General features: G+C 63.2%; 46 protein-coding genes, 1 tRNA gene and 1 pseudogene (1 of these 48 running past the window's edge). 30 read left to right on the top strand and 18 right to left on the bottom strand.

The annotated features are described in order from the left end of the window. A protein-coding gene (locus GHT07_RS00230) for an AAA family ATPase (RefSeq protein WP_153583046.1) crosses the window boundary here: on the top strand, positions 1-960 show its 3' portion. It extends 1185 nt beyond the left edge of the window; the window shows 960 of its 2145 coding nt (coding positions 1186-2145); the start codon falls outside the window, past its left edge; its stop codon occupies positions 958-960. Positions 961-990: 30 nt separating this feature from the next. Here the strand turns inward: GHT07_RS00230 and GHT07_RS00225 are convergent, their stop codons facing one another. Together GHT07_RS00225 and GHT07_RS21240 are read right to left on the bottom strand one after the other, a co-directional pair. Then, a complete protein-coding gene (locus tag GHT07_RS00225) occupies positions 991-1578 on the bottom strand; it encodes a DUF2059 domain-containing protein (RefSeq protein ID WP_153583045.1) in 588 nt (195 codons plus the stop codon). Between the two features lie 90 nt (positions 1579-1668). Beyond that, positions 1669-1839, bottom strand: coding sequence for a hypothetical protein (locus GHT07_RS21240; protein WP_194792771.1), 171 nt, complete (start codon positions 1837-1839; stop codon positions 1669-1671). Between the two features lie 340 nt (positions 1840-2179). Here GHT07_RS21240 and GHT07_RS00220 point away from each other — a divergent pair, with 340 nt between their 5' ends. Then, complete coding sequence (locus GHT07_RS00220) at positions 2180-3175, top strand: response regulator (RefSeq protein ID WP_153583044.1); 996 nt, start codon at positions 2180-2182, stop codon at positions 3173-3175. Between the two features lie 4 nt (positions 3176-3179). On the opposite strand, the gene GHT07_RS00215 is transcribed toward GHT07_RS00220, so the two are convergent. Next, the gene (locus GHT07_RS00215; RefSeq protein ID WP_323740743.1) at positions 3180-4244 is read right to left on the bottom strand and encodes an Ldh family oxidoreductase; all 1065 of its coding nucleotides are present in this window, start codon (positions 4242-4244) and stop codon (positions 3180-3182) included. A gap of 184 nt (positions 4245-4428) precedes the next feature. Here GHT07_RS00215 and GHT07_RS00210 point away from each other — a divergent pair, with 184 nt between their 5' ends. The 4 genes from GHT07_RS00210 to GHT07_RS00195 all read left to right on the top strand — a co-directional run bounded on the left by GHT07_RS00210 (position 4429) and on the right by GHT07_RS00195 (position 8612). Beyond that, entirely contained in the window at positions 4429-4881 is a 453-nt protein-coding gene (locus GHT07_RS00210; RefSeq protein WP_153583042.1) for a CHRD domain-containing protein, read from the top strand. Positions 4882-4992: 111 nt separating this feature from the next. Next, on the top strand, positions 4993-7233 hold the full coding sequence (locus tag GHT07_RS00205) for a YgiQ family radical SAM protein (protein ID WP_153583041.1): 2241 nt from the start codon (positions 4993-4995) through the stop codon (positions 7231-7233). 98 nt (positions 7234-7331) lie between these two features. Continuing rightward, entirely contained in the window at positions 7332-8267 is a 936-nt protein-coding gene (locus GHT07_RS00200) for a GSU2403 family nucleotidyltransferase fold protein (protein WP_153583040.1), read from the top strand. Positions 8268-8402: 135 nt separating this feature from the next. After that, on the top strand, positions 8403-8612 hold the full coding sequence (locus GHT07_RS00195; RefSeq protein WP_153583039.1) for a KGG domain-containing protein: 210 nt from the start codon (positions 8403-8405) through the stop codon (positions 8610-8612). Between the two features lie 93 nt (positions 8613-8705). Here the strand turns inward: GHT07_RS00195 and GHT07_RS00190 are convergent, their stop codons facing one another. Further along, the gene (locus GHT07_RS00190) at positions 8706-9161 is read right to left on the bottom strand and encodes a MerR family transcriptional regulator (RefSeq protein ID WP_153583038.1); all 456 of its coding nucleotides are present in this window, start codon (positions 9159-9161) and stop codon (positions 8706-8708) included. 39 nt (positions 9162-9200) lie between these two features. Between GHT07_RS00190 and GHT07_RS00185 the strand changes: the two genes are divergently transcribed. Further along, positions 9201-11210, top strand: a complete 2010-nt coding sequence (locus GHT07_RS00185; protein WP_153583037.1) for a heavy metal translocating P-type ATPase — start codon at positions 9201-9203, stop codon at positions 11208-11210. Positions 11211-11212: 2 nt separating this feature from the next. On the opposite strand, the gene GHT07_RS00180 is transcribed toward GHT07_RS00185, so the two are convergent. From GHT07_RS00180 to pobA, 5 genes are all read right to left on the bottom strand, one after another. Continuing rightward, positions 11213-12664 carry an RNB domain-containing ribonuclease gene (locus GHT07_RS00180; protein ID WP_153583036.1) on the bottom strand — a complete coding sequence of 484 codons (1452 nt, stop codon included), beginning with the start codon at positions 12662-12664 and terminating at the stop codon, positions 11213-11215. Between the two features lie 29 nt (positions 12665-12693). Then, entirely contained in the window at positions 12694-13416 is a 723-nt protein-coding gene (locus GHT07_RS00175; RefSeq protein WP_323740713.1) for a sulfite exporter TauE/SafE family protein, read from the bottom strand. Positions 13417-13445: 29 nt separating this feature from the next. Further along, positions 13446-13916 (bottom strand): hypothetical protein, encoded by a 471-nt coding sequence (locus GHT07_RS00170; protein ID WP_194792770.1) that lies wholly within the window; start codon positions 13914-13916, stop codon positions 13446-13448. Positions 13917-14031: 115 nt separating this feature from the next. Then, complete coding sequence (locus tag GHT07_RS00165) at positions 14032-14664, bottom strand: response regulator transcription factor (RefSeq protein WP_323740742.1); 633 nt, start codon at positions 14662-14664, stop codon at positions 14032-14034. Positions 14665-14821: 157 nt separating this feature from the next. Next, complete coding sequence (gene pobA / locus GHT07_RS00160) at positions 14822-15994, bottom strand: 4-hydroxybenzoate 3-monooxygenase (RefSeq protein ID WP_153583034.1); 1173 nt, start codon at positions 15992-15994, stop codon at positions 14822-14824. A gap of 105 nt (positions 15995-16099) precedes the next feature. Between pobA and GHT07_RS00155 the strand changes: the two genes are divergently transcribed. The 6 genes from GHT07_RS00155 (at position 16100) to GHT07_RS00130 (ending at position 21276) form a co-directional block, all read left to right on the top strand. Beyond that, positions 16100-16855, top strand: coding sequence for an IclR family transcriptional regulator domain-containing protein (locus tag GHT07_RS00155; protein ID WP_153583033.1), 756 nt, complete (start codon positions 16100-16102; stop codon positions 16853-16855). 75 nt (positions 16856-16930) lie between these two features. Beyond that, positions 16931-17923, top strand: a complete 993-nt coding sequence (locus GHT07_RS00150) for a sulfate ABC transporter substrate-binding protein (protein ID WP_153583032.1) — start codon at positions 16931-16933, stop codon at positions 17921-17923. Continuing rightward, complete coding sequence (gene cysT / locus GHT07_RS00145; RefSeq protein WP_323740712.1) at positions 17920-18753, top strand: sulfate ABC transporter permease subunit CysT; 834 nt, start codon at positions 17920-17922, stop codon at positions 18751-18753. Before GHT07_RS00150 ends, cysT begins: the two co-directional genes overlap by 4 nt. Continuing rightward, positions 18750-19643, top strand: coding sequence for a sulfate ABC transporter permease subunit CysW (gene cysW, locus GHT07_RS00140; protein WP_153583031.1), 894 nt, complete (start codon positions 18750-18752; stop codon positions 19641-19643). Before cysT ends, cysW begins: the two co-directional genes overlap by 4 nt. Next, the gene (locus GHT07_RS00135) at positions 19640-20749 is read left to right on the top strand and encodes a sulfate/molybdate ABC transporter ATP-binding protein (RefSeq protein WP_153583030.1); all 1110 of its coding nucleotides are present in this window, start codon (positions 19640-19642) and stop codon (positions 20747-20749) included. The genes cysW and GHT07_RS00135 overlap by 4 nt, the downstream gene beginning before the upstream one ends. Before the next feature lie 2 nt (positions 20750-20751). Then, a complete protein-coding gene (locus GHT07_RS00130) occupies positions 20752-21276 on the top strand; it encodes a disulfide bond formation protein B (protein ID WP_153583358.1) in 525 nt (174 codons plus the stop codon). Here GHT07_RS00130 and GHT07_RS00125 read toward each other — a convergent pair. From GHT07_RS00125 to argA, 3 genes are all read right to left on the bottom strand, one after another. Continuing rightward, a complete protein-coding gene (locus GHT07_RS00125) occupies positions 21230-22678 on the bottom strand; it encodes a class I adenylate-forming enzyme family protein (RefSeq protein WP_153583029.1) in 1449 nt (482 codons plus the stop codon). The genes GHT07_RS00130 and GHT07_RS00125 overlap by 47 nt on opposite strands. Before the next feature lie 91 nt (positions 22679-22769). After that, complete coding sequence (locus GHT07_RS00120; RefSeq protein WP_153583028.1) at positions 22770-24542, bottom strand: calcium-binding protein; 1773 nt, start codon at positions 24540-24542, stop codon at positions 22770-22772. A gap of 143 nt (positions 24543-24685) precedes the next feature. Continuing rightward, entirely contained in the window at positions 24686-26035 is a 1350-nt protein-coding gene (argA, locus tag GHT07_RS00115) for an amino-acid N-acetyltransferase (protein ID WP_153583027.1), read from the bottom strand. Between the two features lie 62 nt (positions 26036-26097). Here argA and GHT07_RS00110 point away from each other — a divergent pair, with 62 nt between their 5' ends. Both GHT07_RS00110 and hrpA read left to right on the top strand, forming a co-directional pair. After that, entirely contained in the window at positions 26098-27321 is a 1224-nt protein-coding gene (locus GHT07_RS00110) for a diguanylate cyclase domain-containing protein (RefSeq protein WP_153583026.1), read from the top strand. A 24-nt stretch (positions 27322-27345) separates the two neighbouring features. Continuing rightward, entirely contained in the window at positions 27346-31287 is a 3942-nt protein-coding gene (hrpA, locus tag GHT07_RS00105) for an ATP-dependent RNA helicase HrpA (protein WP_228488105.1), read from the top strand. Between the two features lie 20 nt (positions 31288-31307). On the opposite strand, the gene GHT07_RS00100 is transcribed toward hrpA, so the two are convergent. The 3 genes from GHT07_RS00100 to GHT07_RS00090 form a co-directional block, all read right to left on the bottom strand. Beyond that, entirely contained in the window at positions 31308-31466 is a 159-nt protein-coding gene (locus GHT07_RS00100; protein ID WP_153583025.1) for a DUF3309 family protein, read from the bottom strand. 133 nt (positions 31467-31599) lie between these two features. Then, entirely contained in the window at positions 31600-32772 is a 1173-nt protein-coding gene (locus tag GHT07_RS00095; RefSeq protein WP_153583024.1) for a pyridoxal phosphate-dependent aminotransferase, read from the bottom strand. Continuing rightward, entirely contained in the window at positions 32762-33706 is a 945-nt protein-coding gene (locus GHT07_RS00090; protein WP_153583023.1) for a CysB family HTH-type transcriptional regulator, read from the bottom strand. The genes GHT07_RS00095 and GHT07_RS00090 overlap by 11 nt, the downstream gene beginning before the upstream one ends. A 130-nt stretch (positions 33707-33836) precedes the next feature. Between GHT07_RS00090 and GHT07_RS00085 the strand changes: the two genes are divergently transcribed. Together GHT07_RS00085 and GHT07_RS00080 are read left to right on the top strand one after the other, a co-directional pair. Beyond that, positions 33837-35084 (top strand): tetratricopeptide repeat protein, encoded by a 1248-nt coding sequence (locus GHT07_RS00085; protein WP_153583022.1) that lies wholly within the window; start codon positions 33837-33839, stop codon positions 35082-35084. A gap of 54 nt (positions 35085-35138) precedes the next feature. Continuing rightward, positions 35139-36521, top strand: coding sequence for a hypothetical protein (locus GHT07_RS00080; RefSeq protein ID WP_153583021.1), 1383 nt, complete (start codon positions 35139-35141; stop codon positions 36519-36521). Here GHT07_RS00080 and GHT07_RS00075 read toward each other — a convergent pair. The 3 genes from GHT07_RS00075 to lptF are packed head-to-tail and all read right to left on the bottom strand — an operon-like array spanning position 36513 to position 39072. Beyond that, positions 36513-36881 (bottom strand): sirohydrochlorin chelatase, encoded by a 369-nt coding sequence (locus GHT07_RS00075; protein WP_153583020.1) that lies wholly within the window; start codon positions 36879-36881, stop codon positions 36513-36515. The two genes, GHT07_RS00080 and GHT07_RS00075, sit on opposite strands and share 9 nt — an antisense overlap. Further along, on the bottom strand, positions 36878-37978 hold the full coding sequence (gene lptG, locus GHT07_RS00070; protein ID WP_153583019.1) for an LPS export ABC transporter permease LptG: 1101 nt from the start codon (positions 37976-37978) through the stop codon (positions 36878-36880). Before lptG ends, GHT07_RS00075 begins: the two co-directional genes overlap by 4 nt. Continuing rightward, on the bottom strand, positions 37975-39072 hold the full coding sequence (gene lptF, locus GHT07_RS00065; RefSeq protein WP_153583018.1) for an LPS export ABC transporter permease LptF: 1098 nt from the start codon (positions 39070-39072) through the stop codon (positions 37975-37977). Before lptF ends, lptG begins: the two co-directional genes overlap by 4 nt. Positions 39073-39115: 43 nt before the next feature. On the opposite strand from lptF, the gene GHT07_RS00060 reads away from it, so the two are divergent. The 13 genes and pseudogenes from GHT07_RS00060 to GHT07_RS00005 form a co-directional block, all read left to right on the top strand. After that, positions 39116-40633, top strand: a complete 1518-nt coding sequence (locus GHT07_RS00060) for a leucyl aminopeptidase (RefSeq protein WP_153583017.1) — start codon at positions 39116-39118, stop codon at positions 40631-40633. Positions 40634-40660: 27 nt separating this feature from the next. Beyond that, entirely contained in the window at positions 40661-41095 is a 435-nt protein-coding gene (locus GHT07_RS00055) for a DNA polymerase III subunit chi (RefSeq protein ID WP_153583016.1), read from the top strand. A 170-nt stretch (positions 41096-41265) separates the two neighbouring features. Then, a complete protein-coding gene (locus GHT07_RS00050; RefSeq protein ID WP_153583015.1) occupies positions 41266-42408 on the top strand; it encodes a branched-chain amino acid ABC transporter substrate-binding protein in 1143 nt (380 codons plus the stop codon). Between the two features lie 28 nt (positions 42409-42436). Continuing rightward, positions 42437-42952, top strand: a pseudogene (locus GHT07_RS21360) (S1C family serine protease); the annotation flags it as partial. A gap of 192 nt (positions 42953-43144) precedes the next feature. After that, complete coding sequence (locus GHT07_RS21355) at positions 43145-44290, top strand: branched-chain amino acid ABC transporter substrate-binding protein (RefSeq protein ID WP_407646584.1); 1146 nt, start codon at positions 43145-43147, stop codon at positions 44288-44290. Positions 44291-44521: 231 nt separating this feature from the next. Then, positions 44522-51109 carry a HAMP domain-containing protein gene (locus GHT07_RS00040; RefSeq protein WP_228488104.1) on the top strand — a complete coding sequence of 2196 codons (6588 nt, stop codon included), beginning with the start codon at positions 44522-44524 and terminating at the stop codon, positions 51107-51109. Next, on the top strand, positions 51106-53202 hold the full coding sequence (locus GHT07_RS00035; protein WP_323740710.1) for a hybrid sensor histidine kinase/response regulator: 2097 nt from the start codon (positions 51106-51108) through the stop codon (positions 53200-53202). The genes GHT07_RS00040 and GHT07_RS00035 overlap by 4 nt, the downstream gene beginning before the upstream one ends. 48 nt (positions 53203-53250) lie before the next feature. Beyond that, a tRNA-Ser gene (locus GHT07_RS00030) sits at positions 53251-53341 on the top strand. A 187-nt stretch (positions 53342-53528) separates the two neighbouring features. Continuing rightward, a complete protein-coding gene (locus GHT07_RS00025) occupies positions 53529-54743 on the top strand; it encodes a tyrosine-type recombinase/integrase (protein WP_153583355.1) in 1215 nt (404 codons plus the stop codon). A gap of 92 nt (positions 54744-54835) precedes the next feature. Next, the gene (locus tag GHT07_RS00020; protein ID WP_153583012.1) at positions 54836-56311 is read left to right on the top strand and encodes a hypothetical protein; all 1476 of its coding nucleotides are present in this window, start codon (positions 54836-54838) and stop codon (positions 56309-56311) included. A 108-nt stretch (positions 56312-56419) separates the two neighbouring features. Beyond that, positions 56420-56635 (top strand): helix-turn-helix transcriptional regulator, encoded by a 216-nt coding sequence (locus GHT07_RS00015; RefSeq protein WP_194792769.1) that lies wholly within the window; start codon positions 56420-56422, stop codon positions 56633-56635. A 9-nt stretch (positions 56636-56644) separates the two neighbouring features. Beyond that, a complete protein-coding gene (locus GHT07_RS00010; RefSeq protein ID WP_153583011.1) occupies positions 56645-56956 on the top strand; it encodes a helix-turn-helix domain-containing protein in 312 nt (103 codons plus the stop codon). 144 nt (positions 56957-57100) lie between these two features. Continuing rightward, the coding region (locus GHT07_RS00005) for a hypothetical protein (RefSeq protein WP_153583010.1) at positions 57101-57671 on the top strand (571 nt) is incomplete at its 3' end.

Genomic DNA, 57671 nt, shown 5'->3' with positions numbered 1-57671 from the left:
AGCGAGCAGATGCAGATGGACGACGCCATGCTGCGCCGCTTCCAGATGAAGGTGGATTTCCGCATGCCCAACCGGCAGGAGCGCGCCGCCATCATTGACCACTACCTCGCGCAGCGCGCCGACAAGGTGGAGCAGGGCATGGACCGGCGCCACCTGGTGGAAATCACGGAAGGCCGCAGCCCCGCCGATCTTGAAACCATCGTGAACCAGGCCGGTATTTCGGCGGTGCAGGTGGGCGCAATGATCGGCGAGGACACCTTGATGAAGGCCGCCGAGCGCGTGCTGGTGGGCAATGTCAACGCCAACACGACCAAGGAGCGCGACCGTGACCGCCGCATCATCGCGATCCACGAGTGGGGTCACTTCCTGGTCGATTTCGAGCTGGAGCGCAAACGCGCCGGCGGCGACTGGGTCGCGCTGCAGTCAGAGATGAAGACGATCAAGATTTCGCTCAGGGCCAACCCGCGCAACAACGCGCTGGGCTTTGTGTTCCACAAGCAGGGCGCGAATTTGCTCAAGACCAAGTCCGACATCGAGCACGATGTCCGCGTGCTCCTGGGCGGCATGGCGAACGAGGAATTGTTCTTCGGTGAAGACGGCACCACGAACGGCGCCCACAACGACATCACGCGCGTGACGAAGCTGCTGCATCACGCGGTGGGCGAGATGGGCATGTACCGGCGCACGCGGCTGAATTTCGGCGCGCTGTCCAATGAAGGCGGCAGCGCCTCGCGCAACCTCGACGAGGAAACGCGCGGCATCATGGAGGCGCAAAGTGAGCGTCTCTACAGCGAGACCAAGCAGCTCCTGCTGCGTTTGAAACCGCTGACGGAACACCTCACCGGCAAGTTGCTCGACAAGGGTGAGATGAGCCTTCAGGAGACGCTGTTCGAGATCCGCAGCTTCGAGGCGGCGTGCCACGAATTCAGCAACCGCGTCGGGATGGCGCAGCGCACCTGAACCGCTGCGGGCGAGCAGGCCCGCGGCGCTTTACTGCTTGGCGGGCGCCTTGGCAGGAGCCCTGGCAGGCGCATTGCCGGCGGGCGGCGGTGTGATACCCAGACGCTTGCCGACACTCAATTCGAGCGCTCGCATCTTCGGCTCGATCGTGGGGCGGGTGTCGAGCACGACCTTCTCGGCGAGCGCGCGCTGCAACTCGTCGCCCATGCGCTGGTACTTCGCGTAGACCGGCGAATCCATGATGGCGAGCACCTGCCGCAGTTCGTCTTCGGTGAATTTTTCTTCGAGCATGGTGCCGACGGTGCCGGGTGCAAGTGCCACGGCGCGCGCCTGGACGATAGGCGTGGCCTCGGCGATGTATTTCTGGACGTCGGCCTGGATCTCTTTGCCCAGGGCCTGCTGCTTGTCAGCGGGAACGCGCGTCTGGATCACGCTGCCGGCATTGAGCAGCAGCTCGCCCATGGGCTGTTCGACCAGCTGGCGCGCCATGCCTTCGATGCCAGGCTGCTGTTGCTTGAGGATTTTGGTGACAAGGTCCTTCTTGGCGGGCGTGGATTGGGCGTGAACGCCGGCCGCGGCCAGAAGGAAAGGAAGGAGGATGAGGGTTCGCTTGAGCATCCGGGCAGTTTAGCCGCCCGGCATGACTCAGCAGGCAGGCGGTGTGCAACCGCCCGTTTCTGGCAGGCGCTCGTGAGAGCCGCCGCTGCTTCAGCCGCCCTTGTGCGGACGCTTGCCCGGGTTCTTCTTCGAGCGTGTGGACACGCCGCGTTCGAGGCTGACCTTCTGGCCCTGGCCCTTGCGCGGGGCGGTGTACGCCGCGGTGTTCTTGGCAGCGGGCGTGGCTTTGCGGTCCGCTTCGGTAACGATCTTGTTGCCCATGGAAAAACTCCTGTGACTTGGGTTGATAGTGAACTTGGATTCGCCGCCCCGTTCAGGAGCAGACGTTCGATGCCTGCCTGCAGGCTGCAGGCGCCTCGCGGGCCCATTGACAGAGGCCCCATCCGGTTCCGGCGGCGCCCCTGCGTATCCCAGCAGCCAGCGGGGTCGCAGGCGGTGATTGTCGCAGGTCGCGCGACCTTGAGAATTTCACCTAACCCGTCTCCTCGTTTTGCCTAAATGCCGCCGTGGTGCGCGTGGTGTGATCGTTCATCGCAAACCAAAGGACTTCACCGTGACCGCACGCCACTACAACGCAAAGAGGATTCCGCGCGTTCTCGTCGTGGACGACATGCCGGACAACCTGTTCCTGATGAACGGCCTTTTCGAAGACCGCTTCGAGGTGATCCAGGCATCGAGCGGGCGCGAAGCGCTGACGATCGTCATGTCGCGCAATCCGCCCGACATGGTGCTGCTCGACATCATGATGCCGGACATGGATGGCTACGAGGTGCTGCGCCGCATTCGCCAGCACACGCCCACGGCGACGATTCCGGTCATCTTCCTCACCGCGCTTGCCAGCCAGCAGGACGCCACGCTGGGCCTGAACCTCGGCGCGGCCGACTACCTGACCAAACCGATCGATCCCGAACTCGTGGTGCGCCGCGTCGAGGGCCACATGAAGCAGGCTGCGCATGCGCGCAAGATCGAAGCGCTGGCGGAAAAGCTCGCTCGCCGGCTTCCGCCCGATGTGTGGCAACGCCTGTTCCACGGCGCCGAGATCGAGGAGATCCGCTTCGAGGAGAAGCGACAGACCACGCTGTACGCCGAGCCCGTGTCGCCCAGCCTGCTGACACCCATGGACCACGACGCCTTCGTGGCGGAAGTCGAGTGGCTGGCCACGCGTCACTCAGGGGTGGTCGACCGTTTCTTCGATGGTGCCGCCGTCGTGTTTTTCGACGACCCGGCCGACTGCTGCCGCATGGCGCTGGAACTGCACCGCGCTGCCGGCGAATTGCGCCTGCGCATGGGCATGGGAACCGGCATCTGCGATATCGGCATTTACCGCAATGACCACATGGAAGCCTGCACGCTGATCGGGACCGAGACGCGCTACGCGGCCAGGATGGCTGCCAAAGCTGCCAGCGGCAGCGTTGCCATTTCGCCGGAGACCTACGAGGCGGTGGCCGACGAGGTGCATGCCGAGCTTCGCAGTTGCATGGTGATGGAGGAATTCGACGAGGACGACGAGCTCGCGCTGATCTGCGTGACCCCGCCGCCCGTGCGCAGCGAGCAGATGATGAGCCGTTTTGCCGGCCTCGGGATGATGGCCGGCTGAGTGCTCACGCGCTGCGCGCAAGCGGCGCTGGCACGCCCAGCTTGGCAGCCCATGGCTCCAGGGCCGGCATGATGGACGGGTGGAGCGCCACGCCTGACTGGCGTTGTTTCGCAGCCAGCGCCGAGCCGCGCTCGCCAGGGGTGCGTACGGGCCGGCCCGGCTTGCCCGGCCTGGACGCGCGGCATTGATCGACCACGGTCCCGATCTGCTTGTGGAACGCGTCGATGCCAGCGAACGCACGCGGGTCGATGATCTGCAGGAACACCGTCGCGCCCCAACCCTCGGGCGGGTCAGCGCGGCCATGGCCGGCGAGTCCACCCGTCAGGGCTTCCACCATCAGCGCCAGGCCATAGCCCTTGTGACCCGAATCCATGCCACCCAGCGGCAGGATCGTGCCCTTGGGCTCGCGGAACAGCACGCCCGGGTCAGTGCTCGGTGCGCCCAGGCCGTCGAGCAACCAGTGCGCATCGAACTGCCGGCCTTCCTTGTGCATCCGATTCGTCATGCCATTCGTGGTGGCGGATGTCGAGATGTCCACCAGCACGGGCGTGCCGGGCGCCGGAATGCCGAAGGCCATCGGGTTGGGCGTGAACACAGGGTCGAGCCCGCCGAATGGCGCGACGCTGGCCGTGTTGGGGTCAGAGCATGTGAGGATCATCAGCAAGCCGCGGTCAGTAGCGCGCCTGAGAAACGATTCAAGGCTTGCGATGTGGTGGCTGCGCCGGATCACGACGGTGCCGGTGCCAAGCCGAGCCGCGCGCTGCGCAGCCTCTTCCATCGCTTTCAACACGAGCCAGGGCCCGGGCAGACGCTGGCCATCCCATGTGACGGCGGCTGGTGAGTCGGCGATGACGAGGGGCTCGCCCTCGCGCCGCATGGTGCCAGTTTCGATGGCCTCCAGGTAGCCCGCCAGCAGTGCCAGGCCATGCGTGTCGTGGCCCATGAGGTCCCCTTCGACGAGTATGGCGGCGACGGCGTCGGCCTTGTCCGCAGGCAAGCCGCTGGCAGCGAGCAGCCCGCGCGCGAAGTCGACCAGATCGGTGCTGGCAAAGGTGAGGGGGGTCGTTATGGTCACGGGTTCTCCGTCGAAAGCATGCAACCCGTAGCGTAAGCTCATCGGCCGTGACGCGAGCCAGTCGCAGTGTTGCCGTTGCCGGGTGGGAGCGCGCAGCCGTTGGGCTGGCAACAGTAGCGCTGGACTTCTGGTGCACCGGACCCCCACAATCGCGACTCGTCCAGAACGAGGAAACATCATGCTGAATCGGTCCACTTTCCTGCGCACCTGTATGGCGGCCGCCGTCGTCGCTGTTGCGGCAACTGGTTGCGGCCAGATGCGCCCCTCCGAAAAAATCGATATCTATGAGGCGACCCTCTCGGGCGCGCAAGAGGTGCCGGCCAATGCCTCCAAGGGCCGCGGCGCAGCTGAAGTCATGTTCAACCACAACACCAGCAAGCTGACGTGGAAGATTACCTACAGCGACGTCACCTCGCCAACGATGGGCCACATTCATGGCCCGGCGCCCATGGGCAAGAACGCCGGTGTGGTGATCCCGTTTGCAAATGTGATCACGCAGCCGATCCAGGGCGAGGCGGTGCTCACGAGCGCACAAGCCGCCGACCTGATGGCGGGCCTGTGGTACGTCAACATCCACTCGACGCAGTTCCCGGGCGGCGAAGTGCGCGGCCAGCTGCAGCGCCGCCAGTAATCACGCCCGTTGCCTGCGGTCAATAGAGAGCCAGGGCCCCTTTAGCGGGCCTTGTCTCCTAGAATCAGCGGCTTGCCTGCTGGCGCGCTCGCGCCGCATGCCCCGCACCTTATGAACACCCCCATTGACGTGTCATTCTTCGCGCGCGCCGCGAAGCCGATCACCAGTTACCGCAAGTACTGGGCGAGCCGCTTTGGCACGTCGAAATTCCTGCCGATGAGCAGGAAGGAAATGGACGAGCTGGGCTGGGACAGCTGCGACATCATCATCGTCACTGGCGATGCATACGTGGACCATCCGAGTTTCGGCATGGCCGTGATCGGCCGCACGCTCGAGGCACAGGGCTTTCGCGTCGGCATCATCGCGCAGCCCGACTGGCAAAGCGCCGAGCCGTTCAAGGTGCTGGGCAAACCGAACCTGTTCTTCGGCGTGACGGCCGGCAACATGGATTCGATGATCAACCGGTACACCGCTGACCGCAAGATCCGCAGTGACGACGCGTACACCCCCGGCGATGTGGGCGGCAAGCGGCCTGACCGCGCTGCCATCGTTTACAGCCAGCGCTGCCGTGAGGCCTACAAAGACGTGCCGATCATCCTCGGCGGCATCGAAGGCAGCCTGCGCCGCATCGCGCATTACGACTATTGGTCAGACAAAGTGCGCCGCTCGATCGTCACTGATTCGAAGTGCGACCTGCTTCTGTACGGCAACGCCGAGCGGGCCATCGTCGAGATCGCGCATCGCCTTGGCGCCAAGGAGCCGGTGCACAACATCGTCGATGTGCGGGGCACGGCGTTCTTCCAGCGCGGCGGCCGCGAAGGCTGGTTCGAAATCGACTCGACCGAGGTCGACCAGCCCGGCCGCGTCGAAGACCACATCAACCCTTACCAGACCACACAGGAGCAGGCGGCAGCACAGGGCGCGACGTGTACCAAGGAGGAGGGCAGTGGCGCGGTAGAGCCGAACCCCGCCATCCAGCCCCTGACCTTTGTCGCCAACCCCGCCCTCAAGCAAAAGCTCAAGGTGCCCGCGCGCGACCGCACCGTGATCCGCCTGCCGTCTTACGAGCAGGTCAAGAGCGACCCGGTTCTCTACGCCCACGCCAACCGCGTGCTGCACCTGGAAACCAACCCCGGCAATGCGCGAGCGCTCGTGCAGGCGCATGGGGACCGTGATGTGTGGCTCACGCCGCCGCCCATTCCGCTCACCACGGCCGAGATGGACTACGTGTTCGGCCTGCCATATGCGCGCAGCCCGCACCCGGCGTATGCCGATGAGAAGGGCAGCCACGACGGCGCCACCAAGATCCCTGCGTGGGAAATGATCCGCTTCTCGGTGAACATCATGCGCGGCTGCTTTGGCGGCTGCACGTTCTGCTCGATCACCGAGCATGAAGGCCGCATCATCCAGAGCCGCTCGGAAGACTCTGTCATTCGCGAAATCGAGGAGATGCGCGACAAGGTCGCGGGCTTCACGGGCATCGTGTCGGACCTGGGCGGCCCCACGGCCAACATGTACCGCATCGGCTGCAAGTCGCCCGAGATCGAAGCGGCATGCCGCAAGCCGAGTTGCGTGTACCCCGGCATCTGCCAGAACCTCAATACCGATCACGCGCCGCTCGTGAAGATGTACCGGCGCGCGCGCAGCTTGAAGGGCGTGAAGAAGATCTTGATCGGCTCGGGCCTGCGCTACGACCTGGCCGTGCAGTCGCCCGAATACGTGAAAGAGCTCGTGCAGCACCACGTGGGCGGCTACCTCAAGATCGCGCCTGAGCACACCGAGCAGGGCCCGCTCACCAAGATGATGAAGCCGGGCATCGGCAGCTACGACAAGTTCAAGGCGATGTTCGACAAGTACTCGGCAGAGGCGGGCAAGAAGCAGTACCTCATTCCGTACTTCATTGCGGCCCACCCCGGCACGAGCGACGAAGACATGATGAATCTTGCGCTGTGGCTCAAGAAGAACGGCTTCCGCGCGGACCAGGTGCAGACGTTCTACCCCAGCCCCATGGCCACCGCCACGGCGATGTATCACAGCGGGCGCAATACCCTGCGCAAGGTGCATCGCAAGGCCGAAGACGAAGACACGGTAGATATCGTGCGCGGCGAACGCCGCCGCCGCCTGCACAAGGCCTTCCTGCGCTACCACGACGCCAACAACTGGCCGCTGCTGCGCGAGGCGCTCAAGGCGATGGGTCGCGCGGACCTGATCGGCAATGGCAAGCACCACCTGATCCCGTCGTTCCAGCCCGTGACGGACGGCAGCTACGCAAGCGCCCGCCGCAAGAACTCAACGCCGCGCAAGGGTGCCGTGCTCACCCAGCACACCGGGCTGCCGCCGCGCAAGCGTTGAGGCCGGCTGGCTGCGCAGCGCCGCAAATCCGTGGCGGCAAGCTATTGATTTATAAGGGTTTTCAAGGTATTTTCTGATTTTCCTATTTTTTAGTGAAAATGCAGCCGTTCCTTGAACTCACCGATGGCCAGAAGCGTCAGTACATCGACGCCGAAGCTGTCTTCACTGCGCTTGAGCAGGCGCAGGCGGAGGCGTTGGCCGTGCGCGGGTCGATGTTCTGGCGCGAACAGGGCGGGCGGCGCTACCTGATTCGACTGGCGGCGGGTGGCGGCCAGAAGTCACTCGGGCCGGACACCGAGGAAAACCGTCTCATCCACGAACGCTTTGTACAACGCAAATCAGCAGCGGAAAGCCGGGTTCAATCACTGCGCGAGTCGCTTGCCGAGCAAGTCCGACTCAATCGGGCGCTTCGCGTTGGCAGGACACCTGCAATCGTCGTGGACGTCTTGCAGGCACTGTCTCAAGCGGGCCTCGCCGAGCACTTCATTACCGTTGGCACGCATGCGTTGTATGCGTACGAAACTGCTTGCGGTGTGCGCGTCGAATCGGCGGCCACCGCGACACGGGACATCGACTTGCTGTTCGACACGCAAAAGCGCTTGAGCGTCTTCACCCGTTTGCAGCGGGTTGATTCATCACTGGTGGCGGTGCTGCGCAAGGCCGACAAATCCTTCAGTGTTCGCAGCGACCAGTTGCAGACCGTGGTGAATGACAAAGGCTTTGAAGTCGACATCATTCAGCGCACGGCGCGCGACGGCGATCCACACCCCTTGCGAATGAGCGACGATGAAGACGACATGTGGGCCGTGCAGGTGCCCACAGGCGATCAACTCCTGTCGTCGAGCCGCTTCAGCCAGGTGGTCGTCGCAACCTCCGGCGCCATGGCGCGAATGGACACGATCAGTCCGGTGGCATTTGCCCGGATCAAGCGCGAACTTGGCGCGCGTGCTGACCGCGATCCATTGAAGCGTTCCAAAGACCTCCTTCAGGCGCAGATCGTCTCGCAATTGGTTTCGCAGTACCTGCCGCATTGACCGGCACACGCACTCAAGGCGCAAAGCCCCCGTTGCGCTGAGCCAGCCGACGCATTCCTGAGGCGTTGTCCTACAAGGCCAAGGTTGAGCTTGCGAGACGATCAGCTTTCCGAACAGCTCCACAAGGAAGGCACCATGCAGGAACCCACCACGACCACCGTCGCCGCGACGACTTCCGAAAAGCGCCTGCGCGGCTTTGCCGCCATGTCGCCCGAGAAGAAGAAGGAAATCGCCAGCATGGGCGGTCGCGCTGCACACGCTTGCGGTCGCGCCCACCAGTTCACCAGCGAAGAAGGCCGAGCTGCCGGCAAGAAGCGCCACCAGAGCCCCGACAGCCCGGTCTGAGCCCCCTCGCACTGAGCATCTTGCGTTGAGCCCGCGCTGCTGACCCAGCGGCGGCTCAGCAGCGGGCCAGCGCCGCGGTGTGCGGCTTCTAACTCAAACGTGGCGGTGCGCCTTCGCCCGCGCCTTGCCCGAAGGCGGCGCATCCGCTTTTGCGTGAAGTGCCTCGATCACGCGGCACTTCGGGCCGCCATCGCAGCGATCGCGCAGCGCAGTCAGCTCGGTGAGCAGGCCCTTGAGCTCAGCGAGCCGTTGCCGCACGTGGCCAATGTGCTCGCTCAGCGCCTCGGTGGCTGTCTCGCAATCGGATCTTTTTCGCAGGTCCAGCCCCAGCAGGGTGCGCACTTCATCAAGCGACATGTCCATCGCGCGGCACAGGCGGATGAAGCGCAGCTGGTGAACGTCTTCATCCGTGTAGAAGCGGTAGCTGTTCTCGCTGCGCCCGCGCGGGGTGAGCAGCCCTTCCTTTTCGTAGTAACGGATATTTGCCGCGCTCACGCCAGCCTGCGCGGCCGCTTCCCCGATACGATAGTGCGGGATTGGAGTGCCCATGCTTGACCTTGAAGTGACTTGAAGCTTTCCAATCTTGGCATGAAGCAAGAAATCACTCCGCACTGCTGCGAGCCCGACGCACACAAGATCGAGCGGGTCGCCGCGGGTGCCGTCGTGACGGGTGGCCACGACCACGACCACGACGATGCCCACGACCACGACCACGATCACGACCATGGCGTCGCGGATAGTCCGTGGCGCCTGGGTTTCGCGCTGGTATTGGCCATCGCGGCGGAATGCATCGAGTTCGCGGGGCTCGAAGGCACTGTGTGGAAGGTCGCTGTCTTCCTGCTCGCTGTAGCGGCGATCTGGCTGTCGGGCCTGGAGGTGTACAAGAAGGGCCTACAGGCCGTCCTGCACCTGAAGCTGAACATCAACGCATTGATGTCGGTGGCCGTGACGGGCGCACTCGCCATCGGCCAGTGGCCCGAAGCAGCGATGGTGATGGCGCTTTATTCGATCGCCGAGTTGATCGAAGCGTATGCGGTCGATCGCGCGCGCAATGCAATCAAAGGCCTGGTCGATCTCGCGCCCGCTGAGGCAGATCTGCAGCAACCCGATGGCAGCTGGAAGACCGTCAAAGCCACGGACGTCGCGCTGGACGGCGTGCTGCGCATCAAGCCGGGCGCACGCGTGCCGCTCGACGGTGTCGTCACGCATGGCACCAGCACGATCAACCAGGCGCCTGTGACTGGCGAGAGCATTCCCGTCGACAAGGCGCCCGGCGACACGGTGTACGCAGGCACGATCAACGAGACGGGCGAGTTGCAGTTTCGTGTGACGCATATCGCCACCGACACGACGCTCGCGCGAATCATTCACGCCGTGGAAGAAGCGCAGGGCACCCGCGCGCCGACGCAGCGGTTCGTGGACAAATTCGCTGCGATCTACACGCCAGTTGTGTTCGCAATTGCCGTGGCTGTCGCCGTGCTCACGCCGTTCCTGCTGGACCTCACGTGGCTGCAGGCGCTCTACAAGGCGCTGGTGCTGCTCGTGATCGCGTGTCCGTGCGCGCTGGTGATCTCCACGCCCGTCACGGTGGTGAGCGGCCTGGCCGCGGCAGCGCGGCGCGGCATCCTGATCAAGGGCGGCACGTACCTGGAGCAAGCGCGCAACCTGAAGGCCGTCGCGCTCGACAAGACGGGCACCGTGACCGAAGGCAAGCCGACACTGGTCGCATGGCGTGTGTGGGGCGAGGGCGATGAGGCAGCCGTCATGCAGCTTGCGCAGAGCCTGGCCACCCGCTCAGACCATCCGGTGTCGCAAGCCATCGCAGCGGGCATTGCGGCTGGGCCTGCGCAGGTGAGCGACTTCGCAGCGCTGCCGGGCCGCGGCGTGAGTGGCACTGTCGGCGGCCGCAAGCTCACGCTGGCCAACCACCGCGCGATTCATGAGCGGGGCTTGTGCGGCGCCGACCTGGAGGCTGAGCTGGCCACGCATGAGGCGCAAGGCCGCTCGGTCACGCTGCTGGCCGACGAGTCCAGCGTTCTGGCGCTGTTTGCCGTGGGCGACACGATTCGCGAGAGTTCGAAGCAGGCCATTGCCGACTTGAAGTTGCTCGGCGTCACGCCCGTCATGCTCACGGGCGACAACACGGCGACGGCCACGCACATCGCGCGGCAGGCAGGCATTGACGACGCTCGCGGCGAGCTGCTGCCCGAGGCCAAGCTCGAAGCGATCAAGCAGATGCAAAAGCGCTACGGCCCGACGGCCATGGCAGGCGACGGCATCAACGACGCGCCGGCACTGGCGCAGGCCGACATCGGCTTCGCGATGGGCGGCGCCGGCACGGACACCGCCATGGAAGCCGCTGACGTCGTGATCATGAACGACAACCTGCAGCGCGTGGCTGAAACGGTGCGCCTGTCGCGCAAGACGCACGCGGTGCTCTGGCAGAACATTTCCCTGGCGCTCGGCATCAAGGCCGTGTTCTTCGTGCTGGCGGTGTTCGGCAGCGCAACGATGTGGATGGCGGTGTTCGCGGACCTGGGCGCGACGCTGCTGGTGGTGGCCAACGGCTTGCGGCTGATGCGCGGCGTGAAGCCCTAGCGTCAGCCCCGCTCGAAGTCGATGAAGCCCTTGGCCTCGTCAACCGACACGAGCTTCACGCGCAGCGTATCGCCCACATCGAGCCCTTCGAAACCGCGCACGACGCGGCCTTCGAGCAAAGGGCTCGCGATGCGAACGAACGTGCCCTTGGGCGCCGCGCCGGTGACGATCGCGTCAAACGATTCGCCGATCCGGTCCTGCAGCAGGTAGGCGGCGGCAGCCTTCAGCACTTGCCGCTCGACCTTGCTCGCGTTGTCTTCCTGCAGCGTGCAGTGCTGGGCGATTTCAGCCAGTTCGTCGGCGCTGTAGGGTGACTCAGTGCCCGCCAGCGCAGCCTTGACCAGCCGCTGCGTCACGAGGTCAGGGTAACGGCGGTTGGGTGCGGTGGAATGCGCGTAGTCGTTCACGGCAAGGCCGAAATGGCCGATGCTCAGCGCGCCTGCGGGCGCCGCCGCATATTCACCCGAGCCGAGCATCTTCACCACGGCCAGCGAAAGGTCGGCGAAGCCGTCGGGGTCTGCCATGCGCTGCTGCGCGAGGAAGCGGTCCAGGGCCTGGGGGTCGGCTTGCGCCGGCAGGCTGAAGTTGTGGGCGGCGGCCAGGGCCACGATGCGATCCCAGCGGCGCGGTGCCTGCAGCAGCCGGCGCAGCGATGGAAAGCCCTTGTCTGCCAGGAAGCGCGCCGTTGCGGCATTGGCCGCGATCATCAGGTCGGCGATCAGGTCCTTGGCGCGGTTCTTCTCGTCGGGGCTCAGGTTCACCAGTTTCCCGTCCCTGAAGACGGGCCGCGCCGCGATGGTCTTGAGGTTCAGCGCACCTCGTGCCTGCCGGCGTTGCCGCAGGCGAGTTGCCACGTCGTCGTGGATTCGCAGTTGGGCCTCAAGTACAGGCATTGACGCGAACTGGGGCAGGGCGGGCCCTGTGCCACCCAGCCATGCCGACACGTTGTCGTACGTGAGCTTGGCGTGATTGAGCACCACCGCGCGATACAGTGCCGCGGACGTCAGGTTGCCCTGCGCGTCCACAGTCATGTCCACCACGATGACGAGCCGCTCCTGGCCTTCATGCAGTGAGGTGATGTCGGTGGAGAGCACTTCGGGCAGCATCGGAAAAATGCACGCCGCCGTATAGACCGAGGTGGTGTTGTGCCGCGCGTGCAGGTCCACGGCGCTGCCGGCTCGCACCTTGGTGTCGACGTCCGCCACGGCGACCATCAGCCGCGTTGGCCCATCGGGCAACGCGTGCGCCACGCTGAGCTGGTCAAGGTCGCGCGTGTCGTCGTTGTCGATGGAAAACCAGGGCAGGTCGCGCAAGTCGCGGATGTCACCGCCGCGCTCGGCCGGCGACTGGCGCGATGCATCGGCCTCACGAAGCGCTTCGGGCGCGAACGCGGGTTCAAGGCCGCGCGTGCGCATCGCTTCGATGGCGAGTGACTGCAGCTCAGTGTGGTTCATGGCGTCTCATGGCGTGGCATCTCATCGCGTCATCGGGCGGCAGCCCACAGCATCGTGGCACCGGCCACCAGCAGCAAGCCGTCCATCAGCAGCCGGAATTTGTCGGGGTCGATTGTCAGCACGAACCGCTTGGCGATGAACGCGCCGGAGAACAGCGTCACGCCAATGATCAGCCCTTTGACGATGGCCTCCAGCGGCAGGGCGCCCAGCGAGCGAAATGTGATGACCTTGGCGGAATACACCGCGATCGATGCCATGGCTTCCGTCGCGAGATACGAGCCCTTCACCAGGCCGTACGCCAGGAAGAAGGGCGCATTGACCGGGCCGGTGCTGGCAACCAGCCCCGTCAGGAAGCCGATGAACAGGCCCGCTGCCGACAGGTGCCACAGCTTGAGCTTCATGTCGCGCTCGGCCATCCACCGGCGCAGCGGGATCATCGCGATGAAGAACAGGCCCAGGCAGCCTTCGATGAGGCGCGACGGGATGACCAACAGCGTGGCAGCGCCTGCGGCGCCCGCCGGAAAGGCGGTGATGCTGTATGCGCCCACGGCCTTCCAGTCCACCTCGCGCCACCACGCGGCCACTCGGGACACGTTCGACATCACGCTCGCCACGGCCATGATCGGCACGGCTTCGCGCGGGCCGAAGACGAGCACCAGCGCGGGCATGAGCATGATGGAAGTGCCAAAGCCGACGATGCCGCCGAGCGTGCCGGCAACCAGGCCGAGTATGAGGACTAAGGCGAATTCCACTCGCGATTATTGCGGGTGGCTACGGCGCTTCAGAGCGAGCCGTTCTTGCGCAGCAGGCGCTTGCGCTTCTTGTCAAGGAACCACGCCAGGAACGGCAGCAGCACGACCGAGCCGGGCAGCGCCCAGATGAACAGGTAAGGGCTGACCGAGGAGGCCGAGCGCACCATCGTCTTGAGCTCCTGCTTTTCTTCGGGCGTCCATTTGCCGCCGTTGCGCTGCTTCATCAGCAGGGGCCAGGCGCCGCGAATGAGCAGAAGCTCGTCGCGCAGGCGCCGCTTTTCGCGGCTGTTGCTCGCCAGGAACGAGCAGAACCACACGGGTGCGCGTTGCATCTTGGCCTGGAACACGGTGGTGGAATTGCCGTCGAAGCCGCCGGGCTGGGCAGGGAAGCTGCCGTTAGCCGGGCCGGGGAAGCTGCCTGCGGACGCGGGGCCAGTGGGCACAGGTTTGACCTGGGCCACCGAGACATCTCGCTGGGCTGGTGGGAGTACTTCGGGCATGCGCCAATTCTATTGGCAGCAGGGAAAATTTTCCCGGGTTTGTGGCTGTGGGGGAATTCATCACAACACATAGTCCCCCACGAACAGGGGATCTCGCCGCGGGCCTCGCTGCAGGTCAGTCGATCAGCTTGTTCTTCAGCGCGTAGTAGGTCAGGTCGCTGTTGGACGCCAGACCCATTTTTTCCATCAGGCGCGTGCGATACGTGCTGACGGTCTTCACGCTCAGCGACAGCGCGTTCGCGATGTCGCCTGCGGTCTCGCCCTTGGCCAGCTTGAGGAACACCTGGAACTCACGCTCGGAGAGCAGGTCGTGTGCGGCGCTGCCTTCCTTGCGGTTGAGCTGCTGCGCAATGAGCTCTGCGACGGAGGGCGAAATGTACCGACGACCCAGTGCGATGGTGCGGATCGCGTTGACGATCTCCATCGGCTCGCATTCCTTGTTCAGGTAGCCGCTCGCGCCCTGGCGGATCAGGTTCACGGCGTACTGCTCTTCCGGGTAGCCCGAGAGAATCAGGATGCCGACATCCGGTGCCTTGGCGCGGATCATGGCCAGCGCGTCGATACCGCTTTGGCCGGGCATCGACAGGTCCATGATCATCACGTCCATGTCGCACGTGCGGACCAGGTCGATGGCCTCGCGGCCGGAGGCGGCTTCGCCCACAACGCGCAGGTCGACCATCTCGGAGAGGAACTGTTTGAGACCTGCCCGCACGATGGCGTGGTCATCGACGATGCCTACTTTGACGATGGAATCATTCATGGTTCGGATATGTTTCGGTTGGAGCTGAGCTCAGCAGCCCGGAGTGTGCCCCGCAAAAATACGGTGCGGGGCATTTGTACCGGCGCAGTCACCAAATTCCGATACTGTCCTACAGGCAACGTAGGACGTATCCCACGCAAAACGGTCAGAGCGGCAAGCCGACGTAGTTTTCCGCAAGCGCCGTCGAGGCTGCACGCGAATGGACCAGGTAGTCGAGCTCGGCTTCCTGCAGGCGTTGGCCGAACCCTTCCGTGTCGGGAAAGCGATGCATCAGCGTCGTGAGCGACCATGAAAACCGTTCGGCCTTCCAGATCCGCTTGAGGCAACGGGCGGAATAGGTGTCGATCCCGTGGGCATCGCGTTCGTTGAAGTACTCGATGAACGCGCCCGACAGGTACTTCACGTCCGTAGCGGCGAGGTTCAGCCCCTTGGCGCCTGTGGGCGGCACGATGTGCGCCGCGTCGCCAGCCAGGAACAGGCGGCCGAAGCGCATCGGTTCGGCCACGAAGCTGCGCAGCGGCGCGATGCTCTTTTCGATGCTCGGCCCGGTGATGATGCGCTCTGCCAGCTCCGGGTCGAGGCGGCGGCGCAGCTCGTCCCAGAAGCGCTGGTCGCTCCAGTCTTCAACCTTGTCATCGAGCGGGCATTGCACGTAGTAGCGGCTGCGCGCCAGGCTGCGCATCGAGCACAGCGAAAACCCGCGGTCACTGTTGCCGTACACGATGGCATGCGGCGACACAGGCGGCACATCAGCCAGCACACCCAGCCAGCCGAAGGGGTACACGCGCTCGTATTCCGCGATGCGGTCCTTGACCGAAGCGCGACTGACGCCATGGAAGCCGTCGCAGCCCGCAATGAAGTCGCAGTGCAGCTCGTGCGTCTTGCCATCTTTGTCGTAGGTGACGACGGGATGCTCGCCGTCGAAGCCGGCAGGCTGCACGTTGGCGGCCTCGTAGATGGTCGGCAGGCCGGCAGCGGCGCGCGCTTGCATCAGGTCGCGCGTCAGTTCGGTCTGGCCATAGGCGGTGACCACCTTGCCGCCCGTCAGGCCGTGCACGTCAATCGGGTGACGCGTGCCCGCAAACACCAGTTCGATGCTGTGGTGCACGATGCCTTCGCTCGCCAGCCGCCCGCCAACGCCGGCCTCGTTCAGCAGATCGACCGTCACCTGCTCCAGGATGCCCGCACGGATGCGGCCCAGCACGTAGTCGCCGGTCTGGCGTTCGAGAATCACGTTGTCGATGCCGGCCTTGTGCAACAGCTGGCCGAGCAGCAGGCCCGAAGGGCCCGCGCCAATGATGACGACTTGGGTTCGCATGGTTTTGTCTCCAGGGGGCAAGGTTAGGCGCCGGCGGCGCATCACGCCACGCCGCACGGAGGGCCTTGCGCGATCACTGAGCAGCCTGCGCGATAATCGCGCAACATGATTGCTCCGGCCGACTACATTGCAGGCATTGCCAAGGGGCTGGCGGTGCTGGAGAGCTTTGATACCGAGCGCCAGCGGCTCAACGCGACACTGGCCGCACAGCGCGCGGGCCTGACGCGCGCCGCGGCGCGTCGCCACCTGCTGACGCTGGCCGACCTGGGCTACCTGGAGACGGACGGCAGCTATTTCTGGCTCTCGCCGAAGGTGCTGCGTTTTTCCGGCAGCTACCTCGCCTCGGCGCGCTTGCCCCGAGTGCTGCAACCCACGCTGAACCGGCTGGCTGCGCAAACGCCCGAGTCGTTCTCGGCCGTCGTGCTCGATGGCGATGAGGTCGTGATCGTTGCTCGCAGCGGCTCGCACCGCATGCTGGCGTACGGCCTGCACCTGGGCGCGAGGCTGCCTGCACATGCCACGTCCACCGGCCGCGTCTTGCTGGCCGCCAAGAGCAGGGCCGATTTCAACGCGTGGATGAAGGGCAGGGAACTGCCGCGGCTGACGTCGCGCACCGTGATCGACACGCGCAAGTTCAAGGCGTTGATTGACCAGGTCCGCGTGGCCGACTATTGCGTTGCCAGTGAAGAGCACGAACTCGGCGTGCACGCGCTGGCTGTGCCCTTGCGCAACATGCAGGGGCATACCGTGGCGGCCATCAATGTGGTCGCCACGCCGCAGACGTTTGACCCCTCCCAGTGGCAGCGGGACATGCTGCCTTCGCTGCTGGATGCCGCGCGTGAGGTGAGGCCGCTGCTGTAGGCATATGCATATGTGCCATTAGCTAACAACGAGACTGTTGTTGGAAGGCGTGAAAGTCGTCCCAAAATCGGACGGATGAAAAAGAAGTTACAACTCCTCGTGGCCAGTGCATTGCTGGCGGCCTCCAGCCTGTCGAGCGCGCAGACGCTGCTCAACGCCTCGTATGACGTCGCTCGTGAGTTCTACAAGGACGTCAATGCGGCGTTCGTGCCGTACTACAAGAAGCAGACCGGCAAGGACGTGAAGATCGACCAGGCCCACGGCGGCTCGAGCGCGCAGGCCAGGGCAGTGGCTGACGGCCTGGACGCCGACGTCGTCACGATGAACACCACGACGGACATCGAGTTCCTGGCCGAGAAAGGCGTCGTCGCGAAAGACTGGAACAAGCGCTTGCCGGACAACGCCGCGCCGACTACATCGACGATGCTGCTGCTCACCCGTGAAGGCAATCCCAAGGGCATCAAGGACTGGGACGACCTCATCAAGCCGGGCGTGCAGGTGGTTGTGGTCAACCCCAAGACGGGCGGCAATGGCCGCTACGCCTACCTCGCCGCGCTGGGCTACATCAAGAAGCACGGAGCCACCGATGCGCTGGCGCAGGAATTCATGACGAAGCTGTACAAGAACGTCATCGTGCTGGCGCGCGGCGGGCGTGATGCAACGTCGGCCTTCCTGCAGCGCAATACGGGCGATGTGCTCGTCACGTTCGAGTCGGAAGTCGAGTCGGTGAACAAGGAATTTGGCAACGGCAAGGTCGATGTCGTGTACCCGTCCACGAGCATCGTTGCCGAGAACCCCGTGGCAATCGTCGAGAGAACAGTTGCCAAGAAAGGCACGGCCGATCTCGCCAAGGCGTACCTGCAGTTCCTCTACACCGACGAGGCGCAGGAAATCGCCGCGAAGCACTCGCTGCGCCCACGCTCTGCCGCGGTACTCAAGAAGTACGCGTCGTCGTTCAAGCCGATCAAGCTGTTCACGGTTGAGGAAATGTTCGGCTCGCTGTCGCAAGCGCAGAAGGTGCACTTCAACGACGGCGGGCAGTTCGACAAGATCTATACCGTCAAGTGAGCCGCACCGCCCACCGCAAGGTGTTGCCGGGCTTCAACCTGACGCTCGGCTACACGCTGTTTTATCTTGGCCTGATCGTCCTCATTCCGCTGTCGGCGCTGCTGCTCAAGACGTTCACGCTGAGCTGGGACCAGTTCTGGGCGGCCGTCTCGTCCCCCCGCGTGCTGGCTGCGTATCGGTTGACGTTCGGCGCATCGCTCCTCGCGGCGCTCGTGAATGTGTTCGCCGGGCTGCTCGTGGCGTGGGTGCTGGTGCGCTACGAGTTTCCGGGCCGCAAGATCGTCGACGCGCTCGTCGATCTGCCATTTGCACTGCCCACTGCCGTTGCAGGCATCTCGCTCACGGCACTGCTGGCCAGCAATGGCTGGCTGGGCCAATACCTGGAGCCGCTGGGCATCAAGCTGGCATTCAATCCGGCGGGCGTGGTGATCGCGCTGATCTTCATCGGGCTGCCGTTCGTCGTTCGCACAGTGCAGCCTGTGCTCGAAGAGCACGAAGCTGAACTGGAAGAAGCCGCGATGTGCCTGGGTGCCACCCGCTGGCAAACTTTTACACGCGTGATCTTCCCGACCATTGCACCGGCGCTCGTCACTGGCTTTGCGATGGCATTTGCGCGGGCCATCGGCGAATACGGCTCGGTGATCTTCATCGCGGGCAACGTGCCGATGGTCTCTGAAATCACACCGCTCATCATCATCGGCAAGCTCGAGCAATACGACTACGCGGGCGCCACGGCAGTCGCTGTCGTGATGCTGTTGATGTCGTTCATCCTCCTGCTGGTCATCAATGCCTTGCAAGGCTGGCAGCGCCGCCGATCGGGGGGCGCATGAGCACACCAGCCATCAGGCGCATCTCCACGACGGAGAGCCGCGCCGTTCGTTACACGCTCACGGCGCTCGCGCTGCTGTTCATCCTGCTGTTCCTCGTGCTGCCGCTCGCCGCGGTGTTCGTCGAGGCGTTCCGCAAAGGCGTCGATGCGTACATCGCTGCCCTGCAGGAGCCCGATGCATGGTCGGCTATCCGGCTCACGGCCTTCACCGCTGCCATTGCGGTGCCGCTGAACCTCGTCTTCGGCGTCGCGGCGGCATGGTGCATCGCGAAGTTCGAGTTTCGCGGCAAGGCGTTTCTCACAACGCTGGTCGACTTGCCGTTCTCGGTGTCGCCGGTGGTTGCAGGCCTGATCTACGTGCTGGTGTTCGGCGCACAAGGCTGGTTCGGGCCCTGGCTGGCGGAGCACAACATCAAGATCATCTTTGCGGTGCCTGGCATCGTGTTGGCCACGGTGTTCGTCACGTTCCCGTTCATTGCGCGCGAGCTGATTCCGCTGATGCAGGCGCAGGGCACCGACGAAGAGCAAGCTGCCATCGTGCTGGGCGCAAGTGGCTGGCAGACGTTCTGGCACGTGACGCTGCCCAACATCAAGTGGGGCCTGATCTACGGCGTGATCCTGTGCAATGCGCGGGCGATGGGTGAATTCGGCGCGGTGTCGGTGGTGTCAGGCCACATCCGCGGCCAGACCAACACGATGCCGCTGCACGTTGAAATTTTGTACAACGAATACCAGTCGGTCGCGGCTTTCGCAGTTGCTTCGCTGCTCGCGTTGCTGGCGCTGGTGACACTGGTGATCAAGTCGGTCGTCGAATGGCGCCACGAGCGCGAGATGGCGCTGGCCAATGACGCGCCGCCCGAGCGGCCGCTGCAAACGGAGAAAACAACATGAGCATCGAGATCCGCAACGTCAGCAAGCGCTTCGGCGATTTCCACGCGCTGCGCGATGTGTCGCTCGACATCGAATCGGGCGAACTGATTGCATTGCTCGGGCCCTCGGGCTGCGGCAAGACCACGCTGCTGCGCATCATCGCGGGGCTGGAGTCGGCGGATGCGGGCAGCATCCTGTTCTCAGGCGAGGACACGACCGACGTTCACGTGCGCGAGCGGCAAGTCGGCTTTGTCTTCCAGCACTACGCACTGTTTCGCCACATGACAGTCTTCGAGAACGTGGCGTTCGGCCTGCGTGTGAAGCCGCGCGGTGTGCGCCCGAGCGAGGCTCAGATCAAGAAGAAGGTGATGGACCTGCTGGGGCTCGTGCAGCTCGACTGGCTGGCCGACCGCTTTCCTTCGCAACTCTCCGGCGGGCAGCGCCAGCGCATCGCACTGGCACGCGCGCTGGCTGTCGAGCCCAAGGTGCTGCTGCTCGACGAGCCCTTCGGCGCGCTCGACGCCAAGGTGCGCAAGGAACTGCGCCGCTGGCTGCGCAGGCTGCACGACGAACTGCATGTGACCAGCATTTTCGTGACGCACGACCAGGAAGAGGCGCTCGAAGTGGCTGACCGCGTGGTGCTCATGAACGCGGGCAAGGTCGAACAGATCGGCTCGCCGCAGCAGGTCTGGGACCATCCGGCCAGCCCGTTCGTCTACGGCTTCCTCGGCGACGTGAACATGTTCCATGGCCGCGCCCACCAGGGCGAGGTGCTGCTCGACGGCCTGCAGATCGAGTCGCCCGAGCATGCGGGTGCCGACAATGCCAAGGCCTTTGCCTACGTCAGGCCTCATGATCTGGACGTGGAACGCTATTCGGCGGGCCAGCATCTGGACGCGCAGGGCCGCCCCCGCGGAATCGTGGTGCAATTGAGCCGTGCCATCGTCGTCGGCCCTATTGCCCGGCTGGAACTAATTCCGGCAGGCGCAACCCAACCGGCAGGTGGCAGCGAGGACCACATCATCGAAGCGCAGATTCCGGCGCAGCAGTTTCGCGAGATGGGGTTCCGTGAGGGCGAGACGCTGGTCGTCACGCCGCGCCGTGCCCGTGTTTTCGTGGAGGAATGAACTTGGTTTTCGACTGGTTTGACAACGCGCCGCGCCGCGTTCTGGCGCTGGTAGCGGCAGCATGTGTCGCCATGCTGGGGTTTGGCCTGTATCTGCAGCACGTCGTGGGGCTGGAGCCGTGCCCCATGTGCATCGTGCAGCGCTACGCACTGATTTTTGTGGCCGTGATTGCCGTGGTGACGGCGTTGTTCAAGGGCCGGCGCAGCGTTGTCACTGGCAGCGGCTTGATGCTCGTCGTTGCCGGGTTCGGCGCCTTTGTTGCCGCTCGCCAGAGCTGGCTGCAGTGGAACCCGCCCGAAATCGCCTCGTGCGGGCGTGACTTCTACGGAATGATTGAGCACTTCCCGCTGCAGCGGGTGGTGCCGATGATCTTTCGCGGCAGCGGCGATTGCACCAAGATTGACTGGACCTTCCTGGGCGGCTCGATCGCCAACTGGTCGTTCCTGGCGTTTTGCTTCTTCGCGCTTGTGGCCGCCTTCATCATCGCGCGGCAGGCACGGCGGTCTTCGCCAACTCTTGCCGCATGACCTTGCCCATGGCATTGCGCGGGATCTCTTCGAGCTGAATCAGCCGCAGCGGCGCGCGTGAGTTGAGTTTGAGCCGCGCGTGCTCCAGCGCCGCCCGCTCGTCGAATTCTTCGCTCACCACCACAGCGGCCCACACTTCATCGGCCTTGCCGGGCCGCCGGTGCGCAAAGGCAGCAGCGTCGCGCACGCCCGCGATCGTCAGCAGGAATTCATCCACGACGGACGGGCTGAGCTTGACGCCACCGGCGTTGATCATTTCGTCGGCGCGCCCGGTGATGCGCAACAGGCCGTCGGCGCGCAGGACGCCCAGGTCACCCGGCACGAACCAGCCATCCTTGAAAGCGCGCGCCGTGCCTTGTGGGTCACCGATGTATTCGCAGGCCATATAAGGCGAGCGGGTCTGCACGTGGCCTTCCACATCGAATCCAAGCGGCTGGCCCTCGTCGTCCACGATACGTGCCTGCGCGCCCGGCACCACAAAGCCCGCTGCGTCGGGCACCGAATGCAGCACGGCGCCCGGCGCTTGCGCGACCAGTGCCGTCTCGGTCGATCCATAGACGCCCACCACGTTCGGGCACAGCGTGGCGCGCGCGCTGATCATCACCGCTGTCGGAATCGAAGAGCCACCCACTTCGATGCGCTCCAGGTTAGGGAAGCGCACGATACGCCCCGCCACCAGCGAAACGAGCCCCTGCAACTGCTGTGGTGACGCGCGCAAGTTGGCCACCCTGTAGAGGCCGGTGTAGCGCAGCGTCTGTTGCACCCCTGTCGCCATGACCAGCGCCGTGCCGTGCCAGAGCGTGGTCTGCACCGTGCCAAAACCACCGATGGTCGACATCCACATCATCGAGAGGTTCGGGCCGCGGCTCGCCGGTTCCATGGACAGCTGGCGCAGCACTGATGTTTCGAGTGTCCTGGTGCTGTGGCCGATGACTTTCGGCACGCCCGTCGTGCCCGAAGAGGTGAACAGGCGGCAGATGACGTCGGCATCGGCAAAGCCGGTGCCCTCGAGCGGGGCTCGCGCGTCATTGCCCGCCTCGGCGGTCCAGTTCGGGCCGATCTGTGTCACCACCCCGCCTTGCGGCGTAAAGGGAAGAGGGCGGTCCACCAGCCAGTGGTCGACCTGCAAGGTGTCGGGCAAAGGGTCAAAGTTGGGGTGCGACGAGATCGAGCGCGTCCCATTGAGCATTGCGGCGAGGATGAGGGTGAGGTGCGTGAACGGATCGCTCACGTAGATCGCCATGGTGGTATCCGGCGCCACGCCCTTTTGGCGCAGCCGGGCCGCGACCTTTGCCACGACCGACGCGAGCTGCTGGTAGTTCACTGCGCCGTTCGGGTGAATCACGGCCATGTCGAAGGGGCGGACCTTGGTGTGGTGGCGAATGGCGTCGATCAGGTTCATGCGCGTGATGGGCTCGTAACTTGGTAGTGACCCAAAAGAAAGGCAAAAAAAAGCGCCGGGCGAGCCGGCGCTTCGGACTCAGTTTTGATTGTCAACCAAAAGCGAACGACGCCTTGACGAGTTCGTCGAGATCGACACCCACAATCAGCACCGTGTTGTGGTCCGATGCCTTGTCGGCCAGGTCCAGGTGAAGCACCACGCCGTCGCTGACCTGTTCGAGCCGGCCGGACGCCTTCAGTGATGCAAAGTTCTTGAAGTCCGGACTCAGGCCGCTGAATGCCGAGAGGTCGATCTTGTCCTTGTCGCCCACGCGGAAGTCATGGATCGTGTCGTCGCCATTCTTGACGCCGAAGTAGAAGCGGTCGGCCCCGCCATCGGCACTCTCCCCCATCTTCTGGGCATCGCCCCACATGTCGTCGTTGCCCTTGCCGCTGTAGAGCTTGTCATTGCCGCCTTTGCCAGCCAGGCCCAGCGAGTCGCCGTACATGGTGGACGAGTAGCCGTCGCCGGCAAAGAGCGTGTCGTCACCGCCCGTCGAGTCGCTGCTGATGAATTCAGCGTCGCCCACGAGGTAGTTCATCGCATTGCCGTTGCCGCCTGTCAGCTTGTCTGCGGCGAAATGGAAGTCAGGGTTGTAAGAGCCCCGTGAGGTCGAGCCGTCAAGCCCGGCAAGGCTTATAGCCCCGTTTTGCCCAAAGAACGGGAACGGGAATGGCAGGCCACCCGCGTCCGACGCGCCGATGTCGCCAAACATCACGTTGATTGCGTAGCCGTCTCCGGTTCCGCTGCCGCCCACCATGGTGTCCCGGCCAAAGTCAACGTCGCTGCCTCGCACCGAGAACGTGTCGCCGGCCATCAAGTTGATCGCCGCGGCAATTTCCTTGCCATCGGTCACGACGCTTCGCGCGCTGCCACCTACCATGAAGTCGGCACCGCCACGCGCGCCGTCGTCCATCGTGATGTTGTCGCCGCTCATCAGGTTGATGGCGTAGCCGTCGCCGCTGTCGCTGGTGACCACGACATTGCCGCCATACAGCGCATCGCGCCCGCCCCTCGAGCCGTCTGTCATGAAGAACGCGTCGCCCACGATGATGTTGTAGGCGCTAGCCGTTGCGTCCGACGCCGTGGCAGTGCCACCGCGCACCGTGTCGTCGCCAGCCTTGGCCAGTGCGCCAAGTGCGTAGGCGTCGCCGATCAGGACATTCGAGACGCCGGCGTCACTGTTGTATGCCCACGCGTCACCGCCGACGATGCTGTCCTGTCCGCCCTTGGGTGACGGCAGTTCAAAAATGACTTCACGGGTGGTGGGGCCGCGACCGCCTGCCTCGGCGAAGTCTCCGATGAGGACATTGAAAGCGGTTGAGTCGCTCTGGCGTGTGGCTGCCGTCAGGCCTCTGCCGCGGGGTTCAGACCAGCCTGCGTCCCCGCCCATCAGTGTGTCGTTGCCGCCACGCGCCAGGCCATCTGCATCGCTGGCGTCACCAATGAACAAATTGTTGCTGTTGACACCGCCTTGCGCGTAGTCGCGACCGCCGGTCGAGCCGTCGGTCATGAAAATGGCATCGCCAATGAATGTCACTGCACCGCGCACGTTGAAGATCGGGACGAGCGCTGTGACGTTTGGAGCCGGCCCATCGCTGAAGCTGCCGGCAAAGTCGCCGCCATAGAACGTGTCGTTGCCGCCGCGGTCCGTCCTGTCGAGGGCGTATGCATCGCCCACTGCGCCATATTGATAAGGGCCGTCTTCGCCGTAGAAGACATCGTCGCCGCCGGAAAAAACGAATTCGGGTGTGCCGTCCGAGTCGCCGAAGACGAAATCGCCGTCGCTGACGTTGAATTCGTCACTTGAGAAAATTACGCGCATTTACTTTTTCTCCTGGGTGTCGATTTGTAACGCCAGCAATTTAGCACCGAAAGTTTTCAGTGCATATCAGTTGTTACAGCGATCTGCACATTTTTTAAGGAGACGCTGTCAGCGATCAACTATTTCAACCCCATTCCGCGCGCCTATTTCAGGCGCTTGACGAACACCATGCTGCGCCGGTCCCAGTTGTACTTGCGCTTGCGCGCTTCAGGCAGCCACTCGGGGTCCACCTGCACGAACCCGCGCTTGAGGAACCAGTGCATCGTGCGGGTCGTGAGCACGAAGATGCTTTCCAGCCCCATGGCGCGAGCGCGCTGCTCAATGCGCTTGAGCACCTTCTCGCCGTCGCCCTGGCCCTGGCTCAGGGGCGACACCGTCAGCGCTGCCATCTCGCCGGTCTTGGCTTCGGGGTAAGGGTAGAGCGCCGCGCAAGCGAAGATCACGCCGTCGTGTTCGATGATGGTGTAGTTGGCAACGTCGCGCTCGATCTCCGTGCGGTCGCGCTTGACGAGCGTGCCATCGCGCTCGAACGGCTCGATCAGCTGAAGGATGCCGCCGACGTCATCGGGCATGGCTTCGCGCAGTTCTTCGAGCTTCTCGTCGATCACCATGGTGCCGATGCCGTCGTGCACGTACACCTCGAGCAGCAGCGAGCCGTCGGTGGCAAACGGGATGATGTGGCTGCGCTCGACACCCGCCTTGCAAGCCTTTACGCAATGCTGGAGGTAGAACGCCGTATCCGTCGGGGACTGCGCAGGCGGCAGGTTGGCGAGCAACTGTTCGGCGGCTGCGAGCGGCAGTTCGGTGTCGATAGGGTTGTCTTCCGCCTCGGGCTCGAGCGGCTTGATACGAACGCCCGGAATTTCCGTGAGGAAGACCAGCTTGTCGGCCTGCATGGCGATCGCGACGCTGGTCGCGACTTCTTCCATCGTGAGATTGAACGCCTCACCCGTCGGCGAAAACCCGAAGGGCGACAGCAGCACCATCGCGCCGAAATCCAGCGTGTGCTTGATGCCTGCGACGTCCACCTTGCGCACAAGGCCCGAATGCTTGAAGTCCACGCCGTCCATCACACCCACGGGCCGGGCGGTAATGAAGTTGCCAGAGATCACGCGCACAGTGGAGCCGGCCATGGGCGTGTTGGGCAGGCCCTGGCTGAACGCAGCCTCGATCTCGTAGCGCAGCTGGCCCGCAGCCTCCTGCGCGGAATCGAGCGCCACTTCGTCAGTGATACGGATGCCGTGCGAGTACTTCGCGGCGTGGCCCTTGGCCAGGAGCTGCTCGTTGACTTGCGGGCGAAACCCGTGCACCAGAACCACCTTCACGCCCATGCTCTGGATCAGCGCCAGGTCTTGCGCAATATGCGCGAGCTTGCCCGCGGCAATGGCCTCGCCCGCCATGCCCACCACGAACGTCTTGCCGCGGTGCATGTGGATGTAGGGCGCCACCGAGCGGAACCAGGGCACGAACGTGAAGTTGAAGACGGTAGACATCGCAGCGGGCAAGCAAAAGTTGCGCAAAGTGTACGGGACAAGTGTGTGATGATCCGGGCGATATGGACGCGATGGCGGTCGGTTTCTGGGGCGCCTATTTCGGCACGGTCGGCCTGTTGCTGGCAGGCTCGATTGCCGCGTTCGCGCGCTCGCTGCAGCGCGTGGCTGTTTCGGCGGCGCTCTTCGCGCTGATCTCGGCGATCTATTTCGCCGCTTACCTTGATTGGATTCCGTTGGGCGAGCAGCCCACGCGCTTGCGCTGGCTCTCACAGATTTCAGTGGCGAGCGCTGCCGTGCTGGCTTCGATGGTGCTTGCCATGCTGGGCGTGCTGCGCAACCCGCGGCGCGGACGGCTCGTTCGCATGTCCATCGGCGCGGCGACGCTGACCGTCATTGGCATTGAATGGCTCCTCACAACCGACCAGGCGCTCGCACTGGGTTCTGCCATCACGATCTCGATGGCTTTCGCGATGCTGTATGTCTGCATTCGCAGCGCCGAGCGTGGTGACCGGCTTGCCTGGTGGGCCGTCACCGGCGTCTCTTTCATGATCCTGGCCATCGCCGGGCTCAGCGTGATTGCGCGCAACCCGCCTGCCGCGCCCCTGTGGGTCCATGCGGTCAGTGCCGTGTCGGGCATGTTCTACGTGTCGGTCATGGCGACGGCGCTCTGGATCCGCTATTCGTACCTGATCGAGTTGCGCCAGGTCGTCACGCACGGCCCCAGCTACGACCCCATCACCCGCATGCGTTCGCATTCCGAGACGGGCCAGATGGTCGGGCTTGCGTTCTTCGGGCATGCAAAAGGGGACACGCGGCCCGTCGGCGTGATTGCGGTGGCCATCGGCAACTTCTACATGCTCGAGCAGCTGCACGGCCGCGCGGCAGTCAACCACGCGCTGTTCGTCTGCGGCAACCGGCTGCGCCGCTGTGTTCCGGGCCAAGTCGAAACGGGCCGGCTGGGCGACGACGGCTTTCTGCTGCTGGTGCGCGGCTTTCGCAACGAGGATGTGCTGGCCGAGCTGGCGGCAACTGTGGCCGAGCGGCTGGGCCGCCCCGTCACCTTGAGCACGAGCGCTGCGCCAGCGGACCTTGAGGCGGGCCGTGCTTATTGGGAGGCACAAGTGGGTGTCGGCGTGGTCGCGGCCCAGCCCGGCCAGCGGCCGTCGCAGGCCATCACCACGGCTCGCGACATGGCGCGCACCGCGTGGACGTACCCGAGCCGCGTCGCAAAGCAGGAACCGGGAACGGGCGCAGTGGTCGAGGTGCCGGGTTTCACTGCGCCCTGAGCATCGCGCCGATAATCGAGCGCTTTGACTGCGCCGCCCGTCGCCTCTTCCTTGTCTACTGCCAGCATCACCTTTCCCGAGTCATTGCCAGTTTCTGGCAAGCGCGAAGAGATCACTGCCGCGATCGAGGCCAACCAGGTCGTCATCGTCTGCGGCGAAACAGGCTCCGGCAAAACCACGCAGCTGCCCAAGATCGCGCTCGCGATGGGCCGCGGCAAGCTTGGCAAGGCGCCCGGGCAAGGGCGCCTGATTGGCCACACACAGCCCAGGCGAATCGCCGCGTCCAGCGTTGCCAAGCGCATTGCCGAAGAGCTGAAGACGCCGCTGGGTGAAGTGGTGGGCTTCAAGGTGCGCTTCCAGGATCGGCTCTCGCGCGATGCGTCCGTCAAGCTCATGACGGACGGCATCCTGCTGGCTGAAACGCAGACCGATCCGCTGCTCAAGGCCTACGACACGATCATCATCGACGAGGCGCACGAGCGCAGCCTGAACATCGACTTCCTGCTGGGTTACCTGCGCGAGATCCTGCCGCGCCGGCCTGACTTGAAGGTGGTGGTGACATCCGCCACGATCGATGCCGATCGTTTTGCGCAGCACTTTGCATCGGCAAAAGGCCCGGCGCCGGTGATCTACGTGTCGGGCCGCATGTTCCCGGTCGAGCAGCGCTGGCGCCCGTTCGAGGAGACGCGCGATTTCGGCATGAACGAGGCGATCGCCGATGCCGTGGATGAACTGTGGACGGGTACGGCGGCGGGCGACATCCTGGTGTTCCTGCCGGGCGAGCGCGAGATCCGCGAGGCGGCTGACCACCTGCGCGGCCATCTCTCGCACAAGCCGCTTACGCGCAACGCTGAAGTGCTGCCGCTCTTTGCGCGCCTGTCGCAAGCCGAGCAAGACCGCATCTTCGACGCGCACTCGGGCCGGCGCATTGTGCTGGCGACCAACGTGGCCGAAACATCGCTCACCGTGCCGGGCATCCGCTACGTGATCGACACCGGCACGGCCCGCGTCAAGCGCTACAGCTTTCGCAGCAAGGTCGAGCAACTGATGGTGGAGCCGGTCAGCCAGGCCGCGGCCAACCAGCGGGCAGGGCGGTGCGGGCGGGTTGCGGACGGCATCTGCATACGCCTGTACGACGAGAAAGACTTTGCGGGCCGGCCGCGCTTCACCGATCCGGAAATCCTCCGCTCGTCGCTCGCAGGCGTGATCTTGCGAATGAAGTCCCTGCGGCTGGGCGCTGTCGATGACTTTCCGTTTATCGAAAAGCCATCGTCACGTGCAATTGCCGATGGCTACCAGCTGCTCAATGAACTCGGCGCCGTGGACGACGCGAACGAGCTCACGCGCATGGGCGCCGAGCTCGCGCGGCTGCCGCTTGATCCGCGTGTCGGCCGGATGATCCTGGAAGCGCGTGAGCGCGGCGCGCTCGATGAAGTGCTGGTCATAGCCTCTGCGCTGTCGGTGCAGGACGTGCGCGACAGGCCCATGGACATGCAGACGCAGGCCGACCAGCAGCACGCGAAATTCGATGATGAGAAGAGCGAGTTCTCGGGCTACCTCAAGCTGTGGCAGTGGATTCATGATGCGCGTGGTGGCCACAATAAGGAACATAAGCTTTCGAACCGGCAGTACGAGCAGCTGCTGCGCCAGAACTTCATCAACATCCGCCGCGTGCGCGAATGGCGCGACATCCACACGCAGCTGCACACGGTGGTGGCCGAACACAAGTGGAAGCTGAACACCACGCCTGCAAGCTACGAAGAGCTGCACAAGGCGATGCTGGCCGGCCTGCTGGGCAACATCGGCTACAAGCCCGACGAAGAAGACGTGTACCTCGGCGCGCGCGGCATCAAGTTTTACAGGCATCCCGGCGCGCACTTGAAGAAGCGGCCCGGCCGATGGATCGTCGCAGCGGAGCTGGTCGAAACCACGCGCTTGTTCGGGCGCGGCATTGCCAACATCGAGCCCGCCTGGATCGAACAGGTCGCGGGGCACTTGCTCAAGAAGCAACTGCTCGATCCGCACTGGGAAAAGAAGGCCGCCGAGGTGATGGCGCTGGAGCGCGCCACGCTCTACGGCCTGGTGATCTACAGCGGCAGGCGTACGTCGTTCGCGCGTGTCGATGCGCAAGGCGCGCGCGACATTTTCATTCGCGAAGGGCTGGTTGCCGGCCAATGGGAAACACGCCTGCCGTTTCTGGCCGCCAACCAGAAGCTCGTTCGGCAGGTCGAGGAGATGGAGCACAAGGCGCGCCGGCAGGACGTGCTCGTCGATGAGGAACTGATTTACGCGTACTACGACAAGCTGATCCCGCGCGACGTGACGGGCGGCGCCACGTTCGAGGGCTGGTATCGCGACGCAGCCCGCGCCAACCCGCAGCTGCTGCGCCTGACGCGCGACGAGCTGATGCGCCATGAAGCCGCAGGCATCACCACCGATGCGTTCCCCAGGACGATCCGGCTGGGCGGCGTTGATTGCGCAGCCACCTACTTGCACGAGCCGGGCGACGCGCGCGACGGCATCACGGTGACGGTGCCGCTTTTCGTGCTGAACCAGGTGAGCGATGACCGCTGCGAGTGGCTCGTGCCGGGCATGCTGAAAGACAAGGTGCAGGCGCTGCTCAAGAGCCTGCCGCAGCGGCCCCGCTCGCGATTTGTGCCGTTGCCGGAGTCGGCCACGCGCATCGCGGCGCAGCTTGCGCAACCCGGCGAATGGGCAAACGGCTCGTTGACCGACGCGCTGCTCAAGCTCGTGCGTGCGCAAACCAGCCTCGACGTGAAGCGCGCCGACTTCAAGCTCGACATGTTGCCCGCGCACCTGTTCATGAATCTGCGCGTGGTGGATGAACATGGCCGGCAGCTGGGCATGGGGCGCAATCTTGGCGCGTTGAAGGCAGACTGGGGCGCGCAAGCGCGTGGTGCATTCCAGGCACTGGCCGGCATGCGCATTGCGCCCTCCCCCTCTGAAGGAGGGCGGGGTGGGGGCACGGCGGCGGATGAGGATGACGCGCGTCTGAAGGGTGCCAGCCCCCATCCCCACTTCCACCCCACGAAGCAAAGCTTCGCGGGGACCCCGGACCTTCCCCCAAAGGGGGAAGGAGCAAGACAGGTTCCCATCGATCAGACCTACACCGCCTGGACATTCGGCGAACTGCCGGAGCTGATGGAAGTGCGCAAGGGCGGCACCAGCCTGATCGGCTTTCCCGCATTGATCGACAAGGGTGACGCCGTCGTGATCGAGGTCTTCGACGAACCGGAAGTTGCCGCGTCGAAGCACAGGGCAGGGCTGCGGCGCCTGTTCGCGCTGCAACTGCGCGATGCGCTGAAGTACCTGGAAAAGAACATCCCTGACCTGCAGCGCATGGCCGTCGCCTACATGCCTTTGGGCACGCACGACGAGTTGCGCGCGCAGATCATCGAAGTCGCGCTCGACCGCGCTTTCCTGCTCGACCCGTTGCCGTCGAACGAGCAGGACTTCAAGAAGCGGATTGAAGAAGGCCGCGGCAGGCTGACGCTCATCGCCAATGAGGTGGCGCGGCTGGCTGCGACGATCCTCGTCGAGTTCGCCAATGCGACTCGCAAGATCAAGGACACGAAGGGGCAGCCCGACGCCACGGCAGATGCCACGCAGCAATTGCAGCGGCTGGTGCCCAAGCGGTTCCTGGCGGTCACGCCGTGGCCGCAGCTGCAGCACTTCTCGCGCTACCTGCGCGCCATCACTTTGCGTCTGGACAAACTGCGTGCCGACCCGGCGCGCGATGCGGCACGACTGGCTGAATTGAAACCGCAGGAGCAGCGCTACTGGCGGCTGGTGGCCGAGCGCAAAGGCGCGGTGGATGACCGCATGCAGGAGTTCCGCTGGCTGCTGGAAGAGCTGCGGGTGAGCTTTTTTGCGCAGGAGCTTCGCACGCCCCAGCCCGTGAGCGTGAAGCGGCTGGACCGCCTGTGGAGTCAGCTCACGAGCTGACTGCGCAGGCGGCATCCAACTCAGATCTTGCCCATCAGCAGCAGGATGAGCAGGATCAGCACGACCAGGCCCAGGCCGCCCGACGGGCCATAACCCCAGTTTTTGCTGTGGCCCCACGACGGCAGTGCGCCGACGAGCAGAAGAATCAGGACGATCAGGAGGATGAGGGATATGGACATGGGTTTCTTTCGTTGTTGACGAACCCATCGTTGCACCCGCTGAGCCAAGCACAAGCCGGACTCCGCCTACGGGTGCGGTAGTCCGCTGCCTGCGCGGCGTGTGAGCCGCTGTCCTGCTTGAAGCGTCCTGCGCTTAAAGCCTGGCCAGGCGATCGAGCGCCGTGTTCAGCGTCTCGTCCTTCTTGGCGAAACAAAAGCGCACCACGCGCTGGTCGAACCCGCTCTCGTAAAACGCCGACAGCGGTATCGCCGCGACGCCCACTTCACTGGTGAGCCATTTGCAGAAGTCAGCCTCGGGCAGGTCGCTCACGGCGGAGATATCGACGCACTGGAAGTAAGAGCCTTCGCTGGGCAGCAGCTTGAACTTCGTGCGCTTGAGGCCTTCGCGGAACAGGTCGCGCTTGCGCTGGTAGAACGCCGGCAACTGCAGGTAGGGCTGCGGGTCGGCCATGTAGGCCGCCAGGCCGTGCTGCACCGGCGTGTTGACGGTGAAGACATTGAACTGGTGGACCTTGCGGAACTCCGTTGTCAACGACTCGGGCGCCGCGACGTAGCCCACCTTCCAGCCCGTGACGTGGTATGTCTTGCCGAAGCTCGACACGATGAACGAGCGCGCCGCCAGGCCGGGAAAGCGCGCCACGCTCTGGTGGTCCTTCGCGTCGAACACCATGTGTTCGTACACCTCGTCGCTGATCACGAGCGTCTCGGTCGGCGCGAGCAGCTCCTGAAGCTTGAGCATGTCTTCACGCGTCCACACCGTGGCGCTCGGGTTGTGCGGGCTGTTCACGAGAATGGCGCGCGTCCTGGGCGTGAGTGCGCCAGCGATCTTGTCGAAATCGGGGCGGAACGTGCCTGGTGTGAGCGGCACGCGAACGACTGTGCCGCCGGCCAGTTCGATGTTGGGCACATAGCTGTCGTAGCAGGGCTCGAGCACGATCACTTCGTCGCCCGGGCGAACCACGGCGAGGATGATGGTGATGATGGCCTGTGTCGCGCCAGCAGTGATCGTGATTTCGGTGGCGGGGTCGTACGTGCGGCCGTACATCGCTTCGATCTTCGCAGCCACTGCTGCGCGCAGCGTGGGCACGCCAGTCATCGGCGGGTATTGGTTCAAGCCGTGCTGCATTGCGTCCGTCACGGCGTTGACCAGGCGCGGATCGCAATCGAAATCCGGAAAGCCCTGGCCGAGATTCACCGCGCCTTTTTCAGCGGCAAGCGCCGACATGACGGTGAAGATCGTGGTACCGACTGCGGGCAGCTTCGTTTGAAGCTTCGGCGTTCTTTCAATAACGGAATCAGAGCTCATAGTCGTTCGCGTGGCCGCTCATGTGTTTGGCGATGAGGTTGCGGTCGAGCCGGTCTGACAGCAGCTCGGCAAATTTATAGACGAAGTTGCGCAGGTAGGCGCTGCGCTTGAATGCAACGCGCGCGATGTTCTGGCCGAACAGCGCGCCCAGGGGCCGCACTGCGAGATCGCTGTTGCTGCCGTCGTCGCGCACGGCCATCTCGGCAACGATGCCGATGCCCAGGCCGAGCCGCACGTACGTCTTGATCACGTCCGAGTCGATGGCTTCGAGGGCCATGCGCGGCTGGAGCTTGCGCTGCGCAAACGCTGCGTCAATGCGGGTGCGACCCGTGAACGAAGGGTGATACGTGATGATCGGCTCAGCGGCCAGGTCTTCCAGCGTGATGCGGTCTTTCCTGGCGAGCGCGTGGTCCTTGGGCAGCACCAGCACGTGCTGCCATTCGTAGCAGGGCAGGGTGACGAGGTCCGGGTAGTCAGACAGCGACTCGGTGGCGATGCCGATCTCCGCAATTTCATCGAGCACCATGCGCGCCACCTGGTCGGGCGAGCCCTGGTGCAAGCTGACGTTGACTTTGGGGTACGCCTCGCGCAGCTTGGCTACGGGCACCGGCAGCACATAGCGCGCTTGCGTGTGCGTGGTTGCAATCGACAGCGTGCCGCTGTCTTCCGCGCTGAACTGCTCGCCGATGCGCTTGAGGTTGCCCACCTCACGCATGATCAGCTCGATGCTCTTGAGCACATGTTGGCCCGGCTCGGTGACGCGCTTGAGGCGCTTGCCGTGCCGCGCAAAGATTTCGACGCCCAGCTCTTCTTCCAGCTCAATGATGGCTTTGGACACGCCCGGCTGCGAGGTGTGCAGCGCTTTGGCTGCTTCGGTGAGGTTGAGGTTTCGCCGGACGGCTTCCTGCACAAACCGGAATTGATGAAGGTTCATACCGAATTTCTCATAAGAACTCGGTTCATTATGGCCGAGCTTTTTTTCGTCGTCTCTAGGTACCTTAGAATCAATTAGTGATGCTTTATGGTTATTAGTTGGCAGTTCTTAGGGAAAGAGGAAGAGTTCCATGCGACTTGATTCGCCGCGATTGCACAACCAAACCGAGCGCCTGGGCAGGGCTGGCAATGTGGCAAAGCCCATCCCCATGCCTGGCAACGACCTGTTGCGTGAACTTGCAGAGCATGGCGATCTTTCGTACATGGACCGTGAGGTGCAGGCCGTCCTCATGGAAGACCCGGTTGTCATGCGCGCGCACATTGACCGGGCATCGAACCCATTTCTCAAGCGGGCACTGCAAGCACGAGCACATCTCAACCAGCTCATGGCAGCGCGTTCGGCGCTGGCTGCAGAAGATCGGCAGGCCGACGCGCAGATCAAGGACGCCCGAGACTTCTATGTAGAAGTGAAAGCCGACTGGCTGCGCTTCAAGCGCGCACGCCAGCATGTGACCACGCTCTGGGACAAGATCAGGCACAACATCGAGCAAGCGTGCAACAGGACGATTGCCCTGCGTGCGGCCGGGCATGCCTGTGCGCCACTGCCTCGGGGGATGTTCGACACGGCAATTGAATTGCTGGAGCAGGCCGGGCGCTTCCGCGATGCAGTGCGCGTCAGCGAATGGCGCATTGCTTACGGCAACGGGCCTGTGGCTGAAGACTACGTGGCCGTCGCGCAGATATGGATGCGCGATGGCTCTGCCGACCGGGCGATTGCGTTGATGTCGCGCCTGATCGCCGAGCCTGGCCGCTGGGTTGGCACGTCTGACGACGAGGCCCGGGCGCAGTTTCATGCTGCACTTGCTCACGCGCAAATCCAGGCGGGCCTGCTGGACGAGGCCCTCTTGTCTGCCGAACATGCACCGCCACTCGAGCGCGCCTACTGTCGCTCGGTCGTCTTTGGCAAGCAGCGCAATCGCGCGGCAATGGCCGAGGCGTTGCAGCTCATGGAAGGCATGTGCGTCACTGACGCAGACGTGAATCTGCGGCGCGCGCAAGTCCTGCTTGATGTGGGCGTCTGGACTGATGCACTAGACGACCTGGGCCAATTTGCCGATAGATTTGCGCGGGACGACCCGCCTTTCGCGAAAGCCGTGCTTGCGCTTGCCCGCCGCCCGAGCGTCGTCGTGTCGCCAGCCCGCAGCGACATTGACGAGCATCTGATCTGGGGTGACGTGGCGAGCGCGTTGGGCTGGACGGACCCGACCGATCGAGTCACTCGCCATGCTGCGCGAACGGCCGCGCTGGAGTTGCCCGCTGTGGAGCCACACGGGCCCTATCCGGTCTGCCCGGAACTTGTCAGTCGGCTGATGGAATGAACTTGTTCTGACGGGATGTTACGAAGCTCTTGCCACCCACCAAGGAGTTTTCGTATGGACGTCAAGCGCACTTCTGTCTCTGGCCCCGCTTCTGGCGGCGAGCCTGCTGCTGACAACGGCAGGCGTGTGTCACAACCGCAGCCACTCGAGCCAAGAGCAGGTGGCGCGACGATCGCAGCGCAGCAGGCCGCCAGCACGTCTGCGGCCGGTGCGGGTGGCCTTCCCGCGATGCGCGTGCAACCGCCGCTTGCGCGCCGTTGCGGGCCGGGCCCGGAAAGCAGGGGCACAAGCTACCTGCCCAAAGCGGGGATGACGATGTTGCAGACGTCCCTGCTGGTGGGTACCGCGCAGTATCTGGACTCTGAGGAAATGTTGGCCCTTCAGGTGGCCACAAATGACCTGCAAAGTTTGGTTGAGCCTTCGCAGATCAACCCCGTGGTGCGAGCCGTGTTTGCTGCCAAGAATGAGCTCGCTGCTGCGGGCGATACAGAGCGCGCGGCTGCGCAGAAGAAGCTCCGCAAGACCCAGAAGGCGCTTGAGCGCCGGCGTGAAGAGCATGGGATTTTCATGCGCCCATATGGGGCACGCGCTTCGGCGGTTGCGCAGGCGTTCCGCCTGAACGGGCACGCCTGCGGTCCGCTGTCGGCAGAGACAGAAGCCACAGTTCGGCTGAACGTCGAGCAGATTGTGGAGAGCCTGGTGGCGATTGGCCGATTTGATGAGGCCATGGCGTGGAGCGAGCTCGCCATGTCCCATCTGAACGCCATCCCGCAGGCTGCGCAGTACCTTCGGAACGCGGAGTATTTGCTGGCAGCCAACAAGCCGCAACAGGCTCTCGAACTGGTCAAAATCGTTTCGGCAGAGCAACTCGCGCGGGGCGTTGACATTGCGCCCGATGCGGCGGCGCTGGTTGCGAAGGCCCATTTCATGCTGGGCAACGAAGAAGAAGCGTTGCGAGCTGCAGAGTCAGCTCCCGCGTCCGCTCGGCACCAGATTCGCGCCATGGTGGATTCACGGCGCAGCGATGAGGCCGCGCGCGACGGCGAGTTCTTGCTGATGAAGGGCGGTGACTCCGACGCCTTGTGGGCGGTGCGCAAGGCAGAGGCGTTGTTCGCAGCTGGAGACGCAGAGGGCGGGATCAATTGCGTGCAAGACTGCCTGGCAGCCAACCCCACGCCGCAGGAAGTTCAACAGTGCCTGCGACTGGTGCAGCAACCCGGCATTCGCCACTCGCCAAATCGCGCAAACATACTCAGCGATAGCTGCTGGGGCGAAGTCGCCGCAATCCAGCGCGGCGTTGTCAATCCGGCCACGATCATGGACGACCTGGATGCGATCGAAGTCCATTTGACGCCGCCCGTCTTGGCGCACGAGCCACAACGCGAAATCGTCAGCGTCGCATTGCTGCACGCTCCCGCGCCCGATCAATCAGACTGAGCTGCCAATCGCCACACGCGCCAACAAGTCCAGCACTGCTGCGTGCTCGCCCGCCGACGGCAGCAGCCTGATTTCGATGTGTGGATGAGAAACGCGTGCTTCATCGACGAGCACAGGCAGGTCGTGCCGCGCATGTCGCCCCGTGCCCAGGAAGAGCGGCAACACGCTGACATGCGTCGCGCCAGCCTGATCGAGATCGCGCAGGCATGCCGGCAAGTCAGGCTGCATCATTTCCAGGAATGCGCACCGTACGAGCAACGCCGCATCGAGGGCGGCGACGCGAGCGGCCACCGCATCCATCGCTTCGCGCCACTGCGGGTCGCGCGAACCGTGGCCAAAGAGCACGACAGCGCGCGTCATCGCCTGAGCACCAGGAAGCCGAAGGCAAAGAGTGACATCGCCGTGTAGATCATCCCCGGCGCTGCGGACGTGAGCCACGGCCACCAGTTGCGCAGGTTGCCGATATAGCCGAACACGTTGTTCAGCAGGAAGAAGCTGATGCCGATCAGCACGCCGCCAAACACATACGCCGCAATGCCGCCCGAGCGAAAGTGCAGGTACGCAAAGGGCAGGGCCAGCACCACCATCACCATGCAGCTGAGCGGATAGAACACCTTGCGCCAGAACTCGATCTCGTAGCGCTGCGACGTCTGCGAGTTCTGCTCCAGGTGGCGGATGTACTGGAAGAGATCGATCGTGCTCATCTTGTCGGGCTGCAGCAGCGCCACCGACACCATCTCGGGCGAGATTTCGGTCGGCCAGCGCAGGCGTTCCAGCTTGGACCGGTCAACTTTGGCGTGATCGGTGCCCGGCATGCTGAATTCACTGCGCTCGACATCTTCAAGAATCCACGCGCCTTCCGAGAAGTGCGCCTTGGTCGCCCGCGTGACCGACACCAGAAAGCCCCGGGCGTTGGCCTCGAAGATCCGCACGTTCTGCATGTCGCCCTCGGGCGTGAGCGAATTGACGTTGACGTTGTAGGTGTTGAAGGGCTGCCGCTCCTTCAGCCACGCGCCCGTCTGGCCGATGCTGATACGCCCTTCGAGCCGCGCCTTGAGCAGCTGCGCCGTTCGATCGGCAATCGGCGCGAGGTAGTCGCCCGCTGCAAACGTGAGCATGGTGAACAGCAGGCCAAGCAGCAGCAGCGTGCGCATTGCGCGCCACGGCCCCAGGCCGCTCGTGCGCAAGATGGTGTATTCAGAGCTTTGCGCGAGCCGCGCCATGACGAAGATCGTGCCGATCAGCACCGCGATCGGCAAAAGCTCGTACAGGTGGCTCGGGATCATGAGCGACACATACACCAGCGCCTGCGTGAGCTGGTAGCTCGACGAGCCGCGGCTCACGCTGCCAAGCTCATCGACAAAATCGAAGAAGAAGAACAGGGCCAGGAAGCCCGCCGTGACGAACAGCACGGACAGCAGCACTTCGCGGTAAATCAGCCTGCGGATCGTCCTCATGCGGCGCTCGCACGGCGGCGCCCGATCAGGTCACGCATCGACCAGCCGTTGTGTTGCTTGGCCAGCCAGAACAGGCCCACGACAGCCACTGTGCCGTGCAGGCCGAACATGAACGCGCTGAACGATGCGCGCCCGGAGGTGATCCAGCTTTGTCCCATGTTCAGCAGGTTGTAGTAAATGACGAAGGCGAAGAGCGCGAACACCAGGTGGCCGCTGCGGCCCGCGCGCGGGTTGACACTCGACACCGTGATGGCAATCACGATGAAATTGAAGGCGGCCAGCGCCAGACCCAGCCGCCAGGCCAGCTCGCCCAGGTGCAGGTTCGTGGGGTCCATCACCAGCGCGAAGGTCGAGCGGGTCTTGGCGGGCAGCGTGCCGACTGCGGCAACGTCGTTCTGGCTGATGCGGTTGAGGTATTCCTCGAACTCGCTGACCTTCAGCTGCGCGTTGCTGGAGCTTTCAAGCCGTTGCCCGTTGGCCAGCAACAGGAACTGGTCGTCGCCGATCGTGACGATCCGGCCGCTGCGCGCTGACGTCACCGTTTCCTTGCCGCGCTCATTGGTGGAGATGAAGATGTTCTTGCCTGACTTGTTGTCGGGGCTGTCCTTGTCCAGGAAGAACACGCGCTTGCCGCTGGCGGACTCCTGGAACTGCCCGGGCGCGACGCGCTCGAGGTCGCCGCGCTTGCCATAGCGGTCCTTGAGTTCCTGCGTCTGCGAGTTGGCCCACGGCCAGACGACCAGCGCCAGCAACCCCACGACCAGCAGCACGGGCCACGCGAAGCGCAGCAGCGGGCTCAGGAAGGAGGAAAGGCCGCGGCCCGCCGAAAACCAGATGACCATTTCGCTGTCGCGGTACATGCGCGAGAGCGTGCCGACAATGGCAATGAACAGCGACAGCGTGAGGATGGGCGGCAGGTAACCCAGCACGGTGTAGCCCATCACCATCAACACCTCCTGCGGGTTGACGCTGCCACGCGTGGCCTGGCTGAGCGTGCGAATGAGCGTCATCGTCATCACGATGGTCACCAGCACGATCAGCGTCGCGCCGAAAGTGCGGGCCAGTTCCTTGCGCAGGGTGGAATGGAATAACATCAGCGCGATTCTTCTAATGACTACTGGATCAAACCAGCGAATTATGGACTTCGAACTCAATACTCTGAACCTGGCCGACGCCGCCCGTGAGAAGTGCGATGCCATCGTGATGCTGGTCACCAGCACTTTCAAGGCCGGCAAAGACCCCTTGTCGCTGCTCGCCGGCGAAGCGCTGAAGGCAAAACACCTGGAGGCGAAAGCGGGCAAGTTGTTGCAAGCCTATCGCAGCGCGGGCATTGCTGCTCCCCGCGTCGTTCTGGCCGGTGCGGGCGACGGCTCAGGCAAGAAGGTCCATGCTGCGGTGGCGGCTGCCGTGGCGTCGTTGCGCAGCTCGGGTGCCAAGCGCCTGCTGATCTGCCTGCCGGCGGGCAGCGCCGAAGACGCGGTGAGGGCTGCCGTGGTCGGCACGGCCGAAGCCAGCTACGTCTACGTGACGACCAAGTCCAAGCCGGAAGGCCGTGAGCTGCAGCGCGTGCACGTCGCCGTGGAAGATTCTCAGCGTTTCAAGGCGGCATTTGCTGCGGCCAAGGGTGTGGCCAGCGGCATTGAGTTCGCACGTGAAATCGCCAACCTGCCGCCGAACATCGCAACACCGACGCGCCTGGGTGAAGAGGCCAAGGGCCTGGCGAAGGCGCATGGCTTCCAGTGCGAAGTGATGGGCCCGAAGGAAATTGCCAGGATCGGCATGGGCTCATTCCTGTCGGTGGCGCAAGGCTCGGAGCAGCCGGCTCGCTTCATCGTCTTGCAGCACCAGGGCGGCGCTGCGGGCGACGCGCCGATTGTGCTGGTCGGCAAGGGCATCACTTTCGACAGCGGCGGTATCTCGATCAAGCCGTCTGCCGAAATGGACGAAATGAAATTCGACATGGGCGGTGCGGCGAGCGTGCTCGGCACCTTCCGCGCGCTGGGCGATATCCAGCCTGCGATCAATGTCGTGGGCCTGATCCCCACTTGCGAGAACATGCCTGATGGCAAGGCGGTGAAGCCGGGCGACATCGTCACCAGCCTGTCGGGCCAGACCATCGAAATCCTGAACACCGACGCAGAGGGCCGGCTGATCCTGTGCGACGCGCTGACCTATGCCGAGCGGTTCAAGCCTTCCGCCGTTGTCGATATCGCGACATTGACGGGCGCCTGTGTGGTTGCACTGGGCGGCGTGCGCAGCGGCCTTTTCTCCAGTGATGACGCACTGGCCAGCGCGCTGAGCGCAGCCGGCGAAGCAGCGCTCGACCTGTGCTGGCGCATGCCGCTTGACGACGAATATGCAGACGGGCTGAAGTCCAACTTCGCCGATGTGGCCAACGTGGGGGGCCGCGCAGGCGGCGCGATCACCGCAGCCAAGTTCCTGCAACGCTTTGCGGCGAAGTTTCCGTGGGCGCACCTGGATGTGGCAGGCACGGCCTGGAAGAGCGGCGCGGCCAAGGGCGCTACCGGCCGGCCCGTGGGCCTGCTCGTGCAATACCTGCTGACCGAAGCCGCCAACAGGCCGGTGGCCAAGCCGGCGAAGAAGGCAGCCACGAAGCCGGCACCCAAGTCCCGGTCGAAGGCGAAGGCAAAGTAAGCGGGTGTCGCTGCAGGAAGCGCGCGAATGACCAGCGTCGAGTTTCATTTCAACGCGGCCGACAAGCTGAACTACACGTGCCGCCTGCTGCGCAAGGCCAACGCGAAGGGCTCGAACGTCGTGGTGATTGCGCAGCAGCCGTTGCTCAGTGAGCTGGACGCGGCGTTGTGGAGTTTCGATACCTTGTCGTTCCTGCCGCACTGCGTGGCCGGCGGCGCGGCTGACAACGTGCTGACTGCTTCACCCATCGTCATCGCGGATTCAACGCGCCTCGCGCCGCACGCCGACGTGCTCGTCAACCTGTCGAACACGGTGCCCGCCGGCTTCGAACGCTTCGAGCGATTGATCGAAGTTGTGTCGCAAGATCAGCAGGATCGTCTCGTAGCGCGGCAGCGGTGGAAGCACTATGCGGATCGCGGCTATTCAATTGATCGAAAGGAAGTCGAATCGAAAAGTGCGTGATGTGCATTGCGCGGCGAAAGCAGCGGCAACGTTTATAAGCAGGTCAGCGTTACGGGTAATTCCCCTGATCGGCCTTTCCCCTATGGTTCAGGTGCGGAAATTGCGATATGTTCGCGCCCGTTGAGCCAATAAGAATTTCTCAACCCATTCCCAACATCTGGAGGTTAGTTATGCAAGCGAAGTTGAAAGTGACAGTCCTGGCCGCTCTCGTGGCCACATGGGGCATTGCAGCGGCTCAAGAACAAGTCGTGAAGATCGGCCACGTTGGCCCTATTTCCGGTGCGATCGCGCACTTGGGCAAGGACAACGAAAACGGTGCCCGCATGGCCATCGACGAGCTCAATAAAAAAGGCGTCGTCATCGCCGGCAAGAAGATCAAGCTGGAGCTGATCGCTGAAGACGACGCGGGCGATCCGAAGCAAGGCACCGCGGCAGCCCAGAAGCTGGTCGACCAGAAGGTCAACGGCGTGGTCGGCCACCTGAATTCCGGCACGACGATCCCCGCATCCAAGATTTACTCGGAGGCTGGTATTCCGCAGATTTCACCGTCGGCGACCAATCCCAAGTACACGCGTCAAGGGTTTAAGACGACGTTCCGCGTAGTTGCTGATGATGTGCAGCTCGGCGGCACGCTCGGCCGGTATGCAGTCAAGGACCTCAAGGGCAAGCAGGTATCCGTGATTGACGACCGTACCGCTTATGGTCAAGGCGTCGCCGAAGAATTCGAAAAAGCAGTCAAGGCTGCTGGCGGCACGGTGCTAGGGCATGACTTCACGACCGACAAGTCCACCGACTTCATGTCGATCCTCACGTCGATCAAGGGCAAGAAGCCTGACGTGGTGTTCTTTGGCGGCATGGACGCCGTCGCTGGCCCGATGCTCAAGCAGATGAAGTCGCTGGGCGTAACTAGCAAGTTCGTCGGCGGCGACGGCATTTGCTCTTCCGAGCTTCCCAAGCTTGCCGGTGATGGCATGGCTGACGGCCAAGTGGTCTGCGCCGAGGCAGGCGGTGTCGAGGGTGCGCAGAAGAAGGAAATGGAAGCCTTCAAGGCCCGCTTCAAGCAGCGCTTTGGCGCAGACGTCCAAGTCTACGCACCGTACGTGTACGACGCCGTTAACCTGATGGTGGCTTCGATGGTCAAAGCTGGCTCGGCTGAGCCAGCTAAGTACCTGCCGGTGCTCGCCAAGACGGTAGGGTACAAGGGCGTGACGGGCACGATCACCTTTGACGAAAAGGGTGACGTGAAAAACGGCGCGCTAACTTTGTACACCTACAAGGGCGGCAAGCGTGACGAGATTGCAGTCGTTCGATAAGCGACTTTGCAGTTAAGCTGAGCCACCTATGGGTGGCTCTTTTTTTGTCCAAATGAAATTGCATTTGATACGGTGGATAGGCGCATCCCTCGCGCTGCTGGCGGCGTCTAGTGGGGTTGCACTGGCGCAAACCGCATCGGGCAGCGGCTTCTTTGTTTCACCATCCGGACATATCGTCACCAATGTGCATGTCATCGATGACCGAGGTGAAATCTTCGCGATTGACAACGAAGGTAAAAAGATGCCCGCGACTGTCGTGCGCATTGATAGGTCGAACGATCTCGCTGTCTTGAAGGTCGCTCGTTCAAATTCCAGATATCTACCAATTCAGGCGTCGACCAAGATCCGCAGGGGTGAAAAAGTTTACGCCCTTGGCTTTCCACAGACTCAAATCCAGGGCGAGGAACTCAAGCTTACCGATGGAATCATCAGCAGCTTGTCCGGTGTTCGTGACAACGCGTCCAATTTCCAGATCACCAATCCTATCCAGCCCGGCAATTCCGGCGGACCCCTTCTTACGGAAGATGGAAGGGTTGTAGGCGTAGTTGTCGCCACCCTCGACGCTGCGCGCATATTTGCGGCGACAGGCTCACTACCGCAAAACGTCAATTTCGCAGTTAAATCAAACTATTTGCTGGCGATGTTAGGCGCCATTTCCGACTTTCCTGGACCGGTTGAACCGTCCGACGCACCACCGAAGAAATTGGTCGACGTCATTGAGACTGCGGAACTGGCAATGGTTCGCATAGTGGCTTACCCCAAAACAACTCAAGCCGTAGTTCCTCTTCCAGCCTATTCCCCACCGCCTTTCGATACTGCGGGGAAGCGCGAGGTACTCATCGGCCATGCTGGCCCGTTGTCGGGTCCGCAAGGCCACTTTGGTCGGGACAATGAGAACGGAGTGCGCCTGGCGCTCGAGGAACTCAACGCACAGGACTTGCGAATTGGTGGCGAAAGAATCTATTTCACGATTGCTTCCCTAGACGATGTGGCTGATCCGATGACAGCCGTTGCAGTGGCTCGCCGTTTCTGCGCAATGGGTGTAGCAGGCATAGTCGGACACCTCAACTCAGGCACAACGATACAGGCCTCACCCGTGTATGCATCGTGCGGAATCCCTCACATTACTGGAAGCGCAACCAATCCGAGGTTAACAAGGCCGAAATTTCCAACAACTTTTCGGATCATCGCTGACGATGATTGGCTGGGCGTCGCTTTGGGCCGGTATGGTGCTCAGATATTGGGAATACGGACAGCGGCCGTTGTGCACGACCGCACCCCTTATGGCCAGAATGTCGCCGAACAATTCCGCCTGTCGGCACGGGCAAATGGGATTCAAATTGTCGATGAACAAGTTACGAGCGATAAGGCCACCGACTTTGAGGTCATCTTGACGGCAATCAAGGCCAAAGCGCCCGACGCCATTTTCTACGGCGGTATGGACCCTCAAGCCGGCCCGATGCTGCGTCAGATGCAGCAACTCGGACTAGACAAAATTAAGTACTTTGGCGGCGATGGCATCTGCACCTCTCAAATAGCCAAGCTGTCCGGCAACGTCAAGACGCTGGACAATGTAATTTGTGCAGAGGGTGGCGCGCTGCTGAACGCGATGCCCGGGGGCGCGGCCTGGAAGGAGAAGTACGATGCGAGATTCCCCGGCCAGTTCCAAGTGTACAGCCCGTACACCTACGACGCGACGTTCGTGCTCGTGGAAGCCATGAAGAAGGCCAACTCGGTCGACCCCAAGGTTTACACCGCCAAGCTGGCTGAGACAAACTACAAGGGCGTGACCGCAACGATCGCCTTTGAAGCCAACGGCGAGCTGAAGAACCCGGCCACGACGCTGTACACCTACAAGGACGGCAAGAAGACCCCGATGTAATTCGGACCCGTCTTTCCATGACGCCAAAAGGCCGCCGCAAGGCGGCCTTTTTCGTTGCTGCCGCACCGTAGGCACCGCTCCAATATTCGCGTAAGCGCCTTCCTACAACCCGCGCCAGCATTGGGTTTGCGGGCTTTTGGGCCAAGCCGCGCGTTGTTGGCGCGCTGTGGACGCGGTACTCTGCCTCCCCATCGGGTCGTCACACGGCTGACTCAAGTTTGGGGACAACAGATGGAAGTGGTAGCAAAACTGCCTGCGGTCGATCAGCGTGACAAGGAACTCGGGCAAATCCTGAAGGCGATGAGCGCGTTCAGGCGCGGTGAGACCGGCGTGACGCTGCCGACGGAGTGGGATGGCGTCCTGGGCAAGATCGCCGGCGAGTTCAATGAACTCACGGCGCAGGCCGCTCGCACGTCACAGCGGTTGCGCACCATCGAACACGGCGTGCGCTCAGGCGCGCGGCCCAAACGCGTGGCCGAAGACAAGCTCACCGGCTTCTGGCAGGCCGATGTGGCCTGCGTCAATTCCGTGCTCGACGACATGGACGACATGGGCGAGCACACGCGCCTGTGCCTCACGGCGCTGACTGACCTCAAGAAGGGCAACGCCCAGGCGCAGCTGCCGCAGGACTGGTCGGGCGTATGGGGCAAAGTCTCTGACGCATTCAATGACGTGGTGGGCGAAAACCTTCGCATGTCTCATGAGCTGGAGCGCCTGTCGCGCGTGGTCGGCAAGGAAGGCAAGCTCAAGGAGCGTGCGTTCGTGCCGAATGCCAGCGGCTTCTGGCGCGACTGCGCGGAGTCGATCAATTCACTGATTGCCGATCTGGTGCACCCGACGTCCGAGGTGGCGCGCGTGATTGGTGCGGTGGCGCAGGGCGACCTGTCGAAGTCGATGGCGCTCGAGGCAGACGGCAGGCCGCTCGAAGGCGAGTTCCTTCGCACGGCCATGATCATCAACAAGATGGTGCAGCAGCTGGGCACCTTCTCGGCGGAAGTCACGCGCGTGGCGCGCGAGGTGGGGACGGAGGGCAAGTTGGGCGGCCAGGCCGATGTGCAGGGCGTGGCCGGCACGTGGAAGGACTTGACTGACTCGGTGAACTTCATGGCCGGCAACCTGACGGCCCAGGTGCGAAACATCGCCGACGTGACCAAGGCCGTGGCGGCGGGCGACCTGTCCAAGAAGATCACGGTGGACGTGAAGGGCGAGATCCAGGAACTGAAGAACACCATCAACACGATGGTGGACCAGCTGCGATCCTTTGCTTCCGAAGTGACACGGGTGGCGCGTGAAGTGGGTACCGAAGGCAAGCTGGGCGGCCAGGCCGATGTGCAGGGCGTGGCCGGCACGTGGAAGGACCTGACCGACAACGTGAACTTCATGGCCGGCAACCTCACGTCGCAGGTGCGGAACATTGCCGACGTGACGACGGCTGTCGCGGCCGGGGACTTGTCCAAGAAGATCACGGTGGACGTGAAGGGCGAAATCCTGGAGCTGAAGAACACGATCAACACGATGGTGGACCAGCTTCGATCCTTCGCATCGGAGGTGACGCGAGTGGCGCGCGAAGTGGGCACCGAAGGCAAGCTCGGTGGCCAGGCCGATGTGCAGGGCGTGGCGGGCACGTGGAAAGACCTGACGGACTCGGTCAACTCGATGGGCTCGAACCTCACGGCCCAGGTGCGAAACATCGCCGACGTGACCAAGGCCGTGGCGGCGGGCGACCTCTCCAAGAAGATCACGGTGGACGTGAAGGGCGAAATTCTCGAGCTGAAGAACACGATCAACACAATGGTGGACCAGCTCTCGTCGTTCGCGTCGGAAGTCACGCGGGTGGCGCGTGAAGTGGGCACGGAAGGCAAGCTGGGCGGCCAAGCCGATGTGCAGGGCGTGGCCGGCACTTGGAAGGACCTGACCGACTCCGTGAACTTCATGGCCGGCAACCTGACATCGCAAGTGCGAAACATCGCCGACGTGACCACGGCTGTGGCCGCGGGTGACCTCTCCAAGAAGATCACCGTGGAAGTGAAGGGCGAAATCCTGGAGCTGAAAGACACGATCAACACGATGGTGGACCAGCTCTCGTCGTTCGCGTCGGAAGTGACGCGGGTGGCGCGCGAGGTGGGCACGGAAGGCAAACTCGGTGGCCAGGCCGATGTGCAAGGTGTAGCCGGCACGTGGAAAGACTTGACTGACTCCGTGAACTTCATGGCCGGCAACCTCACCTCGCAAGTGCGGAACATCGCCGATGTGACGACAGCCGTGGCGGCCGGTGACTTGTCCAAGAAGATCACCGTGGACGTGAAAGGCGAAATCCTGGAGCTGAAGAACACCATCAACACGATGGTGGACCAGCTGCGATCCTTCGCGTCGGAAGTCACGCGCGTGGCGCGCGAGGTGGGCACCGAAGGCAAGCTCGGCGGTCAGGCCGATGTGCAAGGCGTGGCCGGCACCTGGAAGGACTTGACCGACTCGGTGAACTCGATGGCCGGCAACCTGACGTCGCAAGTGCGGAACATCGCCGACGTGACCAAGGCCGTGGCAGCCGGTGACCTTTCCAAGAAGATCACGGTGGACGTGAAAGGCGAAATTCTCGAACTCAAAGCCACGATCAACACGATGGTGGACCAGCTCTCGTCGTTCGCCTCTGAAGTCACGCGCGTGGCCCGCGAAGTGGGCACCGAAGGCAAGCTCGGCGGCCAGGCCGATGTGCAAGGCGTGGCCGGTACGTGGAAGGACTTGACCGACAACGTGAACTTCATGGCCGGCAACCTCACGTCGCAAGTGCGGAACATCGCCGATGTGACGACGGCTGTAGCCGCTGGTGACCTCTCCAAGAAGATCACCGTGAACGTGAAGGGCGAAATCCTGGAACTGAAGAACACCATCAACACGATGGTGGACCAGCTGCGATCCTTTGCGTCGGAAGTGACGCGGGTGGCGCGCGAAGTGGGCACGGAAGGCAAGCTGGGCGGACAAGCCGATGTGCAAGGCGTGGCCGGTACGTGGAAGGACTTGACGGACTCGGTGAATTCGATGGCCGGCAACCTGACGTCGCAGGTGCGAAACATCGCCGATGTGACGAAGGCCGTGGCGGCGGGCGACCTGTCCAAGAAGATCACGGTGGACGTGAAGGGCGAGATTCTCGAACTCAAAGCCACCATCAACACGATGGTGGACCAGCTCTCGTCGTTCGCCTCCGAAGTCACGCGGGTGGCTCGCGAAGTGGGCACCGAAGGCAAGCTGGGCGGCCAGGCTGATGTGCAAGGCGTCGCGGGCACGTGGAAAGACCTGACCGACAACGTGAACTTCATGGCCGGCAACCTCACGTCGCAGGTGCGGAACATCGCCGACGTGACGAAGGCCGTGGCAGCGGGCGACCTCTCCAAGAAGATCACGGTGGACGTGAAGGGCGAAATCCTGGAACTGAAGGCGACGATCAACACGATGGTGGACCAGCTGCGCTCCTTCGCGTCTGAAGTCACGCGGGTGGCTCGCGAAGTGGGCACCGAAGGCAAGCTGGGCGGCCAGGCCGATGTGCAGGGCGTGGCCGGCACGTGGAAGGACCTGACCGACAACGTGAATTTCATGGCCGGCAACCTCACCTCGCAAGTGCGCGGCATCGCCAAGGTGGTGACGGCCGTTGCCAACGGTGACCTGGGCCAGAAGCTCACGGTGGAAGCCAAAGGCGAGATCGCGGCGCTGGCCGACACCATCAACGGCATGACCGACACGCTCGCCACGTTCTCCGACCAGGTGACCACGGTGGCGCGCGAAGTGGGCGTGGAAGGCAAGCTGGGCGGACAGGCCAAGGTGCCGGGCGCTGCGGGCACATGGAAGGGCCTCACGGAGAACGTGAACCAGCTCGCGGCCAATCTCACGACACAGGTGCGCGCCATTGCCGAAGTGGCCACCGCCGTGACGCAGGGCGACTTGACGCGATCGATCACGGTGGAGGCGCTGGGCGAAGTGGCCGCGCTGAAGGACACCATCAACGAGATGATCCGCAACCTGAAGGACACGACGCAGGTCAACACCGAGCAGGACTGGCTCAAGACCAACCTGGCGAAGTTCTCGCGGATGCTGCAGGGCCAGAAAGACCTGGTGGCCGTCGGTCACCTGATCCTGTCGGAGCTCGCGCCAGTGGTGGGTGCCCAGCAGGCCGAGTTCTATGTGCTGCGTTACCACCACGAGCTGCCCAAGCTGCGGCTGATGGCGAGCTATGCGTCAGAGGGCCACGGCGCCTACGGCAAGGAGGTGGACATGGGCCAGGGCCTGGTCGGGCAGTGCGCTTATGACAAGCAGAAGATCCTGCTCACGTCGTCGATCCCCGAGCAGTTCAGGATTTCCTCGGGCCTGCACGATGTGCAGCCGCTCAACGTGCTGGTGCTGCCGATCATCTTCGAAGGCCAGGTGCGCGGCGTGGTCGAGCTGGCATCGGTCGAGCGCTTCAACCCGACGCACCAGGCTTTCCTCGACCAGCTCACGGAGTCCATCGGTATCGTGATCAACACGATCGAGGCGAACATGCGCACCGAAGACCTGCTCACGCAGTCACAGTCGCTCGCGCAGGAGCTGCAAAGCCGCCAGCAGGAGCTGCAGCAGACCAACGAAGAATTGCAGGAAAAAGCGCGCCTGCTGGTGCACCAGAACCACGAGGTCGAGCGCAAGAACCAGGAAGTGGAGCAGGCCCGGCAAGCGCTGGAAGACAAGGCCAAGCAGCTGGCTCTCACGTCCAAGTACAAGTCGGAGTTCCTGGCGAACATGTCGCACGAGCTGCGCACGCCGCTGAATTCGCTGCTGATCCTGTCGGACCAGCTGTCCAAGAATGCGGACGGCAACCTCTCGCCCAAGCAGGTGGAATTTGCCAAGACGATTCACTCGTCGGGCAACGACTTGCTGATGCTGATCAACGACATTCTCGACCTGTCGAAGATCGAGTCGGGCACCGTGGTGGTTGATGTGAACGAGCTGCGCCTGTCCGACCTGCAGCTGTACGTTGAGCGCACCTTCCGCCACGTTGCTGAAGCGAAGACGGTGGACTTCCTCATTCACACCGGCGTGAACCTGCCGAACTCGATGGTCACGGATGTGAAGCGGCTGCAGCAGATTTTGAAGAACCTGCTGTCGAATGCTTTCAAGTTCACGCACCAGGGCAACGTGACGCTGTCGATCGAAGAAGTGGTGCAGGGCTGGACGCCCGACAACGAGGACCTCAATCGCGCGCAGCAAGTCATTGCGTTCTCGGTGTCCGACACAGGCATCGGTATCTCGGTCGACAAGCAGCAGATCATCTTTGAGGCGTTCCAGCAGGCCGACGGCTCGACCAGCCGCAAGTACGGCGGCACGGGCCTGGGCCTGGCCATCAGCCGCGAGCTGTCGAAGCTGCTCGGCGGTGAAATCCGGCTGGCATCGGCGCCGGGGCAAGGCTCCACGTTCACGCTGTACCTGCCACTCGTCTATTCGGCGTCGCGCCTGGGCCGGCGCCCCGCGCAGATTTCCGAGCAGCGCAACGAGATGGCGACGCTCGCGCACCTTAAGCGCCAGCCGGTGCGCAATCCACAGGTGGTCGATGCCGCCATCATGGGCGAGGAGGGCGGCATCACAGCGAACGAAGCCGGCGACGACCGCGACCACATCCAGCAGGGCGACCTGGTGCTGCTGATTGTCGAGAACGACATGGCATTCGCCAGCTTCCTGCTCGACGCCGCGCGTGCCAAGGGGTTCAAGGGCCTCGTCACGCCCATGGGCGCAGGCGCGTTGACGCTCGCAGCCGAGTTCAAGCCAGCGGCTGTCACGCTCGACATGTACCTGCCCGACATGGACGGCTGGCGCGTGCTCGATCGCATCAAGCAGGACATGGGCGCGCGGCACCTGCCCGTGTGCGTCATCTCCACCGACGACTCGAAGGACCGCGCCTTTGCCTCCGGTGCGATGGCGTTCATCGAAAAACCCATCCAGAGCAAGGAAGTGCTCGATGCGATGCTGGACAACCTGCATGTCTACCTTGCGCGGCCGCACAAGCGCTTGCTGGTGGCGATTCACGACGAGGCCGCGCGGCGCGAGCTGGTGGCGAACGTGGAAGACGAACAGATCGACGTCGTGCTGGCCAAGACCGCAGCAAAGCTCAAGGAGGCCCTGCAAAAGCAGCGCTTCGACTGCGTCGTCATTGAAGACGCATTCCCCGGCGCTGAAGCGGGCGAGTTGCGCGAGCTGCTTGCGGGCCAGCGGGCCATGGGGCCGTTGCAGGTGGTTCTGTACCGGGGCGCGGGCGACCACCCGGGCCGCTTCAACTGGACCAGCGACGACACGCTGACGTTGAGCGAGGCCCACACCGGCGCGAAGCTCTTCGACAACACGCTGCTGGGGCTGCACCACAACCTGGCGCGGCTGCCGCAGGCCAAGCGCAACATCATCAACACGATCCATGAGTCGAGCAAGCCGCTGGCCGGCAAGCGCGTGCTGATCGTCGATGACGACATGCGCAACATCTTCGCGCTGGCGACGGTGCTGGAAGACGAAGGCATGGACATCGTCTGGGCCGACAACGGCCGCGATGCGATCCACCGCGTCGGGACTGACCCTCAGATCAGGGTCGTGCTGATGGACATCATGATGCCGGAGATGGACGGCATGGCCACGATGAAAGAGATTCGCAGGCTGCCCGCCGGCAAGAACCTGCCGATGATCGCCGTGACCGCCAAGGCCATGAAGGGCGACCGCGAGAAGTGCATCGAGGCGGGCGCATGGGACTACCTTTCCAAACCAGTGAACACGCAGGACCTGCTCACCGTCCTGCGCGCCTGGCTGCACCAGTGACAACGCCGACACCTCTCGATTCGAGCCTCTCAGAGCTGGAAAAGGTCAACATCCTCATCGTTGACGACCTGCCGGAAAAGCACGTCGTGTTCCGCTCGATCCTGGACGAGCTGGGCCAGAACATCGTCAGCGCGCGGTCGGGCAAGGAGGCGCTGAAGTTCGTGCTCGACCAGGAGTTCGCGGTGATCCTGCTGGACGTCAACATGCCCGACATCGACGGGCTGGAGACGGCGAGCCTGATTCGCCAGTACAAGAAGACTTCGCAGACGCCCATCGTTTTCATCACCGCGTACGTGGACGACGTGCAGGCGCGGCGCGGCTATGCGCTGGGTGCAGTGGACTACATTCCTTCGCCCGTCGTGCCTGAAGTGCTGAGGTCCAAGGTGCGCGTGTTCGTCGAGCTGTTCCGCATGAACCGCCAGCTGCAGCTGCAGGCCGTGGCGCGTGAGGATCTGGCCCGTTCGGAGGCAGCGCGCACCGCCGCTGAAGAAGCGATTGCGCGCGCGGACTTCCTGGCCGAGGCGAGCGAGCAGCTGTCTCGCTCGCTCCACCTTGACGAGACCATCTCGGCCATCCTGTCCATCTGCGTGCCCATGCTCGGTGACCGGGCGATCCTGGGCCTGGCGTCGCCCGATGGCGGCGTGCGCAGGCTCGAAATGTTTCCCGCGCCCGCGGCAGACGACCCGGAGGCGTTTTCGCAGGAACTGCGCGCGGTGGCGGATGAAGCCGTCCGCGACGGGCAGCTGCGCACATGGCGGCAGGGCGATCGCTCGGCGGTGGTGTGCCCGCTGATGGCCGGCGACGAAGTTCGCGGCGCCCTGGCGCTGCTGGGCGGCGCTGACCGGTTCGATCCGAAGCAGCTCGCACTGGTGCGCGAAGTCGCGGGTCGCGCCTCGATTGCGATGGAGAACGCCCGCTTGTACACGGCCGTGCAGGACGCCGACCGGCGCAAGAACGAGTTCCTCGCGATGCTGGCGCATGAGCTGCGCAACCCGCTCGCGCCCATCCGCAATGCGGTGCACATCATGCGCGGCGACGAGGTGACACAGCCCACCATGAACTGGGCGCGCGACGTGATCGGCAGGCAGGCTGATCACATGGCACGGCTGGTGGATGACCTGCTCGACGTCTCGCGCATCGTGCAGGGCAAGGTAGCCGTCAAGCCCGAGCCGTTGTCGCTGGCCTCGCTCGTCGAGCACGCGGTGGAGGCGAGCCTGCCGCGCGTCGGCTCGCTTGACCAGGTGCTGCACGTGGAGCTTCCGGCCGAGCAGATCGTGCTGCAAGGCGACGCCGTGCGCCTGTCGCAAGTGCTGTCGAACCTGATCAACAACGCCTCGAAATTCTCGGGCCCGCACACGACCATCACGCTCGCGGCGGTGTACGAGGCGGGCGAGGTGAAGATCATGGTGCGCGACCAGGGCGCGGGTATCGACCCGGCATTCCTGCCACACATCTTTGACCTCTTCGCACAGGCCGACCAGTCGCTTGACCGTTCACAGGGCGGCCTGGGCATCGGCCTCACGCTGGTGAGGCACCTGGTCGAACTGCACGGTGGCCGCGTGGTGGCTTACAGCGAAGGGGCTGGAACAGGCACGGAGATGTCGATCTACCTGCCGGCGCATATCGAGAGTGCCGAGCCCACGCAACCTGCGTCGCAGGCTGATCCGCAGGCCGCCACGCCAGCTGCCTCGTCCAGGCGCATCCTGGTGGTGGACGACCTGGCCGCGTCCGCCGAAACGCTGATGATGTTGCTGGAGATGGAAGGCTACGAAGTGCGTACGGCCAGCGAAGGCATGTCGGCCTTGAAGATCGCGGCGGAATTCCGGCCCGACGCGGTGCTGCTCGACATCGGGCTGCCGGGCATGAACGGCTTTGAGGTTGCCAACCGCATGCGAAACCTGGACGAGACACGCGATGCATTGCTCATTGCGCTCACGGGCTATGGTGAGGCCGAGGCACGCCTGCGTTCCGAACAGGCTGGTTTTGACTTCCACATGGTCAAGCCTGCCGATGTGAATTTGCTGCTGGCGATGCTCGCTGACCCGGAAGGCACGCGATTGCAAACAGGCAGCGCGACAGCAAAAGCTGCTTGAGCACGGTCCAGGTGCGTCGTGCACGGCTGGTACAATCGCGCACTCGCAGGAGAGGTGGATGAGCGGTTTAAGTCGCACGCCTGGAAAGCGTGTGAGGGTTAATAGCCCTCCGCGGGTTCGAATCCCGCCCTCTCCGCCAGTAATGTGTTTTCGGCAGTCCATTCCAGACCGCCCAACCCCCCTAAAAGCCCCTATCCATGGGGCTTTTTTGTTTTCTGCCGTCCAAAGTGGGGTATTGCAAGCCAGCCATTGCTGGGGGTATGTTCGGGGGTATCGGCGCTGTGACCTGGGGGTATCCACCCCGAAACGCCGGTTATGGAGGCCCCATGCCGCTGACAGACACCGCCATCAAGAAGGCCAAGCCCGGCCCCAAGCCAGTAAAGCTGAGCGACGGCCAAGGGCTATACCTGTTGGTTACGGAAACCGGTTCAAAGCTGTGGCGTTGGAAATACCGTGTGGACGGAAAAGAAAAGGTCATGGCCCTTGGCGCATATCCGGATGTGGGGCTGGCGCAGGCACGGGACGCCATGGGCGACGCGCGCAAGCTGCAGGCCAGCGGCGCTGACCCGATGGTGCGGCGAAAGGCCGACAAGGTAGCCCGCAAGCTCTCTGCCGAAAACTCATTCGCTGCCGTTGCCCGTCTGTGGTGGGCCCACTGGAAGGCCACACGGAGCGACAGCCACACGGCCTACGTGATCCGGCGGCTCGAAGCCGATGTCTTTCCGGCAATCGGCACGCGGCCCGTTGACGCCATCGAAGCCCCGGAACTTGTGGCAATGGTGAAAGCGATTGCCGAACGCGGGGCACTGGACATCGCCAAGCGTGCACTACAGACCACGGGGCAAGTCTTTCGCTACGCCATCGCACATGGCAAGGCCAAGCGCAACCCGGCGGCAGACATCAAGCCGGGCGACATCCTGCCCGCGCGCAAAAAGGTGAACTACGCGCGGCTCGACACAAAGGAGCTGCCGGAACTACTTCGCCACATCGAGAGCTATCAGGGGGCCGCTGTGACCCGCTTGGCTATCAAGCTGATGGCGCTGACGTTCGTTCGTACCTCGGAGCTAATCGGCGCGCGCTGGGAGGAGTTTGACCTCGACGCGAAGCGATGGGACATCCCGGCGGAGCGCATGAAGATGAAAACTCCGCACATCGTTCCTCTGTCTGCGCAAGCCGTGAACATCCTCAAAGCCTTGCACCTGATTTCGGGGCATAGCCCAATGGTGTTCCCTGGCGAGCGGGACCACTCAAAGCCCATGAGCAACAACACGATCTTGGGCGCACTGGCGCGCATGGGCTACAAAGGCCGCATGACCGGCCACGGTTTCCGGGGCATCGCTTCGACGCTGTTGCATGAGATGGGTTTCAACCATGCCCACATCGAACTACAACTCGCGCATCAGGAACGGGACGCAGTGAGCGCGGCGTACAACCATGCGACATACCTGCGCGAGCGGGCGAAGATGATGCAGCAATGGGCTGACTACTTGGATAACTGCACGACTGGAAAGGTGCTGACGTTTAAGCGAAAGGCGGCCTAGATCACAGTTTCGCCAGCCCTAGGCTGATCCCCGAAAACCCGTTTCCCTGACGGGTCGGGCTGGCACCTATTCAGGGGCGCTAAAGGGGCGCGATGAGCAAGTTGCTAAAACTTCGAGACTGGCTGACTGTCGATGAAACTACGGAGCATCTGAGTATGCTGTTAGGCGAGGCTGTAAAGAGGTCTGACCTACTTCGATTGGCGTTGGACGGCCACCTCACCCTATCCGTCAACTTTGTTAACCATGCACGCGCTCGACGCGGACGAATTGTGCTGGTAGACGATGTCCCAACAGAGAAATTTCCAGCGGACATAAAGAAGGCAATGGACGCAAGCTATTCGGGGGGGTGGATAGATGTCCCGATGGGGATTCGACTGAACGACGATAAATACATTGTTCTTGAAAAACCCGTTCTTGTTCTTGATGGTGTGTTTGACATTCCAATGATTGGAGGCGAGGCACTTGATGTGCAGCATGAGTTTCAGCAGCTCGTCGGTGGACCTCAGGTGGAGTTGACCTCGATTGACGGAGCCTTTGTCACGAGTGGTGATGGAATCTATTGGCAGCTCCAGGAAAGCTATGAGGAAAATGAATTCACGCGAGGCTCTAGAGCTGCGGGTGAGCGGTTGGAAGCGTTACTGGGGGCCGGCACGTTCGCTGATGCAGAAGTGAGTGCAAAGCGGGCCGCCTACGCTGCGGACCGCAAGGCGTTCAAGGACGCCAACAAAAGAAAGGAACCTGCCGAACTTTATTACCCGGCGGGCGGCCTCCCAAAGGACTCAATGCTCGTCGTCCGGACGGAGTCAATGTTTGAATTCCTGCGAACAACAAGAGAACCTAAACGAATCGCGCCGCTGAAAGGGGGAGATGGATACGGTGAAGCGGGCTCTAGCAGTTCCGCTGACTTTGCTCATTGGATGTTCACGGACTGGCTCCGCTACGACACATGGGAGCCAATGGACGCGCTTCAACTTCTGCTTGGTGTGAACCCGCATTTCACCGAATTCGTCGAACGTGCCCCACTCTCGCCATGGCCCGATTGCTTTCGAAGCGTTGTCTGTCTCGATAGCCGAAAACTGATGCAGCCGGACGAACGAAAAGGTGCGGAGTGGAGCGCTTCCAACGCACGTGACGATGACGAGATGATGGGATTGAACATTGGCTGGCAGAACATTCGTGACGTTTGGCTGTCCGGGAGTCATCCGCTTCGCCCCACCCCCGAATACTACGTTCGATGGGCAGAGGGAAAGGGATTCCATGTTCCTTGGCTGGAATTCGTAAGGGCAAAAGGTCACTTTCAACCCTTACCTAAACCAAACCAAGACGAGCAGAAGGCGGTTGATCGACCAATGGGCGCCAAGGAGCGAAGCACGTACCTGAACATCATCGGCGGATTGCTTGAGCTGATGTTAGGAAAATCTCCGTCAGGGCAGGAGCTATCGGTATTTGATGATCAAGCTTCCGTAATCTCCGCGTTGGAAGCCCACTTTCCCAATACGCCAGGATTGAGCAAGCGAAACCTGGAAGGTAAGTTCAGCGAAGCAAGGCGAAGCCTGAAGGCGCGCTGACCGCAGATACGGTTGCTTCGACCGCATCTGCGGTGTTTTTGCGAGATCGGACCAACATGATTCGTTCCATGCCAGCCGCAACGGTGCTGGATAACAAAGGACGAATCTATGAAATCCCTAAAGACGGATCGGGGCACTGACCAAAAGCCCTTCTACGCCCGCGCCAAGGTTGCTTGTGCGCATTTCCAAATTGCCCGCTCGACACTTTGGCAGTGGACAAAATCCCGCCACGGTTTTCCTCAGCCATTGAAGGCGGGTCAAAAAGTTACGTTGTTCGACATCAACGCCATCGACGCTTTCCTCAAAGCGCAGGCATCGAAGTAGGGGGATGGCATGGAAAAAGAAAAGGCCGCTCCCTCCGAAAAGAAAGCAGCCCTGGAAGCGATCCGGGCGCAGTTTAAGGGCACCGACACCAAGACGCAATGCGACAGGCTCCTAGCGGCTTTTGCGCTCTTTTCAGTGACCACATTTGAGGCCATGCGGTTTCTTGACGTGTACCACTGCCCGGCGCGAGTCCTGCAACTACGCAAAGCTGGCTACCGCATCGTGACGCACTGGCAAACCGTGATAACGGAAGGTGGAACGAAACACCGCGTCGGGCTCTACACATTGGAAAGCGGGGCACGCAATGAAGCTACCGCGTGACTGGCTCAAAGAACTTGAATTGCTGGTGTGGCGCTTCGCTCATTTGGGCATTGGCCCCGATCTGGCAGGGATGACAGTGACCGAGCTGGCCGCACTCTACGCACACCTTTCGCGGCTAGCGGCTGTTGCACGATGAAGCGGGCGATGCCCAAAGACCCGCGCGGCGGGCACGTGCGGCTCTATTGGTCGATTCTTGATTGCCCCGCATGGCGCGTGTTGACCCATGCCGATGTTCGCGTGTACCTGGCCCTTCGGCGCAAGCTGGGGCGCACGAACAACGGCGACATCAACGCGACGCTCGCGGAGATGAAGCACGCGGGCATTTCCAGCAGCTCAACGCTTGCGGCTGCCCTGCATCGGCTAGAGGCGCTGGGGTTTATCGAAAAGACTCGGCAGGGTGGAATCGCAAACGGGGGCAAGCTGTGCAGCTTGTACCGCTTCACCGACGAGCCGACGCTCGACATAGCCAAAGCTGGAGTCAGGGCAAGCCCTGCCACAAACGACTGGGAGCGGTTCAAGAACATGGGAGAGGCGCGAGCGGCTGCGCGGCCATTCCATCGCAAAACAACCCCAAAGATTCGACTATCGAAGCGGAGTGAACCGCCCCGGTATTTGAGGAGGCTCTTTCATTTGAGAAGATTGAGCCATTATGAGGAAGTCAAAGTTTTCACCCGAGGTGCAGGATCGTGCAGTACGCATGGTCTTCGACGCCAAG

The organism is Caenimonas koreensis DSM 17982 (assembly GCF_009646335.1).
GTDB lineage: Bacteria > Pseudomonadota > Gammaproteobacteria > Burkholderiales > Burkholderiaceae_C > Ramlibacter > Ramlibacter koreensis.
Note: the sequence above shows the minus strand (reverse complement) of the source record. Positions and strands in the feature narration are given on the sequence as shown.

What these genes read in the sequence shown, in the direction of transcription:
- GHT07_RS00080 (WP_153583021.1), top strand. Translation starts at nt 35,139, where the DNA reads ATGGACGTCAAGCGCACTTCTGTCTCTGGCCCCGCTTCTGGCGGCGAG.
- GHT07_RS00135 (WP_153583030.1), top strand. Translation starts at nt 19,640, where the DNA reads ATGAGCATCGAGATCCGCAACGTCAGCAAGCGCTTCGGCGATTTCCAC.
- GHT07_RS21240 (WP_194792771.1), bottom strand. Translation starts at nt 1,839, where the DNA reads ATGGGCAACAAGATCGTTACCGAAGCGGACCGCAAAGCCACGCCCGCT.
- GHT07_RS00075 (WP_153583020.1), bottom strand. Translation starts at nt 36,881, where the DNA reads ATGACGCGCGCTGTCGTGCTCTTTGGCCACGGTTCGCGCGACCCGCAG.
- GHT07_RS00190 (WP_153583038.1), bottom strand. Translation starts at nt 9,161, where the DNA reads ATGGGCACTCCAATCCCGCACTATCGTATCGGGGAAGCGGCCGCGCAG.
- pobA (WP_153583034.1), bottom strand. Translation starts at nt 15,994, where the DNA reads ATGCGAACCCAAGTCGTCATCATTGGCGCGGGCCCTTCGGGCCTGCTG.
- GHT07_RS00020 (WP_153583012.1), top strand. Translation starts at nt 54,836, where the DNA reads ATGAGCAAGTTGCTAAAACTTCGAGACTGGCTGACTGTCGATGAAACT.
- GHT07_RS00180 (WP_153583036.1), bottom strand. Translation starts at nt 12,664, where the DNA reads ATGAACCACACTGAGCTGCAGTCACTCGCCATCGAAGCGATGCGCACG.
- GHT07_RS00110 (WP_153583026.1), top strand. Translation starts at nt 26,098, where the DNA reads ATGGACGCGATGGCGGTCGGTTTCTGGGGCGCCTATTTCGGCACGGTC.
- GHT07_RS00225 (WP_153583045.1), bottom strand. Translation starts at nt 1,578, where the DNA reads ATGCTCAAGCGAACCCTCATCCTCCTTCCTTTCCTTCTGGCCGCGGCC.
- GHT07_RS00085 (WP_153583022.1), top strand. Translation starts at nt 33,837, where the DNA reads ATGCGACTTGATTCGCCGCGATTGCACAACCAAACCGAGCGCCTGGGC.
- GHT07_RS00100 (WP_153583025.1), bottom strand. Translation starts at nt 31,466, where the DNA reads ATGTCCATATCCCTCATCCTCCTGATCGTCCTGATTCTTCTGCTCGTC.
- GHT07_RS00060 (WP_153583017.1), top strand. Translation starts at nt 39,116, where the DNA reads ATGGACTTCGAACTCAATACTCTGAACCTGGCCGACGCCGCCCGTGAG.
- GHT07_RS00120 (WP_153583028.1), bottom strand. Translation starts at nt 24,542, where the DNA reads ATGCGCGTAATTTTCTCAAGTGACGAATTCAACGTCAGCGACGGCGAT.
- GHT07_RS00095 (WP_153583024.1), bottom strand. Translation starts at nt 32,772, where the DNA reads ATGAGCTCTGATTCCGTTATTGAAAGAACGCCGAAGCTTCAAACGAAG.
- cysW (WP_153583031.1), top strand. Translation starts at nt 18,750, where the DNA reads ATGAGCACACCAGCCATCAGGCGCATCTCCACGACGGAGAGCCGCGCC.
- argA (WP_153583027.1), bottom strand. Translation starts at nt 26,035, where the DNA reads ATGTCTACCGTCTTCAACTTCACGTTCGTGCCCTGGTTCCGCTCGGTG.
- GHT07_RS00050 (WP_153583015.1), top strand. Translation starts at nt 41,266, where the DNA reads ATGCAAGCGAAGTTGAAAGTGACAGTCCTGGCCGCTCTCGTGGCCACA.
- GHT07_RS00150 (WP_153583032.1), top strand. Translation starts at nt 16,931, where the DNA reads ATGAAAAAGAAGTTACAACTCCTCGTGGCCAGTGCATTGCTGGCGGCC.
- GHT07_RS00195 (WP_153583039.1), top strand. Translation starts at nt 8,403, where the DNA reads ATGCAGGAACCCACCACGACCACCGTCGCCGCGACGACTTCCGAAAAG.
- GHT07_RS00010 (WP_153583011.1), top strand. Translation starts at nt 56,645, where the DNA reads ATGGAAAAAGAAAAGGCCGCTCCCTCCGAAAAGAAAGCAGCCCTGGAA.
- GHT07_RS00185 (WP_153583037.1), top strand. Translation starts at nt 9,201, where the DNA reads ATGAAGCAAGAAATCACTCCGCACTGCTGCGAGCCCGACGCACACAAG.
- GHT07_RS00200 (WP_153583040.1), top strand. Translation starts at nt 7,332, where the DNA reads ATGCAGCCGTTCCTTGAACTCACCGATGGCCAGAAGCGTCAGTACATC.
- GHT07_RS00125 (WP_153583029.1), bottom strand. Translation starts at nt 22,678, where the DNA reads ATGAACCTGATCGACGCCATTCGCCACCACACCAAGGTCCGCCCCTTC.
- GHT07_RS21355 (WP_407646584.1), top strand. Translation starts at nt 43,145, where the DNA reads ATGGTTCGCATAGTGGCTTACCCCAAAACAACTCAAGCCGTAGTTCCT.
- GHT07_RS00205 (WP_153583041.1), top strand. Translation starts at nt 4,993, where the DNA reads ATGAACACCCCCATTGACGTGTCATTCTTCGCGCGCGCCGCGAAGCCG.
- GHT07_RS00210 (WP_153583042.1), top strand. Translation starts at nt 4,429, where the DNA reads ATGCTGAATCGGTCCACTTTCCTGCGCACCTGTATGGCGGCCGCCGTC.
- GHT07_RS00155 (WP_153583033.1), top strand. Translation starts at nt 16,100, where the DNA reads ATGATTGCTCCGGCCGACTACATTGCAGGCATTGCCAAGGGGCTGGCG.
- lptF (WP_153583018.1), bottom strand. Translation starts at nt 39,072, where the DNA reads ATGTTATTCCATTCCACCCTGCGCAAGGAACTGGCCCGCACTTTCGGC.
- GHT07_RS00040 (WP_228488104.1), top strand. Translation starts at nt 44,522, where the DNA reads ATGGAAGTGGTAGCAAAACTGCCTGCGGTCGATCAGCGTGACAAGGAA.
- GHT07_RS00015 (WP_194792769.1), top strand. Translation starts at nt 56,420, where the DNA reads ATGAAATCCCTAAAGACGGATCGGGGCACTGACCAAAAGCCCTTCTAC.
- GHT07_RS00025 (WP_153583355.1), top strand. Translation starts at nt 53,529, where the DNA reads ATGCCGCTGACAGACACCGCCATCAAGAAGGCCAAGCCCGGCCCCAAG.
- GHT07_RS00090 (WP_153583023.1), bottom strand. Translation starts at nt 33,706, where the DNA reads ATGAACCTTCATCAATTCCGGTTTGTGCAGGAAGCCGTCCGGCGAAAC.
- GHT07_RS00170 (WP_194792770.1), bottom strand. Translation starts at nt 13,916, where the DNA reads ATGCCCGAAGTACTCCCACCAGCCCAGCGAGATGTCTCGGTGGCCCAG.
- GHT07_RS00055 (WP_153583016.1), top strand. Translation starts at nt 40,661, where the DNA reads ATGACCAGCGTCGAGTTTCATTTCAACGCGGCCGACAAGCTGAACTAC.
- lptG (WP_153583019.1), bottom strand. Translation starts at nt 37,978, where the DNA reads ATGAGGACGATCCGCAGGCTGATTTACCGCGAAGTGCTGCTGTCCGTG.